The 57,331-nt window shown below is 61.1% G+C and carries 47 protein-coding genes, 4 tRNA genes, 4 rRNA genes and 1 pseudogene (2 of these 56 running past the window's edge); 27 read left to right on the plus strand and 29 right to left on the minus strand.

Annotation, left to right across the window (positions count from 1 at the left end):
* Positions 1–284, minus strand: partial view of an enoyl-CoA hydratase gene (locus tag AC3RCG_RS04290; RefSeq protein WP_492404076.1) — the beginning only. Its footprint begins 514 nt before the window's first position; only the first 284 of its 798 coding nucleotides appear in the window; its start codon is at positions 282–284; its stop codon lies off the left edge, out of view.
* Positions 285–325: 41 nt separating this feature from the next.
* Entirely contained in the window at positions 326–955 is a 630-nt protein-coding gene (locus AC3RCG_RS04295; RefSeq protein WP_492404074.1) for a head GIN domain-containing protein, read from the minus strand.
* Positions 956–1,130: 175 nt separating this feature from the next.
* Here AC3RCG_RS04295 and AC3RCG_RS04300 point away from each other — a divergent pair, with 175 nt between their 5' ends.
* Positions 1,131–1,688 carry a flavin reductase family protein gene (locus AC3RCG_RS04300; protein WP_070312598.1) on the plus strand — a complete coding sequence of 186 codons (558 nt, stop codon included), beginning with the start codon at positions 1,131–1,133 and terminating at the stop codon, positions 1,686–1,688.
* Between the two features lie 96 nt (positions 1,689–1,784).
* On the opposite strand, the gene gdhA is transcribed toward AC3RCG_RS04300, so the two are convergent.
* The 4 genes from gdhA to AC3RCG_RS04320 all read right to left on the minus strand — a co-directional run bounded on the left by gdhA (position 1,785) and on the right by AC3RCG_RS04320 (position 6,857).
* Positions 1,785–3,128 carry an NADP-specific glutamate dehydrogenase gene (gene gdhA, locus AC3RCG_RS04305; protein WP_409027310.1) on the minus strand — a complete coding sequence of 448 codons (1,344 nt, stop codon included), beginning with the start codon at positions 3,126–3,128 and terminating at the stop codon, positions 1,785–1,787.
* Between the two features lie 207 nt (positions 3,129–3,335).
* Positions 3,336–4,583 (minus strand): DUF819 family protein, encoded by a 1,248-nt coding sequence (locus AC3RCG_RS04310; RefSeq protein ID WP_492404072.1) that lies wholly within the window; start codon positions 4,581–4,583, stop codon positions 3,336–3,338.
* 183 nt (positions 4,584–4,766) lie between these two features.
* Positions 4,767–6,128 (minus strand): prephenate-dependent tRNA uridine(34) hydroxylase TrhP, encoded by a 1,362-nt coding sequence (gene trhP / locus AC3RCG_RS04315; protein WP_230506785.1) that lies wholly within the window; start codon positions 6,126–6,128, stop codon positions 4,767–4,769.
* A gap of 90 nt (positions 6,129–6,218) precedes the next feature.
* Complete coding sequence (locus AC3RCG_RS04320) at positions 6,219–6,857, minus strand: TetR/AcrR family transcriptional regulator (RefSeq protein WP_492404069.1); 639 nt, start codon at positions 6,855–6,857, stop codon at positions 6,219–6,221.
* A gap of 105 nt (positions 6,858–6,962) precedes the next feature.
* On the opposite strand from AC3RCG_RS04320, the pseudogene AC3RCG_RS04325 reads away from it, so the two are divergent.
* Positions 6,963–8,069: pseudogene (locus tag AC3RCG_RS04325) on the plus strand (TCR/Tet family MFS transporter); the annotation flags it as partial.
* On the opposite strand, the gene AC3RCG_RS04330 reads toward AC3RCG_RS04325, so the two are convergent.
* The 4 genes from AC3RCG_RS04330 to AC3RCG_RS04345 all read right to left on the minus strand — a co-directional run bounded on the left by AC3RCG_RS04330 (position 8,045) and on the right by AC3RCG_RS04345 (position 13,963).
* Complete coding sequence (locus AC3RCG_RS04330) at positions 8,045–10,492, minus strand: acyl-CoA dehydrogenase (RefSeq protein ID WP_492404067.1); 2,448 nt, start codon at positions 10,490–10,492, stop codon at positions 8,045–8,047. The pseudogene AC3RCG_RS04325 and the gene AC3RCG_RS04330 overlap by 25 nt on opposite strands.
* Positions 10,493–10,616: 124 nt before the next feature.
* On the minus strand, positions 10,617–10,949 hold the full coding sequence (locus AC3RCG_RS04335; protein WP_492404065.1) for a collagen-like protein: 333 nt from the start codon (positions 10,947–10,949) through the stop codon (positions 10,617–10,619).
* A gap of 421 nt (positions 10,950–11,370) precedes the next feature.
* Positions 11,371–13,425, minus strand: a complete 2,055-nt coding sequence (locus AC3RCG_RS04340; protein ID WP_492404063.1) for a hypothetical protein — start codon at positions 13,423–13,425, stop codon at positions 11,371–11,373.
* 462 nt (positions 13,426–13,887) lie between these two features.
* Positions 13,888–13,963, minus strand: a tRNA-Phe gene (locus AC3RCG_RS04345).
* 119 nt (positions 13,964–14,082) lie between these two features.
* On the opposite strand from AC3RCG_RS04345, the gene AC3RCG_RS04350 reads away from it, so the two are divergent.
* Complete coding sequence (locus tag AC3RCG_RS04350) at positions 14,083–14,853, plus strand: hypothetical protein (protein WP_492404061.1); 771 nt, start codon at positions 14,083–14,085, stop codon at positions 14,851–14,853.
* Between the two features lie 42 nt (positions 14,854–14,895).
* Here the strand turns inward: AC3RCG_RS04350 and AC3RCG_RS04355 are convergent, their stop codons facing one another.
* Positions 14,896–15,321, minus strand: coding sequence for a hypothetical protein (locus tag AC3RCG_RS04355; RefSeq protein WP_492404060.1), 426 nt, complete (start codon positions 15,319–15,321; stop codon positions 14,896–14,898).
* A 208-nt stretch (positions 15,322–15,529) separates the two neighbouring features.
* On the opposite strand from AC3RCG_RS04355, the gene AC3RCG_RS04360 reads away from it, so the two are divergent.
* Positions 15,530–16,525 carry a cytochrome-c peroxidase gene (locus AC3RCG_RS04360; RefSeq protein ID WP_121668405.1) on the plus strand — a complete coding sequence of 332 codons (996 nt, stop codon included), beginning with the start codon at positions 15,530–15,532 and terminating at the stop codon, positions 16,523–16,525.
* Between the two features lie 119 nt (positions 16,526–16,644).
* On the opposite strand, the gene AC3RCG_RS04365 is transcribed toward AC3RCG_RS04360, so the two are convergent.
* The 3 genes from AC3RCG_RS04365 to AC3RCG_RS04375 all read right to left on the minus strand — a co-directional run bounded on the left by AC3RCG_RS04365 (position 16,645) and on the right by AC3RCG_RS04375 (position 21,961).
* On the minus strand, positions 16,645–19,032 hold the full coding sequence (locus AC3RCG_RS04365; protein ID WP_492404058.1) for a S9 family peptidase: 2,388 nt from the start codon (positions 19,030–19,032) through the stop codon (positions 16,645–16,647).
* Positions 19,033–19,124: 92 nt separating this feature from the next.
* Positions 19,125–21,395, minus strand: a complete 2,271-nt coding sequence (locus AC3RCG_RS04370) for a putative bifunctional diguanylate cyclase/phosphodiesterase (RefSeq protein ID WP_492404057.1) — start codon at positions 21,393–21,395, stop codon at positions 19,125–19,127.
* Between the two features lie 260 nt (positions 21,396–21,655).
* Positions 21,656–21,961, minus strand: a complete 306-nt coding sequence (locus AC3RCG_RS04375) for a PsiF family protein (protein WP_046682222.1) — start codon at positions 21,959–21,961, stop codon at positions 21,656–21,658.
* Positions 21,962–22,224: 263 nt separating this feature from the next.
* Between AC3RCG_RS04375 and AC3RCG_RS04380 the strand changes: the two genes are divergently transcribed.
* A complete protein-coding gene (locus tag AC3RCG_RS04380; RefSeq protein WP_070223805.1) occupies positions 22,225–22,764 on the plus strand; it encodes a DUF2058 domain-containing protein in 540 nt (179 codons plus the stop codon).
* Between the two features lie 128 nt (positions 22,765–22,892).
* Here the strand turns inward: AC3RCG_RS04380 and AC3RCG_RS04385 are convergent.
* Positions 22,893–22,968, minus strand: a tRNA-Phe gene (locus AC3RCG_RS04385).
* A 186-nt stretch (positions 22,969–23,154) separates the two neighbouring features.
* On the opposite strand from AC3RCG_RS04385, the gene dkgB reads away from it, so the two are divergent.
* The 9 genes from dkgB to AC3RCG_RS04430 all read left to right on the plus strand — a co-directional run bounded on the left by dkgB (position 23,155) and on the right by AC3RCG_RS04430 (position 33,894).
* Positions 23,155–23,979: a 2,5-didehydrogluconate reductase DkgB gene (gene dkgB, locus AC3RCG_RS04390; RefSeq protein ID WP_492404056.1), complete on the plus strand. Its 825-nt coding sequence runs from the start codon at positions 23,155–23,157 to the stop codon at positions 23,977–23,979.
* Position 23,980: 1 nt separating this feature from the next.
* Positions 23,981–24,910: an LLM class oxidoreductase gene (locus AC3RCG_RS04395; protein WP_492404054.1), complete on the plus strand. Its 930-nt coding sequence runs from the start codon at positions 23,981–23,983 to the stop codon at positions 24,908–24,910.
* 66 nt (positions 24,911–24,976) lie between these two features.
* A complete protein-coding gene (locus AC3RCG_RS04400) occupies positions 24,977–26,209 on the plus strand; it encodes an FAD-dependent monooxygenase (RefSeq protein WP_070292450.1) in 1,233 nt (410 codons plus the stop codon).
* 159 nt (positions 26,210–26,368) lie between these two features.
* Complete coding sequence (locus AC3RCG_RS04405) at positions 26,369–27,085, plus strand: DsbC family protein (protein ID WP_070223812.1); 717 nt, start codon at positions 26,369–26,371, stop codon at positions 27,083–27,085.
* A 132-nt stretch (positions 27,086–27,217) separates the two neighbouring features.
* Positions 27,218–27,676 (plus strand): (2Fe-2S)-binding protein, encoded by a 459-nt coding sequence (locus AC3RCG_RS04410; RefSeq protein ID WP_034753534.1) that lies wholly within the window; start codon positions 27,218–27,220, stop codon positions 27,674–27,676.
* 10 nt (positions 27,677–27,686) lie between these two features.
* Positions 27,687–29,945: a xanthine dehydrogenase family protein molybdopterin-binding subunit gene (locus AC3RCG_RS04415; RefSeq protein WP_492404052.1), complete on the plus strand. Its 2,259-nt coding sequence runs from the start codon at positions 27,687–27,689 to the stop codon at positions 29,943–29,945.
* A 13-nt stretch (positions 29,946–29,958) separates the two neighbouring features.
* A complete protein-coding gene (locus AC3RCG_RS04420; RefSeq protein ID WP_492404050.1) occupies positions 29,959–30,567 on the plus strand; it encodes a nucleotidyltransferase family protein in 609 nt (202 codons plus the stop codon).
* Between the two features lie 27 nt (positions 30,568–30,594).
* Complete coding sequence (locus tag AC3RCG_RS04425) at positions 30,595–32,505, plus strand: M61 family metallopeptidase (protein ID WP_492404048.1); 1,911 nt, start codon at positions 30,595–30,597, stop codon at positions 32,503–32,505.
* A 219-nt stretch (positions 32,506–32,724) separates the two neighbouring features.
* Positions 32,725–33,894: a GGDEF domain-containing protein gene (locus tag AC3RCG_RS04430; protein WP_227742096.1), complete on the plus strand. Its 1,170-nt coding sequence runs from the start codon at positions 32,725–32,727 to the stop codon at positions 33,892–33,894.
* Here the strand turns inward: AC3RCG_RS04430 and AC3RCG_RS04435 are convergent.
* The 7 genes from AC3RCG_RS04435 to rpe all read right to left on the minus strand — a co-directional run bounded on the left by AC3RCG_RS04435 (position 33,845) and on the right by rpe (position 39,968).
* Positions 33,845–34,294 (minus strand): energy transducer TonB, encoded by a 450-nt coding sequence (locus AC3RCG_RS04435; protein WP_139143206.1) that lies wholly within the window; start codon positions 34,292–34,294, stop codon positions 33,845–33,847. The genes AC3RCG_RS04430 and AC3RCG_RS04435 overlap by 50 nt on opposite strands.
* 20 nt (positions 34,295–34,314) lie before the next feature.
* Positions 34,315–35,115: an indole-3-glycerol phosphate synthase TrpC gene (gene trpC / locus AC3RCG_RS04440; RefSeq protein ID WP_492404045.1), complete on the minus strand. Its 801-nt coding sequence runs from the start codon at positions 35,113–35,115 to the stop codon at positions 34,315–34,317.
* 34 nt (positions 35,116–35,149) lie between these two features.
* The gene (gene trpD / locus AC3RCG_RS04445) at positions 35,150–36,193 is read right to left on the minus strand and encodes an anthranilate phosphoribosyltransferase (RefSeq protein ID WP_070312616.1); all 1,044 of its coding nucleotides are present in this window, start codon (positions 36,191–36,193) and stop codon (positions 35,150–35,152) included.
* A 65-nt stretch (positions 36,194–36,258) separates the two neighbouring features.
* Positions 36,259–36,822, minus strand: a complete 564-nt coding sequence (locus tag AC3RCG_RS04450; protein ID WP_070223786.1) for an aminodeoxychorismate/anthranilate synthase component II — start codon at positions 36,820–36,822, stop codon at positions 36,259–36,261.
* A gap of 1 nt (position 36,823) precedes the next feature.
* On the minus strand, positions 36,824–38,320 hold the full coding sequence (trpE, locus tag AC3RCG_RS04455) for an anthranilate synthase component I (RefSeq protein WP_492404043.1): 1,497 nt from the start codon (positions 38,318–38,320) through the stop codon (positions 36,824–36,826).
* Positions 38,321–38,589: 269 nt separating this feature from the next.
* Positions 38,590–39,294, minus strand: a complete 705-nt coding sequence (locus tag AC3RCG_RS04460) for a phosphoglycolate phosphatase (protein WP_492404041.1) — start codon at positions 39,292–39,294, stop codon at positions 38,590–38,592.
* Positions 39,294–39,968, minus strand: coding sequence for a ribulose-phosphate 3-epimerase (gene rpe, locus AC3RCG_RS04465; protein WP_070223781.1), 675 nt, complete (start codon positions 39,966–39,968; stop codon positions 39,294–39,296). The genes AC3RCG_RS04460 and rpe overlap by 1 nt, the downstream gene beginning before the upstream one ends.
* A 167-nt stretch (positions 39,969–40,135) precedes the next feature.
* Between rpe and apaG the strand changes: the two genes are divergently transcribed.
* Positions 40,136–40,510, plus strand: coding sequence for a Co2+/Mg2+ efflux protein ApaG (gene apaG, locus AC3RCG_RS04470; RefSeq protein ID WP_099411747.1), 375 nt, complete (start codon positions 40,136–40,138; stop codon positions 40,508–40,510).
* 23 nt (positions 40,511–40,533) lie between these two features.
* Here the strand turns inward: apaG and AC3RCG_RS04475 are convergent, their stop codons facing one another.
* Complete coding sequence (locus AC3RCG_RS04475; RefSeq protein WP_175444843.1) at positions 40,534–40,680, minus strand: hypothetical protein; 147 nt, start codon at positions 40,678–40,680, stop codon at positions 40,534–40,536.
* A gap of 49 nt (positions 40,681–40,729) precedes the next feature.
* Here AC3RCG_RS04475 and mltA point away from each other — a divergent pair, with 49 nt between their 5' ends.
* A complete protein-coding gene (gene mltA, locus AC3RCG_RS04480) occupies positions 40,730–41,959 on the plus strand; it encodes a murein transglycosylase A (RefSeq protein WP_492404038.1) in 1,230 nt (409 codons plus the stop codon).
* A gap of 37 nt (positions 41,960–41,996) precedes the next feature.
* Here the strand turns inward: mltA and AC3RCG_RS04485 are convergent, their stop codons facing one another.
* Positions 41,997–42,434, minus strand: a complete 438-nt coding sequence (locus AC3RCG_RS04485) for a universal stress protein (protein ID WP_070292460.1) — start codon at positions 42,432–42,434, stop codon at positions 41,997–41,999.
* 137 nt (positions 42,435–42,571) lie between these two features.
* Complete coding sequence (locus AC3RCG_RS04490; protein ID WP_492404036.1) at positions 42,572–43,873, minus strand: MFS transporter; 1,302 nt, start codon at positions 43,871–43,873, stop codon at positions 42,572–42,574.
* 76 nt (positions 43,874–43,949) lie between these two features.
* Here AC3RCG_RS04490 and AC3RCG_RS04495 point away from each other — a divergent pair, with 76 nt between their 5' ends.
* The 7 genes from AC3RCG_RS04495 (at position 43,950) to rrf (AC3RCG_RS04525) (ending at position 50,748) form a co-directional block, all read left to right on the plus strand.
* On the plus strand, positions 43,950–44,726 hold the full coding sequence (locus AC3RCG_RS04495) for an enoyl-CoA hydratase (RefSeq protein WP_070292462.1): 777 nt from the start codon (positions 43,950–43,952) through the stop codon (positions 44,724–44,726).
* Positions 44,727–45,106: 380 nt separating this feature from the next.
* A 16S ribosomal RNA gene (locus AC3RCG_RS04500) occupies positions 45,107–46,637 on the plus strand.
* Positions 46,638–46,735: 98 nt separating this feature from the next.
* A tRNA-Ile gene (locus tag AC3RCG_RS04505) sits at positions 46,736–46,812 on the plus strand.
* 27 nt (positions 46,813–46,839) lie between these two features.
* Positions 46,840–46,915, plus strand: a tRNA-Ala gene (locus tag AC3RCG_RS04510).
* A gap of 237 nt (positions 46,916–47,152) precedes the next feature.
* Positions 47,153–50,042 (plus strand): 23S ribosomal RNA (locus AC3RCG_RS04515).
* A gap of 140 nt (positions 50,043–50,182) precedes the next feature.
* Positions 50,183–50,295, plus strand: a 5S ribosomal RNA gene (rrf, locus tag AC3RCG_RS04520).
* Positions 50,296–50,635: 340 nt separating this feature from the next.
* A 5S ribosomal RNA gene (gene rrf, locus AC3RCG_RS04525) occupies positions 50,636–50,748 on the plus strand.
* Together the 16S, 23S and 5S rRNA genes with 2 tRNA genes alongside form the textbook arrangement of a ribosomal RNA operon.
* Before the next feature lie 60 nt (positions 50,749–50,808).
* Here the strand turns inward: rrf (AC3RCG_RS04525) and AC3RCG_RS04530 are convergent.
* The 4 genes from AC3RCG_RS04530 to AC3RCG_RS04545 form a co-directional block, all read right to left on the minus strand.
* Positions 50,809–51,153, minus strand: a complete 345-nt coding sequence (locus tag AC3RCG_RS04530; RefSeq protein ID WP_070224486.1) for a DUF1840 domain-containing protein — start codon at positions 51,151–51,153, stop codon at positions 50,809–50,811.
* A 180-nt stretch (positions 51,154–51,333) separates the two neighbouring features.
* Complete coding sequence (locus AC3RCG_RS04535; protein WP_070224493.1) at positions 51,334–51,879, minus strand: hypothetical protein; 546 nt, start codon at positions 51,877–51,879, stop codon at positions 51,334–51,336.
* A gap of 64 nt (positions 51,880–51,943) precedes the next feature.
* Positions 51,944–53,464 carry a YifB family Mg chelatase-like AAA ATPase gene (locus tag AC3RCG_RS04540; RefSeq protein WP_492403558.1) on the minus strand — a complete coding sequence of 507 codons (1,521 nt, stop codon included), beginning with the start codon at positions 53,462–53,464 and terminating at the stop codon, positions 51,944–51,946.
* A gap of 119 nt (positions 53,465–53,583) precedes the next feature.
* Positions 53,584–53,838, minus strand: coding sequence for an accessory factor UbiK family protein (locus tag AC3RCG_RS04545; protein WP_070289926.1), 255 nt, complete (start codon positions 53,836–53,838; stop codon positions 53,584–53,586).
* 270 nt (positions 53,839–54,108) lie between these two features.
* Here AC3RCG_RS04545 and AC3RCG_RS04550 point away from each other — a divergent pair, with 270 nt between their 5' ends.
* The 4 genes from AC3RCG_RS04550 to gshA form a co-directional block, all read left to right on the plus strand.
* On the plus strand, positions 54,109–54,876 hold the full coding sequence (locus AC3RCG_RS04550) for a TorF family putative porin (protein ID WP_070311087.1): 768 nt from the start codon (positions 54,109–54,111) through the stop codon (positions 54,874–54,876).
* An 11-nt stretch (positions 54,877–54,887) separates the two neighbouring features.
* Positions 54,888–55,226 (plus strand): P-II family nitrogen regulator, encoded by a 339-nt coding sequence (locus AC3RCG_RS04555; RefSeq protein ID WP_010393464.1) that lies wholly within the window; start codon positions 54,888–54,890, stop codon positions 55,224–55,226.
* Positions 55,227–55,237: 11 nt separating this feature from the next.
* A complete protein-coding gene (locus AC3RCG_RS04560; protein WP_492403555.1) occupies positions 55,238–56,779 on the plus strand; it encodes an ammonium transporter in 1,542 nt (513 codons plus the stop codon).
* 203 nt (positions 56,780–56,982) lie between these two features.
* Positions 56,983–57,331: the 5' portion of a glutamate--cysteine ligase gene (gene gshA, locus AC3RCG_RS04565; RefSeq protein ID WP_070222828.1), read on the plus strand. It continues 950 nt past the right edge of the window; only the first 349 of its 1,299 coding nucleotides appear in the window; the start codon lies at positions 56,983–56,985; its stop codon lies beyond the right edge, outside the window.

Here is a 57,331-nt window from a genome sequence, read left to right on the forward strand (position 1 = left end):
ACGCGCGAGCATTGCGCGAACAGGGTTTGATAGTAATCAAGCTGGCGCGTGGCCTGCATCTGGCGCAAATCGTGGCCCGCGCAAAACGCCTTGCCTTCGGCGGCCAGCACCACGCAGCGCACGTGCGGCTGCTGCGCGATGGCATCAAACGCTTCCTGCAGCGCGGCCAGCATGGCTTCCGACAGGGCATTGAATTGCAGGGGACGGTTCAGGCGCAGGGTGACGAGCCCACCCTCGTCCTCGTGCAGCACCAGCGGCGCATCGTTATCTTGTAAAGCGGTCATGCGGTCTCCAGTGGCCTGATGGCCTGTTTTTATGGAAAAGCTTACTTGGCGGCGTTGACGCTGCCGATGCCCGCGATCGACTTGTGCACGATCTTCGGCTTGCCGTAATACGTCAGTTCGCCCATGCCGCGCACCACGGCGTTCAGCTCGCCCGAGGAATACACCTTGACGGAGCCGATGCCCTCGAAATTGACGTCGACGTTTTTCGCCAGCAAGGCTTTCGTATCGACTTCGCCCACGCCCTGCGCCTTCAGGCGCAGCCAGTCGACCTGGCCATCGGCGGCCAGGCGGCCCGCGCCCTTGTAGCTGATGTCGACTCTTGGACCATTGATCTTGGTCAATATCTTCTCGCCCGCGCCTTCCGCGATCAGCTTGCGCAAGGTAGGCATGGTGATGATGATGCGCGGGTCGCCCTCGGTCTTCTTGATATCTTTATCCTTCATGGAAATTTTCAGCTCGCCATCGACCACTTCCGTGATCACGCCGCTGAGGAATTTCTGGTCGCCGCGCAGCAGCAGGCTTTGCTCCTTGCCCGATTCCACTTCCATGCTGATGGGGCCGCGAATGTCGATGGCGTTGAAGGCGGCGACCGTGCGGGTTTGCTCGTCGGCATGCGCGACGGTAGCGAGGCAAGCGAGGGACAGGACTGGCAACAGGAACAGAGGACGCATGGCGGTTTCCTTGAGTAGTTGATCAGTGTATTCTATGTTGCAACATCTCCAACGGGGAGAAATTTGCAATGAACGGCGCAAATCGCGGCGCGGATGACACGCCGCCATCGCCCAGCCGCGCGCCCGCGAAGGCGCCGTTGGTCTATGCTATGGCGTACCGCGTCCTGGAGAGCAGATGAAAAATTATCACAAAGAAGATTATCCCGTCGCCGATATCCGCCGCTTCCTCGAGCCGGGCCCGGTGGTGCTCGTCAGTTCAACGTGGCAGGGCGAAAGCGACGTCATGACCATGGCCTGGCACATGCTGATGGAGTTTACGCCATCGTTGCTCGGCTGCTTTATTTCCGACGCGAATCACAGCTATGAAATGATCAAGCGCAGCATGGAGTGCGTGATCAACCTGCCCACGGCCGACATGGTCGACCAGGTGGTCGCCATCGGCAATTGCAGCGGCGAAGACACGGACAAGTTCACGGCCTTCGGCCTGACGCCGCAGCCGGCCGAACAGGTGGGCGCGCCGCTGATCGCCGAGTGCTATGCCAACTTCGAATGCAAGCTGGCCCAGGTGGCGGGCAACCCGAAGGGCGGCTTCTTCATCTTCGAGTGCGTGAAAGCCCACGTGGCCACCTCGCCCAAGCTGCCCGAAACCCTGCATTACCGGGGCAATGGCGAGTTCATGGTATCGGGCAGGACCATCAGCCGCAAGAGCCTGATGAAGCCCGAGATGTTGTAGGTCGGATTAGCGCGGCAACGCCGCGCATAATCCGACAATATTGTTGACGCTTGCGGTGGTGTCGGCTTACGCGCTTCGCGCTAAGCCGACCTACAGTTAAATGACACCCTGCGCCAGCATCGCATCGGCCACTTTGACGAAGCCGGCGATATTCGCGCCATCGACGTAGCTGACCGTGCCGTCGGCGCGCGTGCCGTATTGCTTGCACGCCGCATGGATGCCTTGCATGATCTGCAGCAAACGCGCGTCGACTTCTTCGCGCGGCCAGGAAATGCGGGCCGCGTTCTGGCTCATTTCCAGGCCGGAAGTGGCCACGCCGCCCGCATTGCTGGCCTTGCCCGGCGCGTACAGCACGCCGGCCGCCTCGAAGGCCTTGGCTGCCTCGATAGTGGTAGGCATGTTGGCCCCTTCGGCCACGCATTGCACGCCATTGGCGATGAGCAGGCGCGCATCGGCGATATCGAGTTCATTTTGCGTGGCGCAGGGCAGGGCGATGTCGACCGGCACATGCCATGGCGACACACCCGCTTCGAAGCGCACGCCCGTGCGCGCGGCGTAATCGCTGACCCGGCCATACAAATGATTCTTGATTTCCATCAGGATGGCCAGTTTGTCCGGCGTAAAACCGTCTTCATCGATGACGGTGCCGCTGGAATCGGAGACGGTGATGACTTTTGCGCCCATGGCCATGGCTTTTTCCACCGCGTATTGCGCCACGTTGCCCGAACCGGAAACGGACACGCGCATGCCTTCGAACGAGCGGCCCCGCGTCTTCAGCATTTCTTGCGCAAAATACACGGTGCCGTAGCCCGTCGCTTCCGGCCGCATCAGCGAACCGCCGAAGCTGGCGCCCTTGCCCGTAAACACGCAGTCGGCGCGGTTGCTGAGCTTTTTCATCATGCCGGCCATATAACCCACTTCGCGCCCGCCCACGCCGATGTCGCCGGCCGGCACGTCCGTATCCGAACCCACGTGACGGAACAGTTCGCTGACAAACGCCTGGCAGAAGCGCATCACTTCGCCCGGGCTCTTGCCCTTCGGATCGAAATCGGCGCCGCCCTTGCCGCCGCCCATGGGTAACGTGGTCAGCGCATTCTTGAACGTCTGTTCGAAGGCAAGGAATTTCAGCACGGACAGGGTGACGGAAGGGTGGAAGCGGATGCCGCCCTTGTACGGCCCGATGGCCATGCTGTGCTGAATGCGGTAGCCGCGGTTGACTTGCACCTGCCCATGGTCATCGACCCACGACACGCGGAACATCACCACGCGCTCCGGCTCGATCAAGCGTTCCAGCAAGCCTTGTTCCGCGTATTTCGGGTGCTGCTCCAGGAACGGCCACAAGCTCTCCATGACTTCGGTGACGGCTTGCAGAAACTCGGGCTGACCTGGATTGCGTGCGGCGACATGCTGGACATACTCGTGAGCAGATGCGTATTTCATCAGAATTCCATGGAGGTAATCGGTTATTTGGGCAACTATCATCGCAGATTTCGCACAAAAATGGTGCAAAAATTTGGTTTCGAGGGGTTTCTGCTACATTGTGGGGAGTTTTCAGGACACTGCGGCCGATGCGAGCAGTAAACGACAACGCCAGCCCGAAGGCTGGCGTTGTCGTTGCAAGCTTGGCTGGTCAAGCCGGGATGGGCATCACCCCGCCATGCCGCGCAAGATCAAGCCCGTGATGTAGGCGCCGTAGGTGCCCAGCGCGTAGCCGAGCACGGCCAGCAGGACGCCCACGGGCGCCAGGGCCGGGTGGAAGGCGCTGGCGATGACGGGGGCCGAGGCGGCGCCGCCGATGTTCGCCTGCGATCCGACGGCCATGAAGAACAGCGGCGCGCGGATCAGCTTGGCGACGAGCAGCATCAGACCGCCATGCACGGCGATCCAGATCAGGCCCAACAGGAACAGGAAAGGCTTGTCGAACAGGGCTTTCAAGTCCATGTGCATGCCGATGGTGGCCACCAGCACGTACAGCATGGCCGAGCCGATGGTCGAGGCGCCCGCGCCTTCCAGGCTGCGCGCCCGGGTAAAACTCAGTAGCAGGCCGAAGGTGGTGGCGAGCACGACGATCCAGAAGAAGTTCGACGTCAGGCTGTAATCCTGCAGGCGCCATTCTGCCGGCAGGGTGGTGATCCAGCTGATGATGGGGCCGGCCAGGAAATGCGACAGGCCCGTCACGCCCAGGCCCACGCCGAGGATGATCATGATGTCGGTCAGGGTGGCGACGCGCGCGTGCTGGGCACGGTAGCTTTCGATGCTGTCCTTGAGCGCGTTGATGGCGGACAGATCCGCGCCGGTCCAGCGGTCGAAGGCGCCCGCGCGGCCGGCCAGGAACAGCAGCACGGCCGTCCAGACGTTGGCCACGAGCACGTCGACGGCGACGAACTGGCCGAACAGGGTGGCGTCCACTTCAAACACTTCCTTCATGGCGGCCTGGTTGGCGCCGCCGCCTATCCACGAGCCGGCGACAGTCGTCATGCCGCGCCAGGTATCGCCCGCCACCGTTTCCGGGTGGATCAAACGCAGCGCCTCGAACGAGACGAGGGCGCCCAGCATGACGCCGAGGGTGCCGGTCAAAAACATGATGATGGCCTTGGGACCGAGGCGGATAATGCCGCCGAAATCGATGGCCACGCACAGCAGCACCAGCGCGCTGGGCAGCAGGTAGTCGCGCGCCACGGCGTACAGGCCGGAAGCGTTGCCATCGATGATGCCGAAGGTGTTGAGCAGCGCCGGGATCAGGTAGCACATCAGCAGCGACGGGATATAGGTATAAAACTTTTTCCAGAAGCCGTTGGCGCGCGAGGCGGTCCAGAAGACGGCCCCCAGGGTCATGGCGAGCAGGCCGAGGACGACGGCGTCGTTGGTGATCAGGGCAGAGGTGGCAGGTGGCATCGGGGATTCCGGTGAACGTGTCAGGGATGCCCGGGATGCCGATCAGGCCCCCGGGCGCAGGGTGGCCGTATCGTATAGCAATGTTGAAGCTTAAACAAATTGTTTAAGCGGTGGTCTGCAGATTTTTTCTTGTCAAATCAAACACTTGTAAACTGCTCGCCACCGCGCGCGCCAGACTGGCGGTTACAAATAGCGCGCCAGCAAGGCCTTGTTCAGCGCTCCGTCGAGTTCGATGCGCACGAAGTGGCCGCTGCCGGGCGCCACCTGGATTTCGCTGCCGTCGTCGGCCAGCATGCGGGTAATGGTGAAGTCGCGGTTGCCGCCCGGATGCAGGGCTTCGATGCGGTCGCCCACGGCAAAACGGTTTTTCACGTCCACCCTGGCCCAGCCATCCGTCACGTCCAGCACGTCGCCCACATATTGGCTGCGGTCCGCCTCGGAAGCGCCGCGCATATAGTTCTGGTGCGTTTGCGTATGGTGGCGCTGGTAAAAACCGTCCGTGTAGCCGCGGTTGGCCAGGCCTTGCAGCTGGCCCAGCAGGCTGATGTCGAAGGGGCGGCCCGCCACGGCGTCGTCGATGGCCTGGCGGTAGACTTGCGCCGTGCGCGCCGCGTAGTACAGCGACTTGGTGCGGCCTTCGACCTTCAGCGAATCGACGCCGATCTTGACCAGACGTTCGATATGCTCGACGGCGCGCAAGTCCTTCGAATTCATGATGTAGGTGCCGTGCTCGTCTTCGAGTATCGGCATCAGCTGGCCCGGCCGCTGCGCTTCTTCGATGAAGTAGGGCTGGTCGGCCAGCGGGTGGCGCGGCTGCTGGTGCAGGGCGGAAAAGGCATTGTTGTCCGCCTCGGCCAGCGCCTGGTGAAATTCCAGCGGCACCACCTGCATGCCGCCCAGGTCGCCGCTGGCGTCTTCGGCGGCATTTTTCACCTTGTAATCCCAGCGGCAGGAATTCGTGCATGTGCCCTGGTTCGGGTCGCGGTGGTTGAAATAGCCGGACAGCAGGCAGCGGCCCGAATAGGCGATGCACAAGGCGCCGTGCACGAACACTTCGAGTTCCATTTCCGGGCAGCGCTGGCGGATTTCCTCGATCTCGTCGAGCGACAGTTCGCGCGACAGGATCACGCGCGTCAATCCCATGCGGTGCCAGAACTTCACGTCGGCCCAGTTGACGGCATTTGCCTGCACCGATAAGTGCACGGGAATCTCCGGCCACTTGTCGCGCACCATCATGATCAGGCCGGGATCGGCCATGATCAGGGCGTCGGGGCGCATGGCGATCACCGGCTCCATGTCGCGCAAATACGTCTTCAGCTTGGCGTTGTGGGCGAAGATATTGCTGGCGACAAAGAATTGCTTGCCCCGCGCATGCGCGCCATCAATGCCCTCCTGCAAGGCTTGCAAGGTCGAAAAATCGTTATTGCGCACGCGCAAGCTGTAGCGCGGCTGGCCCGCGTAGACGGCGTCGGCGCCATAGTCGAAGGCGGCATGCATCTTGGCCAGGGAGCCGGCAGGCAGGAGGAGTTCGGGAGCGTGGCGCATGGGCGAGGGGCAAAGCCGGCGATTGTAGGCGGGCTGGCGCCAGATTGCCTTGCCTTGGGTCAAGGGATTGACATCCGATACCCGGCAACGTCAGACGTAAGGCGTGCCCGCCAACGCTGCCTTCAGGCCGACATGCCCCTGGTCCACCAAGGACAGAAAGCAGGTCTTGGCCAGCTGCGCGTCGCCATGCCGCGCGAAGGCACGGTGCGCTTCGATCAGGGCCGTGCTCCAGGTGGCCAGCAGCAGGCTGGCCGCCAGCCGGGCCTGGGGATCGTGCGCGTCGCGCCCCGTGCTGTCGGTCAGCGCCGTTGCCACCACTTGCGCCAACTCGTCGCGGATCGCCCGCGCCCGCGCTTTCAGGGTCTCGCTGGCCTCGATGGTGGCAATAAAACCCTGGCCGGCGGCGGAAAACGTGACGTAGGGACTGTTTTCGGCCACCAGGCGGTGCGCCAGCAGGCGCAGCGTTTCGACCGGGGGCACCATGGGATCGCGCTGGCGCAAGGCGGCGCGCAGCAGTTCGCGTCCCTCTTCCTCGCGGTCGAAGAACATGTCTTCCTTGCGGGGGAAGTGGTTGAACACCGTCATGCGCCCCACGCTGGCAGCCGCCGCGATCTCGTCCACCGTCACCTGCTCGAAGCCACGCACGAAAAACAAACGCGTGGCGGCATTCGAGATGGCTTGCCGGGTGGCAAGGCGTTTGCGGGAGCGGAGGTCGGAAGGAATCGTCATGTTGCCCCGATCATACACGAAGTGTACTGAGTATAGATAAGGCTTGATGGTGCAGCCAGGCTGGGCGTACTATTTATGTACTGAGTACATATTTAGATTGAGTATATGAAAATAGCCATTCCGGTGACAGCGCTGCCTGTCATCTTTGCCACGGTCGTGCTCGATGCGATCGGCATCGGCCTGGTCTTCCCCATCCTGCCCGCGTTGCTGCGCGACGTCACGTATGCCGATAACGTGGCGGCGTACATCGGTATCATGACGGCCCTGTATGCGTTGATGCAGTTCATCTTTGCGCCCGTGCTGGGCGCGCTGAGCGACCGCCTGGGGCGGCGCCCCGTGCTGCTGCTTTCGCTGGCGGGCGCGGCCGTCAATTACCTGTTCCTCGCGTTTGCGCCCAGCCTGTGGATGCTGCTGCTGGGGCGCGCCATCGCCGGCTTGACGAGCGCCAATGTGTCCGTGGCCACGGCCTACATCACCGATATTTCCCCGGAAGAAACGCGGGCGCGCCGCTTCGGCTTGCTCAACGCCATGTTCGGCGCCGGCTTCATCATCGGCCCCGTGCTCGGCGGTGCGCTGGGCGATTACGGGCTGCGTTTGCCGTTCATGGCGGCGGCGATCTTGAATGCCGGCAACCTGCTGCTGGCGTTGCTGACGTTGCCAGAATCACGTCGGCCCACGGGCGAAAAAATCGACCTGCTGGCATTGAATCCATTGCGCCCGCTGCGCTGGGTGTTATCGCAGAAAAGCTTGCTGCCGATCACCGCCATCTTCTTTACCTTCAGCGCGGCGGGCGAGGTGTATGGCGTGTGCTGGGCGCTGTGGGGCCACGATGCGTTCGAATGGAACGGGCTGTGGATTGGCTTGTCGCTGGGCGCCTTCGGCGTGTGCCAGGCGCTGGCCCAGGCCTTCCTGCCCGGCCCGGCCGTGAAACTGCTGGGCGAGCGCGCCACCATCCTGGCGGGCGCGGCGTGCGCCTGCGTGGCCCTGGTCGTCATGGCCTTCGCCACCCGCAGCTGGATGATCTTCGCCATCATGCCCGTGTTCGCCCTGGGCGGCATCGGCGCGCCGGCCCTGCAGTCGCTGGCCACGCGGCAAGTTGCCGAGGACAGGCAAGGCCAATTTCAGGGCGTGCTGGCCTCGTCCGTGAGCCTGGCATCCGTGCTGTGCCCGCTGGTATTTTCCAGCATTTATTTTGGCGTCAGGGCGTACTGGCCCGGCGCCGTCTGGCTGTCGGTGATCGTCGTGTATGCGGCACTGGTGCCGCTCGTGCTGGGCTTGTCGTTGGCCTCGACCACGCCGGCGTCATCGCGGGGATAGGCGTCCGGCGTTTCGTGCGCTGCGGCGGGCGCAAAATCGTCGACCTGGATCAAACCATCGACCAGGCGTGCATATTCCAGCAAGCTATTGTGCTCCTGGCAGTTGACGTTGCCTGTGGCCTTGGCCGCTGCCAGCCACGGCTGCATGGCGGACAGGCTTTGCGGCAGGTGCCGCAGGGCCGCGCCTTCGGGCGTGTCCTTCAGGCGTTTTTCGATGTGCAAAACCTCGGGCAGCAGGGCCAGCGCCCGCTCGGCGCAGGCGACGGGATCGTTGCCCTCGCTGGCGACATGGCCGTCGGCCAGCAGGCGTTCGCGGTCCGCGCCCGGTGTTTGCAGGGCCAGCGCCACTTCGCTGCCCAGCTCGTCGGACGGCGGGCGGTGGGGCAGGCCGAACGGGAACAGCAAGGTGCGCAGCAGCACGGCCAGCACGCGCGCGGGGAAATTGTCGAGCACGCCCGTCAAGCCCTGCTGCGCCTTGACCAGCGCATCCTGCAGCGACCAGTGCACGTAGGGCAGGTCGGCCTCGGGCCGGCCATCGTCCTCGTAGCGCTTCAGCACCGCGGAGCACAAATACAGCTGCGCCAGCACGTCGCCCAATCTGGCGGACAGCCGCTCGCGGCGCTTGAGTTCGCCACCAAGCACGAACATCGACATATCCGTCATGACGGCAAACGCCGTCGACAGCCGCGTCAGGGCGCGGTAGTAGGGCGCCAGCGCGGGCGCGCCGGCATCGGGCACGGCCCCCAGGCGGGCGCCGCCCAGCCCGTACCACAAGCCCCTGGCCAGGTTGCCCAGCACAAAGCCCACGTGGCCGAAGAAGGCCGCATCGAAATCGCGCAAGGCCTTGCGGCCGTCGCTTTCGTTGACGGCGGCCATTTCCCTCAGTACATACGGATGCGCGCGGATGGCGCCCTGGCCGAAGATGATCAGGCTGCGCGTGAGGATGTTGGCCCCTTCGACGGTGATCGCGATGGGGATTTGCTGGTAGGCGCTGGCGAGGAAATTGTTCGGACCCACGCAGATGCCCTTGCCGCCGAGAATATCCATGCCGTCGTTGACGAGCGCGCGTCCGCGTTCCGTCACATGGTATTTGACGATGGCGGAAATGACGGCCGGCTTTTCGCCCAGGTCGACGGCGTGCGCGGCCAGGGTGCGGGCCGCGTCCATCAGGTACAGGTTGGCGCCCATGCGGGCCAGCGCTTCCTGCACCCCTTCGAACTTGCCGATGGGCATGTTGAACTGGCGCCGCACGGCCGCATACGCGCCGGTGCCGCGCACGGCCATCTTGCCCATGCCCACGCTGGACGAGGGCAGAGAGATGGCGCGTCCGGCCGCCAGGCATTCCATCAGCATGCGCCATCCTTTGCCCACTTGCGCCTGGCCGCCGATGACCCAGTCGATGGGAATGAAGACATCGTTGCCGGACGTGGGGCCGTTCTGGAAGGCGGCGTTCAACGGGTGGTGGCGGCGGCCGATCACCACGCCGTCGTGGCTGGCTGGGATCAGGGCGCAGGTGATGCCGGGCGCGTCGTTGTCGGACAGTAAGTGGTCGGGATCGCTGGTCTGGAATGCCAGCCCCAGCAAGGTCGCCACGGGCGCCAGGGTGATGTAGCGCTTGTTCCAGGTGAGGCGGAAACCCAGGGTAGCTCTCCCCTCATGCATGCCCATGCAGACCACGCCCAGGTCGGGAATGGCGGCCGCGTCGGAACCCGCATACGGGCTGGTCAGGGCAAAGCAGGGAATCTCGGTGCCATTGGCCAGGCGCGGCAGGTAGTAATCTTTTTGGGCTTCGGTGCCGTAGTGCAGCAGCAGTTCGGCTGGTCCCAGCGAATTGGGCACCATCACGGTCACGGCCAGCGCCGAGCAGCGGCTCGACAGTTTCATCACCACTTGAGAATGCATGTAGGCGGAGAACTGCTTGCCGCCGTACTGCTTGGGGATGATCATGCCGAGGAAACCCTGGCTTTTCATATAGGCCCAGGCTTGCGGTGGCAAATCGAGTTGCTGCTGTGTTTTCCAGTCGTCGACCAGTTCGCACAGGCGCTCGACGTCATGCTCGAGAAAGTGGCGCTCCTCGGCAGTGAGCGTGGCGCGGCCATACGCCAGCAATTTTGTCCAGTCGGGCTGGCCGGAAAACAGATCCGCATCCCACCAGGTGGTGCCCGCCTCGAGGGCGTCGCGTTCCGTGTCGGACATCGTCGGCAAGATGCGTTTGAACAGGGCCAGCAGGTGCGGGGTAATCAGGGCGCGGCGCACGGGGCCGGGCGCGAACAGTACAACCAGGCCCAGCAGGGCCACCATCAATATGATCGTCAGCATGCGATATCTCCCTGTGTCATGACGACAGGGTAGGCCGATGCGGCCGATGTGACTGTGCGGTACAGCGCATATGCAGCAACGCCAACCGCAGGGGTTGGCGTTGTGGTGTCTGGGGTGAGGCGTATTAGCGTTGCGGAACGACAATCACCGTATCGCCCGTCTTGCCCTTGGCGCCGTCGTCGCCCTTGGCGCCATCGTTGCCTTGTGCACCGGTAGCGCCCTTGGCGCCATCGTATCCGGCGGCACCGTTGTCGCCGGTCTGGCCCGTGGCGCCGGTGGCACCGGTCGCGCCGGCAGGCGCTTCAGCGCCCTTGGCGCCCGTGGCGCCGGCAGGACCAGGCGCGCCGGCAGGGCCGGGAACGACTTGGACGACGGTCGGTGCGGGTGGCGCTTCGCGCTGGCAAGCGGTCAGGGCGAGGGTAGAGGCGAGCGCGAGCAATATCAGGGTAGGTTTCATGATGCATCCTTTGGCAGTGAGCCGTAATGTACGGAACGGCTCGACGGCGTCGGGCGCGAGTTTCGCATGGCGGTGTGGCGGGAGAGCTGACCAGCCGACCCATCAGCCGTGTCGCGCAGGGCGCTGGCGGCGGGAGGGAAAGTGATGGTCTGCCTGCAGCATGGGCTCTTGGGCGGCTGCAGTCCGTTCGTTTGCGTACATAGCGGCGATGGATGACGCAAGCCGGAAAACAAAAACAAACAAAAATGTTGGTTGTTTTTGCTAGGCCCTCTAATCCTGAGCCGCATGTTCTTATCGACGTTGGGTATCTGTGAAAATTCGTCTATTGATAGGTACTTTAGATAGTTCAGAAGCTGTCGTCAAAGTGAGGAACGTCCCCTAGTGCCTAGTGGCTGCATTCTTTCAGTCTCCCTTTTTTCGCTCAATCTGGTGCGTCGACTATAGTTCCCCATGCATCGCAAATGGTGCCATTGCGTACGTGCACGATCAGCAGCCGGCACGTATCGCTACCAAGCTCTTTCGCCACGTTTTCCGCTACTTGATTATGATCACCAATAAAATCCACATGATCTGCTCGTTGTAAGCAAAGTACGCACGGGAAATTTTCTTTGACTATGATACGTCTATGTGTAACCACGTTAAGTTGGGAGAGTTCAGCATCAATAAATTTCTCCAATTGCTCACTTATCGTTGTACTGAGGTCCCGAATGATTGTATCGGTTCGGAGGAAGCCAGGACTGCGTTTACCGTCAAGTGCGTTCAAAATCTGCCGCAACCAGTGCGGAAAAGAATGTCGAGGTGGACTTGCCTGTTCCCATTTTTCCAGATTGAAATACATATCGACGGGTCTTGCGGGATGCATGTTCATGATCCTGTCTATTCCCTGCGATACAAAGAAGTCGGCCGCGATATCGTAGCGCATATGGCTAACATATAGCCCAAGATGATCGGCTTCATCTACAAGCATTACCTCACGGATGCCAGCTATTCGTTGACGAACCATTAAATAATGCATTAGTTCACCAGTTGTCGGCAGGAAACGATTCAGAACGAACAGATCGTCAATAGCCATGGAGATAAACGGGAATCTTCCTAAGATCGCCTCTACATTGGGAAGTTGTTTGCTAGCGGCTGAAAAAGGAACGAAGCTTTCAATGGTTAATCCGATTGGGAAAACAAGCCGATAGTCGCATAGCCGCAGTTTGCCAGCAGGTCGTTTTTTGTTGTGTTCATCTTTTCTAAATAGTGTTACTTCATTGCCGGAGTTTGCGTATTCGAGGAAGCGTTTGCTTTGATGGTATGCATCTTGTATCAACTTTTCAACCTTTGTCCGATACTTGTCAAAATCAAGCTCCGGCGAATGAATTGGCATCACACCCCCCTTTACCTCGACGACGAACAGAACGTCATCTTGCATAATAAGAAGGTCGAGCTCGCACCAATCTCCGGTCTCAACTTCTCGATAGTAGACTGAACGTAACACCTTTGAGCCAACAAGTTGTTTATGGAAAATTTTAGCAAATCCTGCTTCTGTGGCTTCCGTTTGTCGCTTTGTCCATTCAGCGTCGTTCAAAGGGAGCCTTTTGCGCATACCGCGTTGGATAGCACGGTATGCGCTGTCGCGTAAAAAATAAGGATCACATGCGTAGTAGCCGTCATTGAGGTGGATGAGCGGTTTTAATCGACCCGGTAGCGTGCGTAAAGGTGTAGCGCAGAGCGGGCCGGACGCAAAGAACTCGGAGTTTTCGCCAGGTGTATAAGATAGATCGTCCAGTAAGGAAGCTGGGAGTTTACTAGTGCGACTGACATTGTTGAGTTCGAGGGCAAACAGTTCGATTGAGTCGCCTGACTTGTTTGGCAATGGCAGGTGCGGTTCTCCCCTCGTTTTTATTAAGGTGATAACGGAAGCCTGCAGACCCTTCGCAATGGCGTCGGAGTCGACACCGTAGGCTTCCTGTAGCGACTTGGAGTGTGGTTCGAGTACAAATTTCAGAAATTCAGATTCCAGCACCGCATACCGATAAGCACGACTAAGTATCCAAGTGCTTAAAGCCAAGAAATGCAGTTCACCTGAATGCTGGAAAAATTGCCTGTCTTGGTTTTCGTTGTTGACGCGATTGGAATAGTCCATGCTGGCTTTGCGGACATTAGCTGCGTGGTGCAGGACGTCATTGACGGATTCGACGGACGTTTCAGTGCCCCAAGCGTCTGCGCTATAGCTCGACAGGACCGCATGTAAATATTCCATTGCCATAGTGACGTCGCATGCTTCAACTTCCACCAAGGCTTTGTTTCGATTGACGCCGACATCGTACGTACTCGCCTGCTGCCAAAGAAAGACTAACAAGAACTTGGGGGCGCATATGAGGATGGCGTCGCGTAACTGAGCAGCTGCTAGCTCTAGCGTGGCTTTTGCGCTGGCTGAAGATGAACCGTATAGATCGTCTGTCACTGTCAATGCCTCGGTTGTTTGCATACTCATCGCTGTAATTGTCTCGACGATCCCTGATATCGTCCTCACTAAAGCACACTTTGGTACACAATTATGATAAGCGCAAGAGTTCTGCTCATTAGTAATTCCGTTTCGTCGACTTCACGCGGCCTACGAAATGGCTTGATTTGTAGCACTTGCAACGCGCATCTACGTTGCATGCTGCATTTCACAGGCTGATGAGCGAAATTTTGAGCAGAAGTGGCGAACTGTAAAGGCGAATTCTCTCGTTTGATGAGGGCAGGTTCGAAATTGTCAACAGATCGTTTTTGATTCGTACAAGAGCGGGCCAATAATGGTCTGTATCGTTGAAACAGTTACAGTTCGCCCCTGTGCAATTTTTCATAGCAAGAAGCGTTTCAATAGAAACGGACCAGTGTTGAAGATCTTCTTGTGAAAAGAAAAAGCCACCCGAAGGTGGCTTTTTGCTATGTACTGCTGAATTCTTGGTGGCCCGGGGCGGAATCGAACCACCGACACAAGGATTTTCAATCCTCTGCTCTACCGACTGAGCTACCAGGCCAAGGCGGCGAATTATAGCAGAAAGACTTTCCACCTGACCAGAGCTAGCTGTGTTCAAATGCAACAGATGGCCAAAACATGGTGTTTTGGCATCCTTGTATGAGCTGAAGGGATGTGGCGATGCGGCGACGTATTGGAGTGCAGGGCCTGGCGGCTGCGGGCTTGTTCAGTTTGTTTTGCGGTACGGCGCGGGCCGACGGGCTGGCCGATCTGAATGCGGCGCTGGCGCGCTTGCAGGGCCAGCTGCCCATCAAGGCGCAGGTGGAATCGAAAACCTGGCGCCGCGAGGGCGAGGGCAAGGCGGCGGAAGAGGATAGCGGCCAGGCCACGGTGGCTGTCGAGGGCGGACCGGCGGGCTTGCAAGTGCTCTACAGCAAGGATTTGCTGGCGAAAGTGGAGGGCGAGCAGCGCGCCAGGGTGAAGGATCCGAAGGTCAAGACGCCGATCGGCTTTGCGCTGGGGGAGATGAAGGCGGCGGAGTTGCGTTCCATGGTGTCGGCGGCCGATTCCCTGTCGCGCGAGATCGAGGAAGCCGTGTTCAGCGGGGAAAAGATCGATAGCTACAAGGGCAAGCCCGCGCGCCTGCTCAGCTTTACCTTGTCGCTCGACAAGGTGCCTGAGAAAGACCGCAAGTATGTGAAGAAGTTCGAAGGCGGCATCGAGGTGTGGATCGCCGCCGACGGCACGCCGCTGGCCAGCCATTTCCACTTTGACGTGAGCGGGCGCGCCTTTGTCGTCGTCAGCTTTACGCAAAAGACGGACGAGACGCGCCAGTATGGCGTCAGCGGCGACCATTTATTGTTGCTGCGCAAGGAAAGCAAGAATGCCACCTCGGGTGCGGGCGAGAAGGTGGAAAGCAAGATCGTCAAGACCTTGCAGCTGCAGTCCTGACGTGTTGCAGCATCACGCAAGCCGCTGATCCAGCGGCTTTTTTTACATCGCCGAGCTGCCGCCCATGGCGCTCTTTTGCAGCACGCAGCGTCCCGCCTCGCATGTGGCGCCCGGGTCCGTGACGATGGAGCAGGTCGACATCATGCCGTCCGCCTGCTGCTGCTTGCGGCTGGCCTCGGCTTGCGCCTGGGCCAAGGCCTTGAGTTTTTTGCCGTCATAGTCCTTGCTGGACCAGGCCAGGTAGCGCTCGGGGCCGCCGCAGGCTTTGGCGCCGATGGCGATGGTTTGGCATTGCTGCGTGGAATCGCAGGCGGCGGCGCCCACTTCCGCCTGGATTTGCGCCAGCAAGCCGGCATTGCCGGGCGCGGGCGGCGCATCTTGTGCGGGGGCGCTGCCGCAGGCACTGGTGGCCAGCAGCAGGATGGCGGCGCACGCGGCGCGCAGGGCGGAGTAGGTAGGTGTATGCATGCCTTCATCATGTGCCACGCTTGCCCAAATGGCAAGCGCGATTCGCGCGCTGGACGATCCTTGACGCCGGTCATTTTCATTATCAAGCCGTTAAAGTTAATATAAATCAACATCCAATCAGCGATGGTCGGGTGGCGACCGGGCCGCCGCGCTGCATTCCCGCGCCGGCGTGCACCGCCGATTCGGGAATGCTTCCAGGAGTTAGACTATGCGCCGTACCCTCTCCCCCTTTGTCTTCATCGCCAGCCTCGCTTTCAGCGGCACGCTGCACGCCGCCAGCAAGGAGCCGATCCAGCCCATCACGGCCGCCAAGGTGGCCAATCCGGCCATGGTCGAACTGGGCAAGAAACTGTTTTTCGATCCGCGGCTGTCGCGTTCCGGATTTATTTCCTGTAATAGCTGCCATAACCTGAGCATGGGCGGCACGGATAACATCAAGACGTCGATCGGCCACAACTGGCAGCGCGGACCCATCAACTCACCGACGGTGCTCAATTCCAGCATGAACGTGGCGCAATTCTGGGATGGCCGCGCCAAGGATTTGCAGGAGCAGGCGGGCGGCCCCATCGCCAATCCGGGCGAGATGGCTTTTACGCACGAGCTGGCCATCGACGTGCTGGCCTCGATTCCCGCCTACCGCGCGGAATTCCGGCAAGTATTTGGCCAGGATAAATTGACCATCGAGCAAGTCACGCGTGCCATCGCCGCCTTCGAGGAAGTGCTGGTGACGCCCGGTTCGCGTTTCGACCAATGGCTGATGGGCAAGAAAAGCGCGCTGACGAAAGACGAGCTGGCCGGCTACCAGCTGTTCAAATCCAGCGGCTGCATCGCCTGCCATAACGGCCCCGCCGTCGGCGGCAATACTTTCCAGAAGATGGGTGTGGTGGAACCGTACAAGACGGCGATGACGGCGCAAGGGCGCTCGGCCGTGACGGGCAAGGATGCCGACCGCTTCAACTTCAAGGTGCCGACCCTGCGCAACGTGGAATTGACGTATCCCTACTTCCACGATGGCGAAGCGGCCACCCTGACGCAGGCCGTCGACGTGATGGGCCGTTTACAGCTGGGCCGCACGTTTGCGCCCGATGAAAACGCGCAACTCGTCGCTTTCCTGAAAACCCTCACGGGCAAGCAGCCGCACCTCGTGCTGCCGATCCTGCCGCCATCGAGCGACACGACGCCGCGGCCGGTGCCGTTTGACTGAGTGCTTGTGGTGGGTGTGGTGTCGGATTACGCCCTTGCGGGCTAATCCGACCTACACCTCAGCGAGTAGGTCGGATTAGCGGCGCAGCCGCGTAATCCGACATTTTTTGTTGATATCGCTTATTTCAACGTACGATTGAACAGCTGATAGATACGGCGGTACTGGTCATACCACGCTTCCGGCTGCACGAAGCCGTGGCGCTCCATCGGGTAGCTGGCCATTTCCCAGTTGTCCTTTTTGAGCTCGATCAAGCGCTGCGCCAGGCGCACGGAATCCTGGTAAAACACGTTGTCGTCGATCATGCCGTGGGCGATCAGGAGGTTGCCCGTCAGCTTGTCGGCGTATTCGATGGGCGACGAGATTTGATACGCCTGCGGATCGACGTCCGGCGTGTTCAGGATGTTGGCCGTGTACTCGTGGTTGTACGTGGTCCAGTCCGTCACGGGACGCAGGGCGGCGCCGGACTTGAAGATTTCCGGCGCGCGCATCAGGGCCATCAGGCTCATGAAGCCGCCATAACTGCCGCCATAGATGCCCACGTTCTTGATATCGCCCTGGTGCCGGGCTGCCAGCCAGTTGGCGCCATCGATGAAATCTTCCAGTTCCGGGTGGCCCATCTGGCGGTAGATGGCCGTGCGCCAGGCGCTGCCGTAGCCGAGCGAGGCGCGGTAATCGACGTCGAGCACGATATAGCCCTGCTCCACCAGCAGGTTGTGGAACATCTGTTCGCGGAAATACACGGGATAGCGCTCGGTCACGTTCTGCAGGTAGCCGGCGCCATGGGCGAACATGACGATCGGATACTGTTTGCCCGCTTCCAGCTGCTTTGGCCGGTACAGCTTGGCCCAGATCGGTGCCGCGCCATGCGTGGACGGCACTTGCACCAGTTCCGGCATGACCCAGCTGCGCGTCTTGAAGGCCTCGCTGCGCGTATCGGTCAGGATAGTCGCCTTGCCGCCCGTCACGGGAATGGTCGCCAGCTGGGCCGGCATATAGCTGCTCGAGTAGCGCAGCAGCAGTTTGCCGCCATCGGGCGACAGGCCGAAGTTTTCCACGCCTTTCAAATTGGTGATTTCGCGCGCGCCGCCATCCCTGGCCGTGCTGGCACACACTTCATACGTGCCTGGCGCTTGCGGGTTGCACATAAAATAGGCGGTCTTGCCGTCGCGGCTCCATTCGACGGCGCTCACTTCCCATTGGCCGCTGGTCAACGCGCGTGCCGGGGCCGCGCCTTGCTTCGTGTACAGGTGGGCGTAGCCGCTTTCCTCGGACAGATACCACAGGGTGGCATTGTCGGGCAGCCAGCCGAATTCCTCGGCGCGGCGGTTGACCCAGGCCGTGTCGCTGATGCGGTGCGCGGGAACGAGGGCGCCATTGGCCAGGTCGACGGTGGCGAGCCAGCCGTCCTTGTTGTCGATGGCGCGCACGCGCACGGCCGCTTTGGAACCGTCATCGGTCCAGGCGATGCCGTCGCGCTGGGCGTCGATGCGCACGGGGCGGTTGCCTTTCAGCGGCGGCAGCTTCTGTTCGGCGCGCAGGCTGGCCAGCGGGTCGGTGGCGATGCCGGGCAGGCTGTCGAAAGCGATTTCGCGCACCTGGCCCGTGCGCAAGTCGGCCAGCTTCAGGCTTTGCGCGATCGGCATGTTGCGGCCCACGCGCGTGCGCTCGTCGTCCGCTTCCGGGTAACCCGTTTCCGTGACGTAGCGCGCCAGTTTGCCCAGCTTGCCCTTCTCGGCGGCCTTGTCTTGCGTGACGAACAGCAGCCAGCGGCCGTCCGGCGACAGGGCGCTGCCGGCAATGGTCACTTTGTCGCCCAGGTAGATCGGTTCCGGCGCGCGCGTGCCGTCCAGGCGGCGCTCTTCGTGGCGGCGTTCGCGGCTCGCGTCGCGGTCTTCCTTCTGGCGCGCCAGGTTGACGATCAGGCGCAGCTGCAGTTCGCGCAGGGCGTCCGCTTCCGGCTTGGCGTCCGGGTCCTTGGCCGCGCGCAGCAGGGCGACGGGGGCGCTCAGGCGGTCAGCGCGGCTCCAGCTGAACCAGTCGGTTCCGCTGCGGTACTGCACGGCGCCGCCGTCGGCGGAATACTGCGGGTCGCTGATGGCAGTGACGCCCCGCGTGATCTGGACCAGGGCGCCGTTCTTCAGGTCGCGCTCGAACAAGTCGCCGTTGCGCAGCAGGATGGCGCGCGTGCCGGCCCGGTTGACGACCATCTGCTGGCCATCGAGGTTCGCCAGTTGCGCATCGTCAACCTTCTTGCCGCTATTGAGTTTCGCATGCGCGCCCGATACGTGAAACGTGTCGCGCAGGGGCGAGCCGAGGCGTTTTTGTTTGTAGTAAAGCTGGCCATTCCAGCCCCACCATGCCGCTTCGACGGGTGTGCCGATCCAGTCGGGATCGGCCATGGCCTGGTCCAGCGTGATCGGCGTGGGCGCGGTGGCAGAGGGGGCCGCGTTGGCGGCGGGCAGCAGAGATAGCAGCAGGAGCGGCAGCAGGGGAAGAACCAGACGCATCGGAGATCACTTTAACGAGAGGGGATGGTGAAGGTACAGGCTATGAGGCCGGTATTCTAGCGGAGGAGTTTCGTGCAGGAAATGTCGGAAAGCTAAGCTTGATGCCGGGCCAGCCAGACGAGAAACTCATCGAGCGGCATCGGCCGCGCATACAGGAAGCCTTGCAAGCCGTCGCAATCGTGGGCGACGAGGAAGTCGGCCTGCTCCCGCGTTTCCACGCCTTCGGCCACGACGCGCAAGCCCAGGTGGCGCGCCATGGCCAGGATCGCCTGCACGATGGCCGTGTCGCGCGCATCGTGCGGCGTGTCGTCGATGAAGCGCTTGTCGATTTTGAGTTCGTACAGCGGCATCGAGGTCAGGTAGGCGAGGCTGGAATAACCGGTGCCGAAATCGTCGATGGAAAAGCGGATGCCCAGGTCCGCCAGTTCGCGCATGCGCGCCAGCGAGGCGTCGCGCTGGTCGATCAGCAAGCCTTCCGTCAGTTCCAGGATCAAGGCGCCGGCCGGCGTGCCGTGTTCGGCCAGCGCCGCCTGCACGCGGGACGCGAAATCGGGCTGGCGAAACTGCGCCGGACTGACGTTCACGGACAGGGGGACGGGCCGGCCCGCCTGCGCCAGCAGGCTGGCGGCGCGGCACGCTTCGCGCAGGGCCCAGTGCCCGAGCTTGACGATCAGCCCAGATTCCTCGGCAATGGGAATGAAGATATCCGGCGCGATATGGCTGCCGTCCGCCTGCGGCCAGCGCATCAGCAATTCGGCGCCCGTCACCCGGCTGTGGCGGTCGACCTGCGGCTGTACGTGCATGCACAATTGCCCCAGGTCGAGGGCGCGCGCCAGCGCCCGTTCCAGGGTCAGGCGGCGCTCCACGCCCGCCTGCATGGCCGCTTCAAAGAAGGCGATGCCGTTGCGTCCTTCCGCCTTGGCGCGGTACATGGCGATGTCCGCTTCGCGCAGCAGGTCGTGCGCCTGCTGGCCCGCTTTCGGCAGCAGGGTCACGCCGATGCTGGCGCTGCAATGATAGGACTGCGCGCCGATCTCGAAGTCGCGCGCGATGGCGGCGCGGATTTTCTCGGCCACCTGGGCCGCCGCGCGGGCGGCGCTGTCCAGGTCATCGGCCAGGTGCGCCAGCAGCACGACGAATTCGTCGCCGCCGATGCGCGCCACCGTGTCGGCCTTGCGCATCAGCTGCGCCAGCCGTTCGCCCGCCAGGCGCAGCAGCGCGTCGCCCGTGGCGTGGCCGCGCGCGTCGTTGATGTGCTTGAAGTGATCGAGGTCGATGAACATCAGCGCGCTGATGGTCTGGTTGCGCGGCGCGGCGGCCAGCAGGTGGCCGATGCGGTCCGTCAGCAGGCGCCGGTTGGGCAAGCCCGTCAGCACGTCGTAGAAGGCCAGGCGGTGGATGTCCGCTTCCGATTTCTTGCGCTCGTCGATTTCCCGCTCGACGGCCACCCAGTGCGTCTGCCTGCCTTCCGCATCCGTGAACGGCACCAGTTCCGCTTCGACCCAGTACGCCTTGCCCGCCTTGTTGTAGTTCAGTAATTCCGCCCTGGCCGGCTGGGCACGGGCCATGGCGGCGGCGATGCGCGCCAGTTCGTCCGCATCGGTGGCGGGGCCTTGCTGGAACAGCAGGCTGCGGCCCAGCACCTCGGCGCGCGCATAGCCGCTGCTGCGCTCGAAGGCGTCGTTGACGAAGATGATGCGCGTGGCCGATACCGTCCCGGCGCCGGGGGCGGGCGGGCCGTCCAGCACTTCGGCGATCATCACCATGTCGTTCAGGCGGGCCAGCGCCGTGGCCGTCAGGCGCAGCTCGGCGTTGAGTTGCGACAAGGCCTGGCTGCTGTCTTCCAGGTGCCGCAGCAGGAAGGCGCAGGACAGGGTCAGCACGGCGGCGATGAACAGGAAGTTCAGGGCCACGATCAGCGCGCGCAGCACGGGAGAATCGGGCGTGCCCGGCAGGCGCAGGGCGACGTCGGGATGCAGGCCGAGGAAAAAGATGGTCAGCGTGGTCAGGACCAGGGTCGACAAGGCTGGCCGCATGCCCAGCAGCAGTGCCGCCAGCACGGGCATGAGCATCATGTAAATCTGGCTGACGGGACCGATTTTCAGCAGCAGGCCCACGCCCACCAGATAGGCGACGATGAGGAATTGCCACACGCGCCAGCGGTAGGGCATGGCGCGACTATGCCAGATGAGGCCGATCCAGCCGATGGCCAGCAAGTCGAGGACGACGATGGACCAGATCGCCTCGCTCGCGGCCAGCAGCGCGCTGGGAATGGCCGTGACGATGCCAAGCAGCAGCACCACCTGCAACAGGCGGGTAAAGACCAGGCCGCGCCAGTGCGCGAGATCGCTCGATATCGCCACGCTGCCATCCTTCCCCTGGGGTAAGCTGCCGCCGCGCCGTGCATTACTGCTGAGTAAATATTACGCGCTATCAATCCTCTTGTCATCTTGATCATTGGTCATGATTGCCGGCGTTCCGCGTGGCTGCCTCATTCATCGGCCCTTTGGCGGGGATGGTCATTCTGCCCTGGGCGCCGCGCCGTTTGATGGGAGCAAAAAAAAAGCCAGCCTGTCGGCTGGCGCTGTGCAGTGAAGCGCACACGGGCGCTTCGAAGCGGCGCTTATTTCTTTGGCGCGCTCAGGCATTCTTTCATGAACGCCTTGCGCGCGTCGCCCTTCATGTCCTTGGCGTCGACATTGCACGCCTTCATCTTGTTTTGCTGCGTCATGGCCGGCGCCGGCTTGGCGCTCAGGCATTCCTTCATGAAGGTTTTGCGTTCATCGCCTTTCTTGCCGGCGGCATCCGCATTGCAGGTGGTCATTTTCGACTGTTGCGCCGTCTTGGCGACGGGCGCCGCTTCCGGTGCGGCGGCAAAGGCGGTGCTGGCAAACGCGGCAGCGATGCAGAGGGCGATTAATTGTTTCATGGCAAATCCTTTAGACGCAAACGATGGAAGGGGCATGCAATCGGCTATAAGTGCCGATATGCAGAACGTAACTAACTATATGACATTTATCAACAAAATTTCCACTCGAGTGTGTCTTTTTGTTACTGCCAGGCGCCAGGCCTCCGCCGGCTGGCCCGGGCCGCCATGTTGCGGCGGCAGCGGCCCCGTTTTTTGCTATGCTAGCGTCTTTCCACCGGCCGATGCCGCTGCCTTGGCCGGCGCACCCTCATTACGGAGTAGTTATGGTCTCGTTGCAAGAGCAGTTTTTAAAGGCCGGCCTGGTCGACAAAAAGAAGGTCAAATTGGCCAATCAGGACAAGAGCAAGCAGAAAAAGGACGAGCGCAAGAGCGGCACGCAAAGCGTCGACGAGGTGCGCCTGGCCGCGCTCGAGACCCAGCGCAAGAACGCGGAACGCGCGCGCGAACTGAACGCCCAGCGCGACGCGGCCGCCAACCAGAAAGCCATCGTGGCGCAAATCGCGCAAATGGTGCAAAAGAACCGCCAGAGCAAGGGCAACAACGGCGACGTGCCGTATAACTTCACGTTCAACAACAAGATCGAGCGCATCTATGTGACGGCCGCCGTGCAAGCCCACCTGGTGGCGGGCCGTCTGGTGATCGTCTGCCTGGGTGGCGCCGTGGAGCTGGTGCCGCGCATCATCGCCGACAAGATCGCCGAACGCGACCCCGCCATCGTCGTGCGCGTGAAGCAGGCCAGCACGCAAGTGGACGAGGACGATCCGTATGCGGCGTTCCAGATTCCTGATGATTTGATGTGGTAAGAGGGTGATTGCCCGGTGCCGACGGTACCGGACTGGCGTAACTGCGGGCCGGAAACGGCCCGTTTTTATGTGGACTACAAACAAAAACGCCACCCGAAGGTGGCGTTTTTGAACGTGAAACGAATTCTTGGTGGCCCGGGGCGGAATCGAACCACCGACACAAGGATTTTCAATCCTCTGCTCTACCGACTGAGCTACCAGGCCAAGGTGGCGAATTATAGCAGACCAAAACGGGAATGCAAGAGCCGGCTGCGACTTTTCCTGCATTTCCAGGATTCACCCTCCATTACTTGCGCCCGGATCAAATATGATTTGATATAAACGGTATTTTTCTCAACAAAGGATGGGCGCATAGTGTGGCCATCGAAATGTATTTGAGAGGATTACCGCATGCACGCCATTACCCAACACACCGCCATCCCTGAAATCGGTCTGGGCACCTTCCGCCTGCAGGGGCAGGTCGTCATCGATTCCGTCACCACGGGCCTCGACGTCGGCTACCGCCATATCGACACGGCGCAAATCTACGGCAATGAAGCCGACGTGGGTCAGGCGATCGCGGCCAGCACCGTTGCGCGCGACGAGTTGTTCGTCACCACCAAGATCTGGATCGACAATCTGCAGCGCGACAAGCTGATTCCCAGTTTAAAAGACAGCCTGCACAAGCTGCGGCTGGAGCAGCTGGATTTGACGCTGATCCACTGGCCGTCGCCGCAAGACGCGATTCCCGTGGCCGAGTACATGGCGGCGTTGGCGCAGGCCAAGGCGCAGGGGCTGACCAAAGCCATCGGCGTATCGAATTTCACGAATGCGCAGCTGCGGCAAGCCATCGATACGGTGGGCGCGGCGGAAATCGCCACGCAGCAGGTCGAGACCCACCCCTTCCTGCAAAACCGCAAGGTCATCGAGTTCGCGCGCAGCCAGGGCATCCACATCACGGCCTACATGCCGCTCGCGTACGGTAAGGTGGTCGTCGATCCGGTCATCATGGCGATTGCCGCCAGACACGGCGTGACGCCGGCGCAGGTGGCCCTGAGCTGGTCGCTGCAGCAGGGCTTTGCCGTGATTCCGTCGTCGACGAAGCGCGCCAACCTGGAAGCGAACCTGCATTTCCGGCGCATCACCCTGTCGCCGGACGAGATGGCGCAGATGGCCGCCCTGGAACGGGGCGAGCGCCTGACCAACCCGGACGGCCTGGCGCCGCAGTGGGATTGAGATGGGCGCCATGACGAAGCTGGGGCAGGGCGGTTTCAGTATCGGCCTGGAACTGCCGCTCGATAATGACTGGTCGTCCACGGGGCGCCAGGCGCATGCGGCCTGCGGCCGCGTGCCGGGCGAGCCGGACCTGCAACAGCATGCGGCGCTGGCAAAGCTGGCCGACCGCCTGGGTTTCCGGGCGCTGTGGCTGCGCGACGTGCCCCTGTACGATCCGTCGTTCGGCGACGCGGCCCAGGTCTTCGAGGTATTTACGTATCTGGGCTACCTGGCCGGCATCACCGAGAGCATCTTGCTGGGCACGGCCGCCGTGGTGCTGCCGCTGCGCGAACCGGTGCTGACTTTAAAAGCGGCGGCCAGCGTCGACCAGTTGAGCGGCGGGCGTTTGCTGCTGGGCGTGGCCAGCGGCGACCGGCCCGTCGAGTATCCCGTCTTCGGCCGCGATTTCGCGCAGCGCGGTGAGGCTTTTCGCGAGCAGGTGGCCATGCTGCGCGACTGGGGAGATATACGCCTGCCGCCCGGCATCCGCCTGCTGCCCAAGCCGGCCGCACCGTTGCCGCTGCTGGTGGCGGGGCTGGCGCAGCAGTCGCCGGCCTGGATAGGCGCGCAGATGGACGGCTGGCTCGCCTATCCGGGCACGCCGGAAGACCATGCCCGGCGTTCCGCCCAATGGCGCGCCGTGGCCGGGGACGACAAGCCGTATGTCAGCTTCATCCACCTGGACCTGGATGACGATCCGACCTTGCCGCTGCAGCGCTTCCGCTTCGGCGGGCGTACGGGGCGCGATGGCCTGATCGCCGAGCTGCACGCCATGCGCGCGGCCGGCGTGCGGCATATTGGCCTGCAGCTGCGGCAGAACCGGCGCCCGCTGGCCGAGACGATGCAGGAGATCGGCGAATACGTGCTGCCCGTGTTTCATGGCGCCGCTTGACCTGGGGCATGCGTTCTGTACTTCCTGACTAGCTGAAACGGGGGCGGCAAACGCTATAATGACCGCATGAACAGTCCCACTCCCCCCACCATGCGGCGCTTCATGCACAGCCACAGCGACGTTTGCATCGTCGGCAATGGCGCCATCGCGAAAACCACGGCGCTGGCGTTTGCCCAGGCAGGACAAAGCGTCACGCTGTTATCCCCGGCGAACCCTCCGGCACCCACCGCCAGGCCGGTCGAAGCCAGCTGGGATGTGCGCGTGTATGCGCTCAATCATACTGCGCACCAGCTGCTGTCGTCGCTGAAGGTATGGGGCGCGCTGGAGGGCGACAGGGTGGCGCCCGTCGATGCCATGCTGGTCAACGGCGACGGCGCGCAGGCGGGCGGACTCGGTTTCGACGCCTACGGCGCCCATGTGGGCGCACTGGCGTGGATCATCGAAGACCGCAACCTGGGCCAGGCGCTGGACGCCGCCCTGAAATTCGCGCCGAACGTCAGCGTGCTGCAGGGCCGCGCCAGCCGCCTGGAATGGACGAACGACTCGGCCATCGTGCACCTCGACGGCGGCGACACCATCACTTGCGCGCTGGTCGTGGGCGCCGACGGCGCCCAGTCGTGGGTGCGGGGCCAGTGCGACATCGGTCTCGATTACCGCTCCTACGGCCAGCGCGGCGTGGTCAGCAACTTCGCCTGCGAAAAGCCGCACCATGGCGCGGCCCACCAGTGGTTTACGGGCAGCGAAGGCATCGTCGCGCTGCTGCCGCTGCCGGGCGAGCGCGTCTCTCTCGTCTGGTCGGCGCCCGATGCGCTGGCCGATACCTTGATGTCCGAACCGGCCGACGCCCTGGCCGCGCGCCTGGCCGCGTATTGCCACGATAAGCTGGGTAAACTCACGCCGCTGCAGCCGGAGCTGGTGCGCGCGTTTCCTCTGACCCTGATGCGCCCGCACGCCATGGTCGCGCCGCGCGTGGCTTTGGTCGGCGACGCCGCCCACGTGGTCCATCCGATGGCCGGCCACGGCATGAATCTGGGTTTTGCCGACGTGGCGCAGCTGGTCAAGACGATCGGCGAACGCGAAGCGCACCGCGGCATCGGCGACGAGCGCGTGCTGGCGCGCTATGCGCGCGCGCGCAAGGAAGACGTGCTGTTGATGCAGCTGGCGACCGACGGCCTGGCGCGGTTATTCGGCGCCGATCTGGAGCCGTTGCGCGTGGTTCGCAATTTGGGATTAAACTTGCTGGATAAATTACCTGCGCTGAAGCGAAAAATGATCTCGCACGCATTGGGACATCCGTAAATATCAGCGTATCTTAAGATATCGCCGGATAATGGCAGCAGTGAAAATTCAAGGTCGCCGCAGCTGGTCTGCGGCGATCGTTTTGTCGAAAAGATAACGACGCCGGGCCAGAGGCCAGTCCCGCCGGGCGTTTCAAGTGGAGAAGTGATAGTGATCAAAATGAGCAGAATCGCATTGGTACTGGCCTCGGGCCTGATGATGTCGTGCGCCGGCGCGGAAACGCCGACGGAAGCGAGCATCAAAAAGCTGATCGAGCCGCGCCTGGGCGAAGGCGCCAAGGTGGACTCGGTCAAGGAAACCCCGTACGGCGGCCTGTACGAAGTGCGCACGGGCGGCGACATCCTGTACACGGACAAATCCGCGCAATACCTGTTCGTCGGCCACGTCTTCGACGCCAAGACGTCGCAGGACCTGACCAAGGTGCGCCTGGACGAAGTCAACCGCATCAAGTTCTCGGACTTGCCGCTCGATTCGGCCATGAAAACCGTCAAGGGCAATGGCAAGCGCGTGATCGCCGTGTTCGAAGATCCGAACTGCGGCTACTGCAAGCGCTTCCGCCAGAACGCGCTGAAGGAAATCGACAACGTCACCGTCTACACCTTCATGTACAACATCCTGTCGCCGGACTCCATCGTCAAGTCGCGCAATGTCTGGTGCGCGCCGGACCGCAACAAGGCCTGGGATGACTGGATGTTGAACGGCAAGGCGCCAGCCACGGTCGCCGCCACTTGCGCCAACCCGCACGAAAAAATCCTGGCCCTGGGCCAGCAATTGCGCGTCTCGGGCACGCCAGCCATCTTCTTTGCCGACGGCAGCCGCATTCCGGGCGCGGTCGATGCGAAGACGCTGGAACAGAAATTCTCGACCATTAAGTAATCCGGGCTGTCGCCAGGAAGGCTGGACGGCGCGCCCTCGCAAGGCGCGCTTTTTTTTGCGTTTTTTTCCGCTGTCGTATCATCAAGTGTAGTTCGTAGACGCCATAACAATCCAAAAAAGGGGAAGCAGCAGATGATTACCTTGAATATCAACGGACGCGACACGCAAGTCGACGCCGATCCTTCCACGCCCATCTTGTGGGCGCTGCGCGATAACCTGAACATGACGGGCACCAAGTTCGGTTGCGGCGCGGCCCTGTGCGGCGCCTGCACGGTGCACCTCGACGGCCAGCCGATCCGCTCGTGCATCACGCCCATTTCATCTGTGGGCGCGCAAAAGATCACCACCATCGAAGCGATGGAAAACGACCAGGTGGGCAAGGCCGTGCAGGCAGCATGGGTGCGCCACGACGTGCCGCAATGCGGCTACTGTCAAAGCGGCCAGGTGATGAGCGCGACGGCGCTGCTGCGCACGAACAAGGCGCCCAGCGATGCCGACATCGACGGCGCCATGAGCGGCAATATCTGCCGCTGCGGCACCTATCAACGGATCCGCGCAGCCATCAAGGACGCGGCCAAGACCCTGGCCTGAGGAGAGCGACATGCGTATCGAATGGTTGAATCAGGAAGCATTGCAGCATGGCGCAGTGACCTTGGGCACGGCGCTGGCATCGGCGCCGGTGGCCGATGGCGTCTCGCGGCGTGGATTCATGAAGGCCGGCGCGGCGGCGGGCGGCGGCTTGATGCTGGGATTTTTCCTGCCCGGCGCGGGCAAGCTGGCGCAGGCGGCCGATGCCGCCCCCGCCAAGCCCGTGTATGCGCCGAACGCCTTCTTGCACATCGCCCCAGATAACACGGTGACGGTGCAGGTGAACCGGCTGGAATTCGGCCAGGGCGTGCAAACGAGCTTGCCCATGCTGATCGCCGAGGAACTCGACGCCGACTGGAGCCTGGTGCATGGCGCACTGGCGCCGGCTGGCGAGCAGTACAAGGATGCCGCCTATGGCATGCAGATGACGGGCGGCTCGGGCAGCATCGCCCATTCGTTTACGCAGTACCGCGAAATCGGCGCCAAGGCGCGCGCCATGCTGGTGGGCGCCGCCGCCGCGCAGTGGAAAGTCAATCCCGACCAGGTACGGGCCGCCAAGGGCGTGCTGTATGGCCCCGGCGGACAAAAGGCGACGTATGGCGAGTTTGCCGACGCGGCCATGCGCCAGCCCTTGCCCGCCACCGTCAAGCTGAAGGACCCGCGCGAATTTTCCATCATCGGCAAACCCGTGAAACGCCTGGACGCGGCCGCCAAGTCCACGGGAAAACAGCAGTTCGGAATCGACTTCAAGCCGCCCGGCGCGAAGGTGGCCATGGTGGCGCGCCCGCCCGTGTTTGGCGCGAAGGTGGCGAAATTCGACGCCAGCAAGGCGAAAGCCATCAAGGGCGTGCTGGAGGTGCTGGAAGTGAAAACCGACCGTGGCGGCAGCGGCGTGGCCGTCATCGCCGACGGTTACTGGCCCGCCAAGCAGGGGCGCGATGCGCTGGTGATCGAGTGGGACAGCAGCGCCGTGGAAAAGGTCAGCAGCGACCAGCAACTGGCCGCCTTCAAGGCGCTGGCCAGGACGCCGGGCACGGTGGCGCGCGCATTCGATGTCTCGGCATTGGCCAAGGCGCCGAAGAAGATCGAAGCCGTCTACGAATTCCCCTACCTGGCGCACGCGCCGATGGAGCCGCTCAATTGCGTGGTCGACCTGCAGGCCGACAAATGCACGATGTGGGTCGGTTCGCAATTCCAGACGGGCGACCAGGCGGCGATTGCCGCTACTTCCGGCCTGAAACCCGAGCAGGTGACCCTGCACACGATGATGGCGGGCGGCGGCTTCGGCCGGCGCGCCGTGCCCTCGTCCGACTACGTGGTCGAAGCCGTCAACGTCGCCAAGGCGTACCGGGCTGCGGGCAAGAGCGGTCCATTAAAGCTGATGTGGAGCCGCGAGGATGACATCAAGGGCGGCTACTACCGGCCGACGCATGTGCACCGCGCGCAGATCGGCCTCGACGCCAAGGGCAAGATACTCGCCTGGGATCACACCATCGTGGGCCAGTCCATCATGGCCGGCACGCCGTTCGAAGCGTTCATGGTGAAAAATGGCGTCGACGGCACCATGGTCGAAGGCATGGGCGAGCCGTACACCTTGCCGATGAAGCTGTCCGTGCATACGGCCAAGGCAAACGTGCCCGTGCTGTGGTGGCGCTCCGTCGGCTCGACGCATACGGCCTTCGTCATGGAAACGCTGATCGACGAAGCGGCGCACGTGGCGAAGATGGATCCCGTCGCCTACCGCAAGCAGCTGATCGACGCCAGGCACACGCGCCACATCGCCGCGCTGGACCTGGCCGTGGCCAAGTCCGGCTATGGCAAGAAGAAGCTGCCGAAAGGGCAGGCCTGGGGCGTGGCCATGCACGAGTCGTTCAACTCTGTCGTCGCCTACGTGGTGACGGCCTCCGTGGTGGAGGGGGCGCCCAAGCTGCACCAGGTATGGGCGGGCGTGCATTGCAACCTGGCCGTCAACCCCTTGACGATCGAGGCGCAAGTGCAGGGCGCCGCGCTGATGGCGCTGGGCATGACCATCCCCGGCGCGGCCATCACGCTCAAGGATGGCGTGGTGGAGCAGCAGAACTTCGGCGACTACCCCGTGCCGCGCATGCCCGACATGCCTGTGATCGAGGTGCACCTGGTGCCGTCGGGCGATGCGCCGACGGGCATGGGCGAACCGGGCGTGCCGCCACTGGCGCCCGCGTTTGCCAACGCGCTGTTCGCCCTGACGGGCAAGCGCCTGCGCAAGCTGCCGTTCGACCTGGCGGCCGCATGACGGCAGCGGCTTTTTGAGTACGGTCGGCATCTTGCTGGCAGCCGGAAGGGGACGCAGGTTCGACCCTTCCGGCGTACAGAACAAATTATTGCAACCGCTGGCCGAAGGCCCGCATGCGGGCTTGCCCGTGGTAGTGGCAGCGGCCAGGAACATGCTGGCGGCCCTGCCGCGCGTGCTGGCCGTGGTGCGCGCCGACGATACGCAGGTGGCGCGCGTGCTCGGCGCGCTCGGCTGCGAGGTACGCGTCTGCCATGACGCCGACACGGGCATGGCCGCCTCGCTCACCTGCGCCATCGATCACGTGCGGGGCGCGCCGGGCTGGCTGATCGCGCTGGGCGACATGCCTTTCGTGGAAGCGGCTACAATCGCCGCCTTGTCGCAAGCCGTCGGCGATGGCGCCCGCATCGCCGTGCCCGTGTTCCAGGGACGGCGCGGCAATCCTGTCGCATTCAGCGCCTTTCACTTGCCGCTGCTGCTGGCGCTCGATGGCGACCAGGGCGCGCGCAGCATCGTCAACAGCCATGCCGTGTGCGAAGTGACAGTGGACGACGGCGGCATCTTGCGCGATATTGATACCCCTGACGATTTGTCGCCGGTGCCTGGCGCGCCCGGGCGATTGTAGAACATCCATGCCAGACACGAGGAAAACATGAAGAAAGCACCGATTCAAAAAATCACCGCCAAGGCGGGAGCCAAGGCAAGCGGCAAAGCCACAAGCAAAGCCGCGGCGAAAACCGCAGTGAAAATCGCAGTGAAAACCACGCCGGCCGCCGGCATCATCTACAGCATCGCCGCCGCCGATCTGGCTGGCCACATGTTCAAGGTGACGTTGACCGTCAAGTCGCCAGCCGCCATCGGCCAGGTATTTGCCTTGCCGGCCTGGATCCCGGGCAGCTACATGATCCGCGAATTTTCGCGCAACATCGTCAGCATCCGCGCCGAGTCCGAGGGCAAGGCCGTGGCGCTGACCAAACTGGACAAGCATTCGTGGCAAGCCGCCCCGTGCAAGGGCCCGTTGACGGTCGAATACGACGTCTATGCCTGGGACCTGTCCGTGCGCGCCGCCCACCTGGACCAGAATCACGGCTTCTTCAACGGCACCAGCGTGTTTTTGCGCGTGCTGGGCCAGGAATCCGACGCCCATGAAGTGCACATCGTGCAGCCCAAGGATGCGGCCTGCAAGACCTGGCGAGTCGCCACCACCCTGCCGGAACTGAAGGCCAAGCGCTACGGCTTCGGCAGCTACCAGGCCGCCAACTACGATGAGCTGATCGACCACCCGGTGGAAATGGGCGACTTCGCGCTGGCCACCTTCACCGCATATGGCGTGCCGCACGATATCGTCGTCACGGGCAAGGTGCCGAACCTGGACTTGCCGCGGTTGTGCCGCGACCTGAAAGCCATCTGCGAAACGCAGATCGCCTTCTTCGAGCCGAAGACAAAAAAAGCGCCGATGGACCGCTATGTGTTCATGACCATGGCCGTCGGCGATGGTTACGGCGGCCTCGAACACCGCGCCTCGACGGCGCTGATCTGCGCGCGCGCTGACCTGCCGACGACGGCCTCCAACAGCACGGAAATCGGCGACGGCTACCTGAAATTCCTGGGCCTGTGCAGCCACGAGTACTTCCACACCTGGAACGTCAAGCGCATCAAGCCGGCCGCCTTTGCGCCGTACAACCTGCAGGCGGAAAGCTATTCGCCGCTGCTGTGGTTGTTCGAGGGCTTCACCAGCTATTACGATGACCTGATGCTGGTGCGCGCGGGTCTGATCGACGAGGCGGCCTATTTCAAACTGCTTGGAAAAACCGTCAACAGCGTCCTGCGCGGCAGCGGCCGCACCAAGCAAAGCGTGGCCGATTCGAGCTTCGACGCCTGGGGCAAGTACTACCGCCAGGATGAAAACGCGCCGAACGCCATCGTCAGCTACTACACCAAGGGTTCGCTGATCGCGTTGGCTTTCGATTTGACTTTGCGCAGCAAGACGAATGGCGCAAAATCGCTGGACGACGTGATGCAGGCGCTGTGGCAGCGCTATGGCCGCGATTTCTACAAGGGTAAAGCACGCGGCGTGACGCCGGCCGAAGTCGAAGCCCTGTTCGACGAGGTCTCCGGCACGCGCATGAAACCGTTCTTCGAGCGCTACATCCGCGGCACGGACGACGTGCCGCTGGCGCGCCTGCTGGCGCCGTTCGGCGTGAAATACAGCGACGCGCGCAAGGCGGAAAAAGCCAGCCTGGACGTCAACCTGGGCCGCGACGGCAACGACGCCAGATTGGCGCAGGTGCACCAGGGCGGCGCCGCCCACGTGGCTGGCCTGTCGGCGGGCGACGTGCTGGTGGCCGTCGATGGCTTGCGCGTGACGGGCAACCCGGCGAACCTGGACACCTTGCTGGGCCGTTACGCCGTCGGCGCCAAGGTGGCCATTCACGCCTTCCGCCGCGACGAGCTGATGACATTCACCGCCGTGCTGCAGGGCGACCGCGTGCCGGGTGTCAGCTTGACCCTGCTGCCGGCCCCAAAGAAAGCCACGGGGCCGAAGCGTCCTAGCGCGGCATGATGCTGTTTATCGTGCAGTAAGACAGAAACCGGCCGTCACTGGCCGGTTTTCTATTTCAGGCAGCAATGTCTCAATGTAACGCCTCCCCTGAAATTGGCGTATTGCCATCATATTTACTGCAAATGAACTAATTTTTCTTTAACTAAACTAAAATTGCCGAACTGATTCTTTTCGACCGCGCCCAACGTGCAAACCCTCGATCCTCGAACGATTATGCTGATGACGACCCTGATGTGCGGGGCGATGAGCATCGTCATGTTCTCGGTGTATCGCAGTTTCCGGCGCGAGGTGCATGGCCTCGGACATTGGGCGGCCGGTTTGCTGCTGCTGGTGTGCGCGTCCCTGCTGTTCGGCACCCGCGAAGTGCTGCCGCCGGCATTGTCCATAATCGCGGCCAATGCGGCGCTGGTGGCCGGCATCGGCCTGTCGATGCTGGGCACGGAGAAGTTCTTTGGCCTGGCGCCCAGCCGCCGTGCCTATCTGCTGATACTTGTCCTGGCCATCGCCGGCAATTGCTGGTGGCTGCTGGCGCACCCCGACTTCTCGGCGCGCGTGGCGGTATTCTCCCTGCTGGTCTTCCTGTTTTATGCGCGCCAGGTGCAACTGGTATGGCGCCATGGCGAGCGCCATTTCTCGAGTTTTTTCTTTGGCGCGCTGATGCTGATGCAAGCGGTCGTGGTGCTGGTGCGCGGCGTGTCGGCCTTGCTGCATGGCGGCGCCAGCGTGAACCTGACGGTGGCAGGCACGCCGGCCGGCATCTATCTGGCGGTTGCCAATTTCATGGCGCTGCTGCTGACGGTAGGCTTCATGACGGTGGCGACCCGGCGCCTGCAGCAGATACTGGAGCGCCGCTCGACCCATGATCCGCTGACGCAGGTGCTGAACCGGCGCGGCTTTGGCGACGCCTATGCGCGCGAGATAGGCAATTTGCGCCGCCGCCGTTTGCCGCTGACACTGCTCAGCATCGACCTCGATTACTTCAAATTGATCAATGACCGCCACGGTCACGCGGTGGGCGACCAGGTGCTGGCGCATGTGGCCGCAGTTATCAAAGGCGCCCTGCGCGAATCGGATTGCGTGGCGCGTTTCGGCGGCGAGGAGTTCGTCGTGCTGATGCCGGATATGCCGGTGCATAACGCGCTGGGCGTGGCCGAACGCATCCGCGCCTTGCTGCGTGAGCCCAGTCATGCGGGGCTGCCACCGTGTACGGTCAGCATCGGCGTCGCTTGCCAGGCATCGGTGGTGGAAGGGCTGGAACAGTTGCTGTCGCGCGCCGATGCGGCCCTGTACCTGGCCAAGGAGCGGGGACGCGACCGCATCGAACTCGATGCTTGTGCGTTTACTGAGGACCGGACAATGTCCGCAGCTGGAAGCGGTACTGGTCGTTGAAGAGGAAAGTTTCGGAAAAATCGAAGGTGCGGGCGTGGCGGCGCATCAGGTGTGCGGCCGGCGGAAAGAAGACCTGCACGCGCCGCACGGCGGCCAGCGCGGCGGCCGATGCTTCGCTGTCGCGCGAACGGTGCACGTGCACGCTTTTCAGTTCGCCATCGGGACCCACGCTCAGGTCGAGCACGACGATGGCCGGCAGCATGAGCGGCAGGCGCCCGCTGAACGTGTATTCTGCGTTGGCCGCCATGATCTGCTGTGCCACCAGCGCCTTGTAGGCGTCGATGCTGGCGGCAAGCTGTATCGCGGCCGGCGTGCGGGGCATGCGCTCCGCTGGCGGGGGCGCAGTCTGGCAAGCCGACAGCAGGGCAGCAGTGGCAAGGACGGTGATCGCGTGTCTCATGTCTGCCAGACTACCATGGTTTAACTGAACAGGCGTTCCAGCTCCACGCCGGGGTCGGGTGCGCGCATGAACGCTTCGCCCACGAGGAAGCTGTGGATGTGCGCATCGCGCATGCGTTGCACGTCGGCCGTGCTGTGGATGCCCGATTCCGTGATGATCAATTTGTCCTGCGGGATGCGCGGCAAGAGATTGATGGTCGTGTCGAGCGACGTTTCGAACGTGCGCAGGTTGCGGTTGTTGATGCCGATCAGCGCGCTCTTGAGCTTGAGCGCCGCCGTCAGTTCTTCGCCGTCGTGGCTTTCGATCAGCACGCCCATGCCCAGTTCGTGGGCGCACGCTTCCATCTCGGCCATCAGGCCATGGTCGAGCGCCGCGACGATCAGGAGGATGCAGTCGGCGCCCATGGCGCGCGCTTCATAGATCTGGTACATGTCGACCATGAAATCCTTGCGCAGCACGGGAATGGCGCAGGCGGCGCGCGCCTGCTGCAGATAATCCACGGATCCCTGGAAGAACTGTTCGTCCGTCAGCACGGACAGGCAGGCCGCGCCATGCGCCGCATAGCTGACGGCGATGTCTGCCGGACGGAAGTCGGCGCGGATCACGCCTTTCGACGGTGACGCCTTTTTGACTTCGGCGATGATGCCGGGCTTGCCGGCGGCGATGTGCTGGCGCAGGCTCGCTTCAAAGCCGCGCAGGCCGGCACGCAGGGCGCTGTCGCTTTCCACGTCGCCGCGCAGGCTGGCCAGGCTGCGGCGGGCTTTGGCCTTGGCCACTTCATCGGCTTTTACGGCCAGGATTTTATCGAGTATGTCGGACATGATGGTCGCTATTCTATCAAGGAGGGCGGAGAGCTTACGCTTGCGGCGGGGTGCCCAGCTGCTGCGTCACGCGCACGAATTGGTCGAGTTTCGCCAGCGCGGCGCCCGAACTGACGGCGGTGCGCGCACGCGCCAGGCCGTCTTCGATCGAGCTGGCCACGCCGGCCGCGTACAACGCCGTGCCCGCATTCAGGGCCACGATGTCGGCGGCGGCACCAGGATCGCCGCGCAGCGCTTCCATCATCTTCGCTTTCGATTCGATGGAATCGGCCACCTTCAGATTGCGGCTGGCGATCATCGACATGCCGAAGTCTTCGGGATGGATTTCATATTCGCGGATCTCGCCGTTGATCAATTCGCCCACCATGGTGGCCGCGCCCAGCGACACTTCATCCATATTGTCGCGGCCATACACGACGATCGCATGCTGTGCGCCCAGGCGCTGCAGCACACGCACCTGGATGCCGACCAGGTCGGCGTGGAACACGCCCATCAGGATGTTCGGCGCGCCGGCGGGATTGGTCAAGGGACCGAGGATATTGAAGATCGTGCGCACGCCCAGCTCCTTGCGCACGGGCGCCGCATGCTTCATGGCCGCATGGTGGTTCGGTGCGTACATGAAGCCGATGCCCGTTTGCGCGATCGACTGGGCGATCTGCTCGGGCTGCAGGTTGATGTTGACGCCCAAGGAATCGAGTACGTCGGCGCTGCCGGACGAGGACGACACGCTGCGCCCGCCATGCTTGGCCACGCGCGCGCCCGCCGCCGCCGCCACGAACATCGAGGCGGTGGAAATATTGAACGTGTGCGCGCCGTCGCCGCCCGTGCCGACGATGTCGAGCAGGTTGGTGGTGTCGGCCATGGGCACCTTGGTGGAAAACTCGCGCATCACTTGCGCGGCGGCGGCGATTTCGCCGATGGTTTCCTTTTTCACGCGCAAGCCCATGGTGAGGGCCGCGATCATGGTGGGCGACATTTCGCCGGACATGATCTGGCGGAACAGGTACAGCATTTCGTCGTGAAAGATTTCGCGGTGTTCGATGCAGCGCAGCAGAGCTTCTTGTGGGGTGATCGGCATGATGCTTCCTTCTTCAATGATGGCGCAGGAGGACACTGATGGCACGCCGGGGCGTGCGCATGGAATCAGCGCTCGAGGAAATTCTTCAGCAGGGCGTGGCCGTGCTCCGAGAGGATCGATTCAGGGTGGAATTGCACGCCCTCGATATCGTATTCCCGGTGGCGCACGCCCATGATTTCGCCGTCGTCCGTCCACGCCGTCACTTCCAGACAGGAAGGCAGCGAGGCGCGTTCGATCGCCAAAGAGTGGTAGCGGATCACTGTGAAGGGGCTGGGAATGTCCTTGAAGACGCCCACGCCCGTATGCGCGATGAGGGAAGTTTTGCCATGCATGACTTGCTTGGCGCGGATGACCTTGCCGCCAAACGCATCGCCGATGGCCTGGTGGCCCAGGCATACGCCCAGTATCGGCTTCTTGCCGGCGAAGTGTTTCAGTACTTCCACCGAAATGCCCGCCTGTGCCGGCGCTTTCGGGCCGGGCGAGATGCAGATGCGGTCCGGGTTCAGCGCCTCGATCTGTGCGATCGTGATTTCATCGTTGCGGTAGACCCGCACGTCTTCACCCAGCTCGCCGAAATACTGCACGATGTTGTAGGTGAAGGAGTCGTAGTTGTCGATCATCAGCAGCATCTTAAAACCCTCCATCCAGGCCATCTTGCACTTGTTCGGCGGCACGCAGTACGGCGCGCGCCTTGTTTTCAGTTTCCTGCCATTCCATTTCGGGGATGGAGTCGGCCACGATGCCGGCCGCGGCCTGCACATACAGCATGCCGTCCTTGACCACGCCCGTGCGGATGGCGATCGCCACGTCCATTTCGCCGCCAAACGACAGGTAGCCGCAGGCGCCGCCGTAGATGCCGCGCTTGGTGATTTCCAGTTCGTCGATCACTTCCATGGCGCGCACTTTCGGCGCGCCCGTCAGGGTGCCGGCGGGGAAGGTCGCGCGCAGCACGTCCAGGTTCGACAGGCCCTCCTTGAGGGTGCCTTCCACGTTCGAGACGATGTGCTGCACATGCGAGTATTTTTCGATGACCATGCGGTCGGTGACTTGCACGCTGCCCGTTTCGGCGATGCGGCCGATGTCGTTGCGCGCCAGGTCGATCAGCATCACGTGCTCGGCGATCTCTTTCGGATCGGCCAGCAGTTCGGCCGACAGCTCGGCGTCGCGCTCGGGCGTGGCGCCGCGCGGACGCGTGCCGGCAATCGGACGCAAGGTGACTTTCTTGCCGCCGTCCGCCGTCGTTTCGTTGCGCACCAAAATCTCGGGCGAGGCGCCGATGATCTGCATGTCGCCGAAATTATAGAAGTACATATACGGCGATGGATTGAGCGAACGCAAGGCGCGGTACAGGGTCAGCGGCGAATCGACATATGGCTTGCGGATGCGCTGGCCGATCTGCACCTGCATCAGGTCGCCCGCCATCACATATTCATGCGCCTTGGCGACCGCCTTCAGGTAGTCTTCCTTGGAAAAATCGCGGATGGTTTCCGTGCGCACGGAAGCGCTGGTGACGGGCGCATCGACACCGCGGCGCAGCATCATGCGCAAGTCCTTCAGGCGCTGCTGTGCTTTCGAAAACGATTCGGGCTGCGTCGTGTCGGCGTAGACGATCAGGTACAGCTTGCCGGACAGGTTGTCGATGACGGCCAGTTCTTCCGTCACCATCAGCTGGATGTCGGGCAGCTTCAAGTCATCTTTCTGCGCGCCGCCGGCCAGCTTTTTCTCGATGTGGCGCACGGTGTCGTAGCCGAAGTAGCCGGCCAGGCCGCCGCAGAAGCGCGGCATGCCGGGGCGCAGGGCGACCTTGAAGCGCGACTGGAATTGTTCGATGAAGTCGAGCGGATTGCCTTCGTGTTCTTCGATCACGCTGCCGTTCTTGACGATTTCGGTGCGTTTGCCGTAGCTGCGCAACACGGTCGTGGCGGGCAAGCCGATGAAGGAGTAGCGGCCGAAGCGTTCGCCGCCGACGACGGATTCGAGCAGGAAGGTGTTCTTGCCGCCGTGTTGGGCCTGTGCCAGTTTCAGGTACAGGGTGAGCGGGGTTTCCAGGTCGGCGAACGCTTCCGCGATCAGGGGGATGCGGTTGTAGCCTTGCTGGCCCAGCGATTTGAATTCGAGTTCGGTCATGTTTCTCTCCATGCCGTCAGGGTATGAGTGTGCATAGTGCACAAACCCTGCGGTGGGTTATCAAAAAACTTGCCGGTACATGGAACTTGCGCAAGAGGCGCAAAGGACGCGTGTGCAGCCGGCAGCAATCGTAACGGCTCGGCCCTTAAGCCTGCCAGGATTGCCAGCGTCGCCAAAGCCAGGCCTCAATCGAGCCGGTTTGGGTGACATTGTGTTTTTTGATGAGAAACGTGTTCACGATATGGTGTTGGGTTTGGTCAGTATGCCGTTTAGTTTTGCATGCCAATAAAACGTGCTGCTTCGAGCAGTGTCTTTACTATACCATCGGAATCGGTATCGTGTATAGAGTGTCCGTGATTGTAGCCATACGGTACCGTCAATACGGGGCAAGCCGCAGCCCTGGCCGCTTGCGCGTCATTCGAGGAGTCGCCGATGGCCACCACTTTGGCGGGCGGCAGGTCGAAGTCCGCGCACACTTGCAGCAGCGGCATCGGGTGCGGTTTTTTCTTTGGCAGCGAATCGCCGCCGTAGACGATCTCGAAATACTGGTCCAGGTTTTTCAGTTTCAGCAGGGGCAGGGCGAAGGCGATGGGTTTGTTGGTGACGCAGGCCAGGCGCAAGCCCGCCGCCTTCATCGCCGCCAGTCCCGCTTCCACGTCCGGGTACAGGGTGCTGAACTGGCCGTTGATGGCCAGGTAGTGGCGCTGATAGCCCTCCATCGCCTGTTCGAAACGCTGTTCCACGCCGGCCGCATCGAAGTCGAGGGCCAGCACGGTGCGGATCAGGTTTTCCGAGCCTTTGCCCACCATCAGCTTGATGGCCTCGGCGCTGATGGGGGCCAGGTCCAGTTCAGCGCGCATGCCATTGATGGCGACATGAAAATCGGGCACGGTGTCGAGCATCGTGCCATCGAGGTCGATGATGGCGGCGCGCACGCCGGCCAGTACGTGGTCTTTCACCGTGCCCGCTTGCATCAGGCGCCCTTGACGGATGCCAGCTCGGCGCGCATGGCGTCGATGACGGCCTTGTAGTCCGGCTTGCCGAAGATGGCCGAGCCGGCGACGAAGGTGTCGGCGCCTGCGGCGGCGGCGGCGGCGATGTTGTCGATCTTGATGCCGCCATCGACTTCCAGCATGATGTCACGGCCCGATTCGTCGATCATGCGGCGCGCTTCGGCGATTTTCTTCAGCGCTTGCGGGATGAAGGACTGGCCGCCGAAGCCCGGGTTGACCGACATGATCAGGATGATGTCGATCTTGTCCATCACGTGTTCCAGGTAGTGCAGCGGCGTGCCCGGGTTGAAGACCAGGCCCGATTTGCAGCCGTTGTCGCGGATCAGCTGCAGCGAACGGTCGACGTGATCCGACGCTTCCGGGTGAAAGGTGATGATGTTCGCGCCAGCCTTGGCGAAATCCGGGATAATGCGATCGACAGGCTTGACCATCAGGTGCACGTCGATCGGCACTTGCACGTGTGGGCGGATCGCTTCGCACACCAACGGGCCGATGGTCAGGTTCGGCACATAATGGTTATCCATCACGTCGAAGTGGATGATGTCGGCGCCGGCGGTAACGACGTTGCGCACTTCCTCGCCGAGGCGGGCAAAATCGGCGGACAGGATGCTGGGAGCGATACGGAATGTTGTCATGGTGGCTAAAGGCTGAGAGTAGAAAATGCGAAGATGCGCTATTTTACGCTTGACGCCGGTACCATGCTTCATTGAAGGACCGTGAAACACAGAATACGCATCGCGCGATGGTCAATGCGTCGCGCGCGGCACACAATACGGCTGGCAATGTCTGAATAGGAATGACGATGGCGACTTATGAATTTACGGTAACGGTCAAAACGCAATATCTGCCCGAACAATCGGCACCGGACCAGGGGCGGCACGTGTTCAGTTACACGATCCGCGTCGTCAACACGGGCACGGCTGGCGCGCAACTGATTTCGCGCCACTGGCTTATCACGGATGCGAACAACAAGGTGGAAGAGGTGCGCGGTCTGGGCGCCGTCGGCCACCAGCCGCTGCTGCAGCCGGGCGAGCAGTTCGAATACACGAGCGGCACCATGCTGGGCACGCCGCAAGGCTCGATGCGCGGCGAATACTTTTGCGTGGCAGAAGACGGCCATCAGTTCGAAGCTTCGATTCCCGAGTTCGTGCTGTCGGTGCCGCGCACCCTGCATTGATGCAACGCCGGGGGCTTGGCCCCTTATTTCAGTTTTTCGGTGCTGTCCTGTTCTTCGCTGAGTTGCTGGCGTGCCGGTGGCGCGGGTTTTTTACCCGAATACATGGTCCACCAGACTATAAATGCCAGCAAGAAGAACGCCACCAGCGCCTCTATCATCAAGATCCACATACGCACCCCTATGTTATTTACCCGCAGCTTAGTATTTACCCGCCGTCTGTTGACACGCGGTAGTCTACCCGTTTCCATCGGCGCCGTCGCGCTTGCGCTTTCCGCCTGTACCACGCCATCGGCGCCACCGGCCGCCGCCGGCGGCAAGGCGCCGCCCATCGCGCCGACCGTCGTCAGGCACGTGCCCGCCAAGCCGGCCGACGCCAAGGATGCCGCGGATGTGGCAGCTCCAACCTTTGTGCCCGCCAAGTTCGCCGCCTTGCCTGGCTGGGCCCGCGACGACATGCGCGCCGCCTGGCCGGCCTTCATGGCTTCGTGTGGCGTGCTGGTGAAGCGTCCGGACTGGAAGGAATCGTGCACGATCGCGCGCCAGGTGAATGCCGACAGCGACAAGGCCATCCGTCTGTTCTTCGAGACCTTCTTTGTGCCCAATCAAGTCATTACGGCCGATGGTGCCAGCACGGGCCTCGTCACCGGCTACTACGAGCCGCTGTTGCACGGCGCGCGCAAGCGCGGCGGTCCATACCAGACGCCGCTGTACAAGGTGCCCGACGACCTGGTCTCGGTGGACTTGTCCGGCGTGTATCCGGAACTGAAAAACATGCGCTTGCGGGGCAAGCTGGTCGGCAAGAAGGTGATCCCGTACGCGACCCGCGCCGACATCGAGCGCGCCACGTCCGTCACGGGCAAGGAATTGCTGTGGGTGGATGACGAAGTCGAGGCGTTCTTCCTGCAGGTGCAGGGTTCCGGGCGCGTGCAGCTTACCGATACGCAGGAAACCGTGCGCGTAGCGTACGCGGATCAAAACGGCCACCCCTACAAGTCGATTGGCCGCTACCTGGTCGACAAGGGTGAGCTGACCCTGAGCCAGGCATCGGCGCAGGGGATCAAGGCGTGGATTGCCGGCCACCCGACGCGCAAGGATGAATTGTTCAACGCTAACCCCAGCTATGTCTTCTTCAAGGAAGAGCGTTTGCCCGATCCGAAAGTGGGGCCGAAGGGTGCGCTGGGCGTGCCGTTGACGCCGCAGCGCTCGGTGGCCGTCGATTCGCGCTTCCTGCCGCTGGGCGCGCCCGTGTTTTTGTCCACGACGCAAGCCAATAGCGAGATTCCCATGCAGCGCCTGGTGATGGCGCAGGATACGGGCGGCGCCATTCGCGGGCCGATCCGTGTCGATTATTTCTTTGGCTTTGGCGCGGAAGCGGCCGAGAATGCGGGCCGCATGAAGCAGAGCGGCGCCGTGTGGGTATTGTTGCCGAAGCAGGCACCGGCGCGGTGAGTTGCTGCGCACGACGCCGGGGTAGTTATTGTCTGGCTTAACGCAGAACCATGACCGGCAAATGCGTATGCGCGAGCACTTTTTGCGTTTCGCTGCCCACGAACAGCTTGTTCAAGCCCTTGCGGCCATGCGAGGCCATCAGGATGATGTCGCAATGGTAGGTTTGCGCCGCATTGACGATTTCGTCGTGCGGGCTCGGTGACACTGCCACCACGCCTTCGAAAGCCACGCCGGCGGCGCGCGCCGCTGCGCCGATCTTGTCGATCGCGCGTTGCGAAGCTTCCTGCATCTGCTGTTCATACAGGCTGGCGTCGAGCACGATGCCGCCGTCGGCCATCGGCGAGAACGGGAACGGTTGCACCACGCTGATGGCGACCAGCTTGGCCTTGTTCAATTGGGCAAAGGCGAGGGCGGTCTCGGCGGCTTTGTCGGACAACGGCGAGCCGTCGGTGGGAAATAAGATGGTGTTAAACATGGCGTGCTCCTCAAGTGATATAAGACAGCTTATGGATTTACATCAATTAAAACCTTGATGTAAATCAAACCTCACAGGCTTTGGCATGAATAGTGTCGCCAAGGCAATCTTTCATCAGTGTATGCCCGTTCCTCGCTTCAGGTGCGCACGCTACGCAGCGGCGTGCCCCATACCATGGCGACCGTCAACGCAATGCTGCCTGCCGCGATGCAGGCCAGGCCATTGCGCACGCCAAAATGTTCCGCGACCCAGCCGGCGGCCAGCGCGCCCAGCGGCGCCGTTGCCACCGTCAGGAAGCGCATGGTCGATGTCATGCGGCCCAGCATGGGATCGGGCGTGACTTTCTGGCGCAAGCCCAGGTAGGGAATAAAGAACAGCATCACGCCGCAATCGAAAAAGAACATCAATATGGCATAGGCGACGGCACTGGCCGCCGCGCTGCCGAACAGCGCGGCGGGAATCGTTGGCGTCAGGGCAAAGCAGAGCGAGGTCGAAGCCAGGCCGATCAGGATGGTGCGGCCAGCGCCGTAGCGCTTCGTCAGCGGCTTGACGATGAAGGCGCTGAGCAAGACGCCGGCGCCGCCCAGCATCTGCGTCATGCCCAGCACGCCAGGGCTCATGCCCAGGTCGCGTGTGGCGAACAGCACCGTCAAGGCCATGCTGGCATAAAACAGGAAGTGCCAGATGCCGGCGCCCCAGGCCAGCGCGCGCAGCAGCGGCTCGCGCCAGACGAACAGCAAGCCGTCGGCGATGTCGCGCAAGGCGTGCTTGTCAGAGGGGGCCGGCCGTGGGTCGCGCACGCTCATGGCGCGCAAATTGAAAACGGAAATCAAGTATCCGCAGGCCGTGCACAGGATGGCGACGGGCGCCGACAGCATTTGCACCAGCACGCCGGCCAGGCCGGGGCCGATCAGGCGCGAAGCCGATTCCGTGGCGGCAAATTTCGATTGCGCATCGATCAAGCCATCGCGGCCCACGAGGAAAGTCAGAAACACCTGTTCGGCGCCGCCGCCGACGACGAAGCCCGTGCCGATGATGAATCCCACTATATATAACCATGGCATCGACAGCACGCCGCACCAGTAGGCCACGGCCACGCTGGCCAGGGCCAGGCCGGACATGCTTTCGCTGAACAGCATGATCGGGTGCTTGCTGCGCCTGTCCAGCAGCACGCCGACGGGCAAGCCAAACAGGGCGAACGGCAGCGCCTGTAGCGCGACCAGTACGCCCATCTGTTCCGGCGTCGCATGCAGCAGCAGTACCGCGCAAAGGGGCAGGGCCAGCGAGGTGATCTGGGCGCCGAAGCAATTGAGGCCGTTGCTGAACCACAGGCGGCGGAAATTGACGCTGGCGGCGCTGCCGTCGCCGCGCAGATAGCGGGTGCAGTACTGGAAGAAGGAGGAGAAAATACGCTGCTCGATAAAGGTGATCGGACTCACAATAATAGCAGCGCACCTGCCGCGCCGCTGCCGTTAGCCGCTACAATCGTTGCACCGTTCATCGAGAGGAGACACTATGCAATACGAAGACCTGATCATCGACATCCAGGACAAAGTGGCGGTCATCCGCCTGAACCGTCCCAAGGCCTTGAATGCCTTGAACGACAATATGATGAATGAGCTGGGCCACGCCTTGCTGAAGTTCGATGCCGATGAGAATATCGGCTGCATCGTGCTCACGGGCAGCGAAAAAGCCTTTGCCGCCGGCGCCGACATCGCCGCCATGGCTGACTACACTTATCCCGATACCTTTACCCAGGGCTACATCAGCCGCAACTGGGAACATATCTTGCGCGTGCGCAAACCGGTGGTGGGCGCGGTGGCCGGCTATGCGCTCGGTGGCGGCTGCGAACTGGCCATGATGTGCGATTTCCTGATCGCCGCCGACAGCGCCAAATTCGGCCAGCCGGAAATCAAGGTTGGCGTCACGCCGGGCGCGGGCGGTACGCAGCGCCTGCCGCGCGCCATCGGCAAGGCCAAGGCCATGGATCTGCTGCTGACGGCACGCACCATCGATGCCGCCGAGGCGGAACGCATCGGCCTGGTGTCGCGCGTGGTGCCGGCCGATAAGTTGCTGGAAGAAACCCTGGCTGCCGCCAAGACCATCGCCGCCATGCCGACCTCGGTGGCCATGATGATCAAGGATTGCGTCAACCGCGCCTTTGAAACGACCCTGACCGATGGCGTCGCCTACGAGCGCCGCTTGTTCCAGGCTGCCTTCGGCACGCCTGCACAAAAAGAAGGCATGCACGCTTTCCTGGAAAAGCGCTTGCCAAACTTCGACGGTCTTTGATATGATTCGCCTCCCCGATGAGACGCACTAGTTTGCGGCACAAAAGGGGCGGCCTTCCGGGGCTGGGTAGTAAAAAAGAAAGTTGACGAATTAGCCGAAATGCTTCATACTCTTCCTTCTTCGCAGCTGACAAACACAACGCTTTGTCGATAGCGCGAAAGTAGCACCGAATACAGTTCTTTAACAATTAACAGTCGATAAGTGTGGGCATTTGATGTAAGTGCAGCGCTGCGCAAGCAGCGTAAAACTTAAAATATCAAATGTTCACGAAGAAATAAATGAAATAGGACGCTTCGCAAGAAGTGGCCTGTCAGTTGTTTTTGAAGTGAGCGACCCGTCAGCAATGACGGTGCCGGTAAAACGGCAAAGTAACAGAGATTAAACTGAAGAGTTTGATCCTGGCTCAGATTGAACGCTGGCGGCATGCCTTACACATGCAAGTCGAACGGCAGCACGGAGCTTGCTCTGGTGGCGAGTGGCGAACGGGTGAGTAATATATCGGAACGTACCCTGGAGTGGGGGATAACGTAGCGAAAGTTACGCTAATACCGCATACGATCTACGGATGAAAGTGGGGGATCGCAAGACCTCATGCTCGTGGAGCGGCCGATATCTGATTAGCTAGTTGGTAGGGTAAAAGCCTACCAAGGCATCGATCAGTAGCTGGTCTGAGAGGACGACCAGCCACACTGGAACTGAGACACGGTCCAGACTCCTACGGGAGGCAGCAGTGGGGAATTTTGGACAATGGGCGAAAGCCTGATCCAGCAATGCCGCGTGAGTGAAGAAGGCCTTCGGGTTGTAAAGCTCTTTTGTCAGGGAAGAAACGGTGAGAGCTAATATCTCTTGCTAATGACGGTACCTGAAGAATAAGCACCGGCTAACTACGTGCCAGCAGCCGCGGTAATACGTAGGGTGCAAGCGTTAATCGGAATTACTGGGCGTAAAGCGTGCGCAGGCGGTTTTGTAAGTCTGATGTGAAATCCCCGGGCTCAACCTGGGAATTGCATTGGAGACTGCAAGGCTAGAATCTGGCAGAGGGGGGTAGAATTCCACGTGTAGCAGTGAAATGCGTAGATATGTGGAGGAACACCGATGGCGAAGGCAGCCCCCTGGGTCAAGATTGACGCTCATGCACGAAAGCGTGGGGAGCAAACAGGATTAGATACCCTGGTAGTCCACGCCCTAAACGATGTCTACTAGTTGTCGGGTCTTAATTGACTTGGTAACGCAGCTAACGCGTGAAGTAGACCGCCTGGGGAGTACGGTCGCAAGATTAAAACTCAAAGGAATTGACGGGGACCCGCACAAGCGGTGGATGATGTGGATTAATTCGATGCAACGCGAAAAACCTTACCTACCCTTGACATGGCTGGAATCCCCGAGAGATTGGGGAGTGCTCGAAAGAGAACCAGTACACAGGTGCTGCATGGCTGTCGTCAGCTCGTGTCGTGAGATGTTGGGTTAAGTCCCGCAACGAGCGCAACCCTTGTCATTAGTTGCTACGAAAGGGCACTCTAATGAGACTGCCGGTGACAAACCGGAGGAAGGTGGGGATGACGTCAAGTCCTCATGGCCCTTATGGGTAGGGCTTCACACGTCATACAATGGTACATACAGAGCGCCGCCAACCCGCGAGGGGGAGCTAATCGCAGAAAGTGTATCGTAGTCCGGATTGTAGTCTGCAACTCGACTGCATGAAGTTGGAATCGCTAGTAATCGCGGATCAGCATGTCGCGGTGAATACGTTCCCGGGTCTTGTACACACCGCCCGTCACACCATGGGAGCGGGTTTTACCAGAAGTAGGTAGCTTAACCGTAAGGAGGGCGCTTACCACGGTAGGATTCGTGACTGGGGTGAAGTCGTAACAAGGTAGCCGTATCGGAAGGTGCGGCTGGATCACCTCCTTTCTAGAGTTTGCACGAATCAGTAATGATTCACGCATCAAATGTTCACACTTATCGGCTGTTAGTCAAAGAAGAAACAGTAGTCGTAGAAGTTCCGCGTTGGGGCTGTAGCTCAGCTGGTTAGAGCACCGTGTTGATAACGCGGGGGTCGTTGGTTCGAGTCCAACCAGCCCTACCAGTAAGACCCGAGTCGTAGAAATATCCTGGGGGATTAGCTCAGCTGGGAGAGCACCTGCTTTGCAAGCAGGGGGTCGTCGGTTCGATCCCGTCATCCTCCACCAAGTACTTTGAAAGTGCAAACGTAAGCCAGTCAGGTTTAGGTTTGATCTTTTAGCGATCAAAGCTGTTTCGTTCTTTAACAATCTGGAAGAAGTAAAGATTATTTATTGATCGGTTTGCCGTAAAACGCAAATCGATGGGTGATGATTGTATGTATCAACAAACAAGCAACAACGTTGTACTTTCTTATCCCTGTAGCGCTCTTTGAGGACTTCGGTCTTCAGAGGCTAACGTTATAGGGACAAGCGAATAAGTGCACATGGTGGATGCCTTGGCGATTACAGGCGATGAAGGACGTAGTAGCTTGCGATAAGCTGCGGGGAGTGAGCAAACACACTTTGATCCGCAGATTTCCGAATGGGGCAACCCACCCTTTTAGGGTATTGCATACTGAATACATAGGTATGCAAGGCGAACGCGGCGAACTGAAACATCTAAGTAGCTGCAGGAAAAGAAATCAACCGAGATTCCCAAAGTAGCGGCGAGCGAAATGGGAGGAGCCTGTACGTGATAGTCGGACCGATAACAGAATCCTCTGGAAAGTGGAGCCATAGCGGGTGATAGCCCCGTATGTGAAATCGGACCGGTGGTACTAAGCGTACGACAAGTAGGGCGGGACACGTGACATCCTGTCTGAATATGGGGGGACCATCCTCCAAGGCTAAATACTCGTAATCGACCGATAGTGAACCAGTACCGTGAGGGAAAGGCGAAAAGAACCCCGGAAGGGGAGTGAAATAGATCCTGAAACCGTGTGCATACAAACAGTAGGAGCGGACTTGTTCCGTGACTGCGTACCTTTTGTATAATGGGTCAGCGACTTACATTCAGTGGCAAGGTTAACCGCATAGGGAAGCCGTAGAGAAATCGAGTCCGAATAGGGCGATCAGTCGCTGGGTGTAGACCCGAAACCAAGTGATCTACTCATGGCCAGGATGAAGGTGCGGTAACACGCCCTGGAGGTCCGAACCCACTAATGTTGAAAAATTAGGGGATGAGCTGTGGGTAGGGGTGAAAGGCTAAACAAACTTGGAAATAGCTGGTTCTCTCCGAAAACTATTTAGGTAGTGCCTCAAGTATCACCATCGGGGGTAGAGCACTGTTATGGCTAGGGGGTCATTGCGACTTACCAAACCATTGCAAACTCCGAATACCGATGAGTGCGAGCTTGGGAGACAGACGTCGGGTGCTAACGTCCGGCGTCAAGAGGGAAACAACCCAGACCGCCAGCTAAGGTCCCAAAGATTGGCTAAGTGGAAAACGAAGTGGGAAGGCTAAAACAGTCAGGATGTTGGCTTAGAAGCAGCCATCATTTAAAGAAAGCGTAATAGCTCACTGATCGAGTCGTCCTGCGCGGAAGATGTAACGGGGCTAAGCCAGTCACCGAAGCTGCGGATATTGTTCTGTGATTTATCACAGATATATATGGTAGGAGAGCGTTCTGTAAGCCTGCGAAGGTGTCTTGTAAAGGATGCTGGAGGTATCAGAAGTGCGAATGCTGACATGAGTAGCGATAATGGGGGTGAAAAGCCTCCACGCCGTAAGCCCAAGGTTTCCTGTTCAACGTTCATCGGAGCAGGGTGAGTCGGCCCCTAAGGCGAGGCAGAGATGCGTAGCTGATGGGAAGCAGGTTAATATTCCTGCACCGTCGTATGATGCGATGGGGGGACGGATCGCGGAAGGTTGTCTGACTGTTGGAATAGTCAGTTTCTGTCTCATAGAAGGCGCTTAGGCAAATCCGGGCGCAGGATTCAAGGGGATGGGACGAGTGAACTTGTTCACGAAGCAATCGGAAGTGGTTCCAAGAAAAGCCTCTAAGCTTCAGTCATACGAGACCGTACCGCAAACCGACACAGGTGGGCGAGATGAGTATTCTAAGGCGCTTGAGAGAACTCGGGAGAAGGAACTCGGCAAATTGGTACCGTAACTTCGGGAAAAGGTACGCCCCGGTAGCTTGACTGGTTTACTCCAGAAGGGTGAAAGGGTTGCAATAAACTGGTGGCTGCGACTGTTTAATAAAAACACAGCACTCTGCAAACACGAAAGTGGACGTATAGGGTGTGACGCCTGCCCGGTGCTGGAAGATTAAATGATGGGGTGCAAGCTCTTGATTGAAGTCCCAGTAAACGGCGGCCGTAACTATAACGGTCCTAAGGTAGCGAAATTCCTTGTCGGGTAAGTTCCGACCTGCACGAATGGCGTAACGATGGCCACACTGTCTCCTCCCGAGACTCAGCGAAGTTGAAATGTTTGTGATGATGCAATCTACCCGCGGCTAGACGGAAAGACCCCATGAACCTTTACTGTAGCTTTGCATTGGACTTTGAACCAATCTGTGTAGGATAGGTGGGAGGCTTTGAAGCGGGGACGCTAGTTCTCGTGGAGCCAACCTTGAAATACCACCCTGGTTTGTTTGAGGTTCTAACCTTGGTCCGTTATCCGGATCGGGGACAGTGCATGGTAGGCAGTTTGACTGGGGCGGTCTCCTCCTAAAGTGTAACGGAGGAGTTCGAAGGTACGCTAGATACGGTCGGACATCGTGTTGATAGTGCAATGGCATAAGCGTGCTTAACTGCGAGACTGACAAGTCGAGCAGGTACGAAAGTAGGACATAGTGATCCGGTGGTTCTGTATGGAAGGGCCATCGCTCAACGGATAAAAGGTACTCTGGGGATAACAGGCTGATTCCTCCCAAGAGTTCATATCGACGGGGGAGTTTGGCACCTCGATGTCGGCTCATCACATCCTGGGGCTGTAGCCGGTCCCAAGGGTATGGCTGTTCGCCATTTAAAGTGGTACGTGAGCTGGGTTTAAAACGTCGTGAGACAGTTTGGTCCCTATCTGCCGTGGGCGTTGGAAATTTGAAGGGGGCTGCTCCTAGTACGAGAGGACCGGAGTGGACGAACCTCTGGTGTACCGGTTGTCACGCCAGTGGCATTGCCGGGTAGCTAAGTTCGGAAGAGATAACCGCTGAAAGCATCTAAGCGGGAAACTTGCCTTGAGATGAGATTTCCCAGAGCCTTGAGCTCTTTGAAGGGTCGTTCGAGACCAGGACGTTGATAGGCTGGGTGTGGAAGTGCAGTAATGCATTAAGCTAACCAGTACTAATTGCCCGTACGGCTTGTCCCTATAACCTTAGCAGGTGCAGAGGATAAGACGGTACAACGTTGCGTGTGTGTTGATACACCAATTCATTACCCCCAATCTTTGCTTCTTCCAGATTCATGGCTTTGTCGCTCTACTGAGGACAAATGCCGGTACAAGTTATGCCTGATGACCATAGCAAGTTGGTCCCACCCCTTCCCATCCCGAACAGGACCGTGAAACAACTTTGCGCCGATGATAGTGCTGCAACCAGTGTGAAAGTAGGTTATCGTCAGGCTTGTTATTTGGTGAAACAGCCCCCGGCTGTTTTACCTAGAAAAAAACCCGATCAGCAATGGTCGGGTTTTTTTTCGTCTGGCGATTTTGCGGGGTGCTGCGGGTGGTTGTCGGCTTACGCTGCGCTAAGCCGACCTACGCCGGCCTGCGCCGACGGACATCGGCCGACATCGACCAAACCAGGTAGGTCGGATTAGCGCGCAGCGCGTAATCCGACAACACTGTTGGCGTCCGAGGGGAGACTTATGCGCTTGCGCGCCAAGCTGACCTACGGTATAATTCGCCTCCTCAGATCAGATGGTTTGCTGCCCCGTTGGGAGCAGGCTGTTGAAAAAGTTATGCCTGATGACCATAGCAAGTTGGTCCCACCCCTTCCCATCCCGAACAGGACCGTGAAACAACTTTGCGCCGATGATAGTGCTGCAACCAGTGTGAAAGTAGGTTATCGTCAGGCTTGTTATATAAAAAAACCCCGCATCAGCGGGGTTTTTTTTCGTCTGCAGCATTCATCGGACTAGATGCCCCAGGTGATGCTTTCATTTTCCGCCTTGGCCGAGCGCAGCATCTCCATCAAGGGATAGGCGCGCTGCGAGAAATGCACTTTTTGCGCGCGCGCATGGGCGCCCGTTTCGCCATCTTCCAGCGTTTCCGGCGTATGCGCATCGTGTTCGACGTCATTTTCCGGATGTAGTTTGCTTTCCGCGACTTCTTTTTCCAGCAGGGCCAGGGCATCGCCCGCTTCGGCTGGCGTGATGACGCCGCGTGTGGGGTTCTTGTGCAGGATGTCGAGGATGCGCTGGGCATGTTCCTGGTACATCAGCACTTCAGGGGAGGATTTGGATTTGAATGAGATCAACATAAGCGCTTTCTGAAACTTGTTGTTAGTGTCGAAACAATATCACGACTTGAAATGTCGCACAGGCCGTCCGATTGCCCGGATTGCACATTTGCAAGCCGGATAGGGCCATCTGTTGGACAACGCACGCATTTACAAGAGCTTGCTTGCGGTGAAAACACCCGTTTAAGCGATCGTTAAGTCTCAATCCAGTTTCACCGAGTCCATGAAAGTGTCGATGGTGTCACGCGACAGCTTGCTTTCTTCACCGAGGATGATGATCTGGAAAATCCGTTTATCCTGCGCCACAAAACGGCCGACCAGCAAGACCGGCTTGCCTTGCTGCGTGCCTTTGGCCTCGATGCTGAGCGAACTGCGCTGGTGTGTTCCGGCCGCCGTGCTGCTGGCCGTCGATGCCGATTTTTCGCTGCGCACGGTGCCGTTGATATTTTTTAACAAGGCAGTCTGCATGGCGGGCAGGGCCGCTTGCGCCTGTTCTGCGCTGTCGAGCAAGGCGCTGCCGATGGCGAAGGTATTGCCATCGACCTCGCTTGCCGTCATGGTCAGGCTGATTTTCCTGCCATCAAGATCGATCTCGCGCGTCAGCACAGCCGGTTTGCCTGGAAACAAGGCCGTGAACTGGGCGTCGGGGCTGCGGTAGTCGCGCCAGTCGAACTTCGGACTGCAGGCCGACAAGATGCCGGCGGCCGCGAGCGTAGCCAGAAAGAGGGCAAGTGATGGTTTTTTCATCAGCAGATGGTAGCAGCGCCGCCAGTCGTGCGCAATCGTGCACGTGCGGCACTTACGGGCCGCCTTATATTTCACGCAGCACGCGCCGGTACTGGATCGCTTCGGCGACGTGCGGCTGCGTGATGCCGGGGCTAGCCTCCAGGTCCGCGATGCTGCGCGCCACGCGCAGTACGCGGTGGTAGGTACGCGCCGACCAGTGCAATCGCGCCATGGCGCCATGCAGCAGCTGTTCGCCATGGGCTTCCAGGCGACAATGCTGTTCGATTTCCGTGCTGCTCAGGCGCTGATTCGCCTTTCCCTGGCGTGCCAGCTGCAGGGCAAAGGCTGCCGCTACCCGCGTGGCGATGGCTTGCGTGCTTTCTCCGGCGCCGGCGTGCCGGCCCAGCGCCGCCGGCGGCATGGCGGCCACTTCAATCTGCAGGTCGATACGGTCGAGTAGCGGACCGGACAGGCGGCTGTGATAACGGAGCACGGCGTCCGGCGTGCAGCGGCAACGTCCCGAAGCGTGGCCCAGATAGCCGCACGGGCAGGGATTCATGGCGGCGATCAGCTGGAAGCGGGCAGGAAACTCGGCCTGGCGGGCCGCGCGTGAAATGTTGATCACGCCCGATTCCATGGGCTGGCGCAGCACATCGAGCACCCGGCGCTGGAATTCGGCGATTTCATCGAGAAACAGCACGCCGCAGTGCGCGAGCGAGATTTCTCCGGGGCGCGGCACGTTGCCGCCGCCCACCAGGGCCACGCCGGACGCCGTCTGGTGCGGGGCACGATAGGGGCGGCGTTTCCAGTGTTCCACCTTGAAGTGGCCGCCCAGCGAATGCACGGCGGCCGATTCCAGCGCCTCTTCGTCGCTCATGGGCGGCAGCACGCCGGGAAAACGGCTGGCCAGCATGGTCTTGCCCGCGCCCGGCGGCCCGACCATCAGGACGTTATGACCGCCTGCGGCCGCCACCTCCAGCGCCCGCCGCGCCTGCTGCTGCCCTTGCACATCGGCAAAGTCGGGATACGGAAAGACGTGCGCTGCCAGCATGGGCTGATGGCGTTGCAGGGAGGTCTGGCTGCCGTGCGCGGCAAAATGCGCGCAGACTTCGAGCAGGCTGTGGGCGGGATAGATGCAGGCATCGCTGACGAGCGCCGCCTCGTCCGCATTCGCCTGCGGCAGGATGAAGGCGCGTGGCGCACCCGCCGGGCTGCGCTGCATGGCAAAGGTCATGGCCAGGGCGCCGCGGATGGGCCGCAACTGGCCAGAGAGCGACAGTTCGCCCGCGAATTCGTAGTGATGTAATTGGTCGCCCGGCAACTGGCCCGAGGCGGCCAGGATACCCAAGGCAATAGGCAGGTCGAAGCGCCCCGATTCCTTGGGCAAGTCCGCCGGCGCCAGGTTGGCCGTGATGCGCCGCGCCGGCATCTCAAAGCCGCAGTTTTGCAGCGCGGCACGGACGCGGTCGCGCGATTCCTTCACTTCCGTATCCGGCAGGCCGACTATCGTAAATGAAGGCAAACCGTTGGCAAGGTGGACTTCGACACTTACCTCGGGCGCTTCCATGCCGGCCAGGGCGCGGCTTTTCAGGACGGCCAGACTCATCAGACTCCCCTGTGGCGCGGGCGCGGGCAGTCTCAGTCTAGCGCGTGAAACGCCGTCAGGCTTGAGCTATGCCAGCAAGGCCGTCAATAACGTGGTCTGGCTGGCGTCACCTTACAACCTTACACCTTGGCCTTGGGCTCGTTCAGACGCGTTTCCAGTTCGATCAGGCGCAATTCCAGTGCGTCGAGCTTGGCGCGGGTCTTGGCCAGCACTTGCGCCTGAATATCGAATTCCTCGCGCGTGACGAGATCGAGGCGGGCGAAGCCCTGGGTCATCATCGATTTCACGTTTTTCTCGATATCCTTGGCCGGCGAGTTCTCGATGGCCTGGTGGATCTTGCCTTGCAAGTCGTTAAAGAAGGTATTCATGTCCATGTTCAGTCCTTTTATGGTGCGGCATGTGCATCGCACCATTGCGGTGCACAGCGGTGTTAATCTGGTGCGAAAATAGGCAAATCCACAACGCTTCAGCAGCGTATTTCCGCATGCCCAGCGGCTTGCAGGGTATGTATGGCCGGAAACGCACCTGTCAAGGTGGCAAGAGAGCTGGCACGTATTCTGCTAAAGAAGGTATGAACGCTTTGTGATCTCCAGCCAAGATTTTAAACCTCAACCGCTTTAAAAGTTCAATAAAAGGGAATCGCCATGAAGAATCTGTCCAAGAACATGACTTTAGCTGCAGCGTTGACGCTGGCCATGACCGCCTTGTGCGGCAGCGCCATGGCCCAGGATGCAGTGGCGGCGCCTGCTGCGGCCGAAGCCGTACCTGATAACGTGGTGAGCTACAACGTGGCGCTGACCAGCGACTACCGCTACCGTGGCGTGTCGCAAAGTCGTCTCGACCCTGCCATCAGCGGCGGCGCCGACTATACCCACAACCCGACGGGTTTGTACGTGGGGACCTGGCTGTCGAGCATCAAATGGATCAAGGACGGCGGCGGCGATACCAACCTGGAATGGGATATCTACGGTGGCAAACGTGGCGAGATCAGCAAGGATTTCACCTACGATGTGGGCGGCCTGTACTACTTCTATCCCTCGAATGGGCTGAGCACCAACGCGAACACCTTCGAACTGTACGGCCAGCTCGGCTATGGCCCGGCCTACATCAAGTACTCGCATTCGACCAGTAATCTGTTCGGCGTGCCTGACAGCAAGAACAGCGGCTACCTCGATGTGGGTGCCAACGTCGATGTGCACGATGGCTACATGCTGAACCTGCATGCCGGACGCCAGAAGGTCGCGCACAACGATTCCCTCAGCTATAACGATTACAAGATCGGCGTGACCAAGGATTTCGGCGTGGTGACCGTGGCTCTGGCCGCCGTCAAGGCCAACATCACGTCGCTGGCACCGAATGGCAAGAATCTGGCGAAATCCGGTCTCGTGCTGACCGTATCCAAAACCTTTTAAGCGAGACTGCCATGAAAATGATTACTGCAATCATTAAGCCGTTCAAACTGGACGAAGTACGCGAAGCCTTGTCGGCTATCAATGTGCAAGGCATTACCGTCACCGAAGTCAAAGGTTTCGGCCGCCAGAAAGGCCATACGGAACTCTACCGTGGCGCCGAGTATGTCGTTGATTTTTTGCCAAAAACCAAGATTGAAGCAGCCGTCGATGACGCCATTGTCGACCAGGCCATCGAAGCGATCGAAGGCGCCGCGCGTACCGGTAAAATCGGCGACGGCAAGATTTTCGTCTACAACCTGGAACAAGTCATCCGCATCCGTACCGGTGAAACCGGCAACGAAGCGCTCTAAGGGGAATATTGATGCGTAAAAATATAACAAAATTGCTCGCTGGGATAGCCTGTCTGTGTGCGTTTGGCGTCGCCACGCCGAGCTTTGCCGATGCCCCTGCCAAGACGGAGGCGGCCACGACCACGGCCGTTGCCGCCCCCGCCGTCACGCCCGTGCCTGATGCCGCGCCCGCTGCCGCCGCCCCGGCCCCGGCCGCTGCCGCTGCCGCACCGGCTGCCGCCCCTGTCGCCAACAAGGGCGATACCAGTTTCATGATGATTTCCACTTTGCTGGTGATTTTGATGACCATCCCCGGCCTGGCCCTGTTCTACGGCGGCCTGGTGCGCTCGAAGAACATGCTGTCGGTGCTGATGCAAGTGTTCATGGTGTTCGCGCTGGTCATCGTGCTGTGGTGTATCTACGGCTACTCGGTCGCCTTTACGGAAAAAACCGCCTTCTTCGGTGGCTTCGACCGCCTGTTCCTGAACGGTATCTGGGATCCGGCCAAGGGCACGTTTGCCGCCGCCGCCACCTTCAGCAAGGGCGTCGTCATTCCCGAGTTCGTCTTCGTGGCTTTCCAGGGCACGTTTGCCGCCATCACCTGCGCACTGATCGTCGGCGCCTTTGCCGAGCGCGCCAAGTTTGCCGCCGTGCTGGCCTTCGTCGTGCTGTGGTTCACGTTCGCCTACCTGCCAGCGGCCCACATGGTGTGGTTCTGGACCGGTCCTGACCTGATCACCAATGCCGCCACCTCGGCCAGCGAAGCCCTGAAAGCGGGCTGGATCTGGCAAAAAGGCGCGCTGGACTTCGCCGGCGGCACCGTGGTGCACATCAATGCCGCCGTCGCCGGCCTGGTGGGCGCGATCATGATCGGCAAGCGCGTCGGCTACGGCCGCGAATCGATGGCGCCGCACTCGCTGACGATGACCATGATCGGCGCTTCGCTGCTGTGGGTGGGCTGGTTCGGTTTCAATGCCGGTTCCTCGCTGGAAGCGGGCGACGTGGCGGCCCTGGCCTTCGTCAACACCTTGCTGGCCACTGCCGCCGCCACCCTGTCGTGGGTATTTGGCGAGTGGATCAGCAAAGGCAAGCCATCCATGCTCGGTGGCGCGTCCGGCGCCGTGGCCGGCCTGGTGGCGATCACCCCGGCGGCCGGCTTTGTCGGCCCGATGGGCGGCCTGGTCATCGGCCTGCTGGCCGGTATCGTCTGCTTGTGGGGCGTGAATGGCCTGAAACGCCTGATCGGCGCCGACGATTCGCTCGACGTGTTCGGCGTGCATGGCGTGGGCGGTATCCTCGGTGCCTTGCTGACGGGCGTGTTTGCTGCACCACAATTGGGCGGCCAGGGCATCTTCGACTATGTCACCAACAAGATGTCGGCCGATCCGTATTCGATCGGTCATCAGGTGTGGGTGCAGGCGCAAGCGGTCGGCACCACCATCCTGTGGTCGGCCGTCGTCTCCGTCGTCGCCTATAAACTGGTCGACATCGTCATCGGCTTGCGCGTACCGGAAGAAGAAGAGCGCGAAGGCCTCGACATCACCAGCCATGGCGAGCAAGCGTATCATGGTTAAATAACAAGGATCTGACATGCCAGCGCCCCGGCGCGGCATGTCCGGCCAGAAAGGCGCCTCATTGAGGTGCCTTTTTTTCGTTGTGGGAATGGAAAAGGTCTTTAAAACAAGGGTTTTGCCCCGATTTGGGGTACTTACACGGTAATATAGTCGGCAGTTCTGTGTGCTTTTTTGAATACTGCACATAATTTAAGGATGTAACTATGGTTCCCCATCTCGTCACGGCCCTGACCGGACCGCTGCTCGACCTCGAAAAAAAGATTCTGGCCGCGACGCCGGCCATTGAGCGCTGGTTTCGCATGGAGTGGCAAGAACACACGCCGCCCTTCTATTGCTCGGTAGACTTGCGTAACGCCGGCTACAAACTGGCGCCCGTCGATACCAATCTGTTCCCTGGTGGTTTCCATAACCTGGCCACGGAAATGCTGCCCCTGTCCGTGCAGGCCGCCATGGCTGCCATCGACAAGTATTGCCCGGACGCCCGCAACCTGCTGATCGTGCCGGAATTGCACAACACCACGCCGCAATACCTGCAGAACGTGGCGCGCCTGA

The sequence above is a fragment of the Janthinobacterium sp. GW823-FHT01H08 genome (genome assembly GCF_058797855.1).

Coding starts and splice junctions, on each gene's coding strand:
- AC3RCG_RS04540 (WP_492403558.1), bottom strand. CDS start 53,464: ATGAGTCTGGCCGTCCTGAAAAGCCGCGCCCTGGCCGGCATGGAAGCG.
- dkgB (WP_492404056.1), top strand. CDS start 23,155: ATGCACGCCATTACCCAACACACCGCCATCCCTGAAATCGGTCTGGGC.
- trpC (WP_492404045.1), bottom strand. CDS start 35,115: ATGTCCGACATACTCGATAAAATCCTGGCCGTAAAAGCCGATGAAGTG.
- trpE (WP_492404043.1), bottom strand. CDS start 38,320: ATGACCGAACTCGAATTCAAATCGCTGGGCCAGCAAGGCTACAACCGC.
- AC3RCG_RS04460 (WP_492404041.1), bottom strand. CDS start 39,294: ATGCAAGCGGGCACGGTGAAAGACCACGTACTGGCCGGCGTGCGCGCC.
- AC3RCG_RS04405 (WP_070223812.1), top strand. CDS start 26,369: ATGAGCAGAATCGCATTGGTACTGGCCTCGGGCCTGATGATGTCGTGC.
- AC3RCG_RS04300 (WP_070312598.1), top strand. CDS start 1,131: ATGAAAAATTATCACAAAGAAGATTATCCCGTCGCCGATATCCGCCGC.
- AC3RCG_RS04340 (WP_492404063.1), bottom strand. CDS start 13,425: ATGCAAACAACCGAGGCATTGACAGTGACAGACGATCTATACGGTTCA.
- AC3RCG_RS04555 (WP_010393464.1), top strand. CDS start 54,888: ATGAAAATGATTACTGCAATCATTAAGCCGTTCAAACTGGACGAAGTA.
- AC3RCG_RS04330 (WP_492404067.1), bottom strand. CDS start 10,492: ATGCTGACGATCATATTGATGGTGGCCCTGCTGGGCCTGGTTGTACTG.
- AC3RCG_RS04395 (WP_492404054.1), top strand. CDS start 23,981: ATGGGCGCCATGACGAAGCTGGGGCAGGGCGGTTTCAGTATCGGCCTG.
- AC3RCG_RS04535 (WP_070224493.1), bottom strand. CDS start 51,879: ATGAAAAAACCATCACTTGCCCTCTTTCTGGCTACGCTCGCGGCCGCC.
- AC3RCG_RS04550 (WP_070311087.1), top strand. CDS start 54,109: ATGAAGAATCTGTCCAAGAACATGACTTTAGCTGCAGCGTTGACGCTG.
- AC3RCG_RS04355 (WP_492404060.1), bottom strand. CDS start 15,321: ATGCATACACCTACCTACTCCGCCCTGCGCGCCGCGTGCGCCGCCATC.
- AC3RCG_RS04430 (WP_227742096.1), top strand. CDS start 32,725: ATGACGACCCTGATGTGCGGGGCGATGAGCATCGTCATGTTCTCGGTG.
- AC3RCG_RS04530 (WP_070224486.1), bottom strand. CDS start 51,153: ATGTTGATCTCATTCAAATCCAAATCCTCCCCTGAAGTGCTGATGTAC.
- AC3RCG_RS04410 (WP_034753534.1), top strand. CDS start 27,218: ATGATTACCTTGAATATCAACGGACGCGACACGCAAGTCGACGCCGAT.
- AC3RCG_RS04425 (WP_492404048.1), top strand. CDS start 30,595: ATGAAGAAAGCACCGATTCAAAAAATCACCGCCAAGGCGGGAGCCAAG.
- AC3RCG_RS04495 (WP_070292462.1), top strand. CDS start 43,950: ATGCAATACGAAGACCTGATCATCGACATCCAGGACAAAGTGGCGGTC.
- apaG (WP_099411747.1), top strand. CDS start 40,136: ATGGCGACTTATGAATTTACGGTAACGGTCAAAACGCAATATCTGCCC.
- trpD (WP_070312616.1), bottom strand. CDS start 36,193: ATGCCGATCACCCCACAAGAAGCTCTGCTGCGCTGCATCGAACACCGC.
- rpe (WP_070223781.1), bottom strand. CDS start 39,968: ATGACAACATTCCGTATCGCTCCCAGCATCCTGTCCGCCGATTTTGCC.
- AC3RCG_RS04435 (WP_139143206.1), bottom strand. CDS start 34,294: ATGAGACACGCGATCACCGTCCTTGCCACTGCTGCCCTGCTGTCGGCT.
- gdhA (WP_409027310.1), bottom strand. CDS start 3,128: ATGAAATACGCATCTGCTCACGAGTATGTCCAGCATGTCGCCGCACGC.
- AC3RCG_RS04560 (WP_492403555.1), top strand. CDS start 55,238: ATGCGTAAAAATATAACAAAATTGCTCGCTGGGATAGCCTGTCTGTGT.
- AC3RCG_RS04450 (WP_070223786.1), bottom strand. CDS start 36,822: ATGCTGCTGATGATCGACAACTACGACTCCTTCACCTACAACATCGTG.
- AC3RCG_RS04335 (WP_492404065.1), bottom strand. CDS start 10,949: ATGAAACCTACCCTGATATTGCTCGCGCTCGCCTCTACCCTCGCCCTG.
- AC3RCG_RS04365 (WP_492404058.1), bottom strand. CDS start 19,032: ATGCGTCTGGTTCTTCCCCTGCTGCCGCTCCTGCTGCTATCTCTGCTG.
- AC3RCG_RS04295 (WP_492404074.1), bottom strand. CDS start 955: ATGCGTCCTCTGTTCCTGTTGCCAGTCCTGTCCCTCGCTTGCCTCGCT.
- AC3RCG_RS04360 (WP_121668405.1), top strand. CDS start 15,530: ATGCGCCGTACCCTCTCCCCCTTTGTCTTCATCGCCAGCCTCGCTTTC.
- AC3RCG_RS04375 (WP_046682222.1), bottom strand. CDS start 21,961: ATGAAACAATTAATCGCCCTCTGCATCGCTGCCGCGTTTGCCAGCACC.
- AC3RCG_RS04415 (WP_492404052.1), top strand. CDS start 27,687: ATGCGTATCGAATGGTTGAATCAGGAAGCATTGCAGCATGGCGCAGTG.
- AC3RCG_RS04485 (WP_070292460.1), bottom strand. CDS start 42,434: ATGTTTAACACCATCTTATTTCCCACCGACGGCTCGCCGTTGTCCGAC.
- AC3RCG_RS04475 (WP_175444843.1), bottom strand. CDS start 40,680: ATGTGGATCTTGATGATAGAGGCGCTGGTGGCGTTCTTCTTGCTGGCA.
- AC3RCG_RS04545 (WP_070289926.1), bottom strand. CDS start 53,838: ATGGACATGAATACCTTCTTTAACGACTTGCAAGGCAAGATCCACCAG.
- trhP (WP_230506785.1), bottom strand. CDS start 6,128: ATGCGCCACGCTCCCGAACTCCTCCTGCCTGCCGGCTCCCTGGCCAAG.
- AC3RCG_RS04350 (WP_492404061.1), top strand. CDS start 14,083: ATGCGGCGACGTATTGGAGTGCAGGGCCTGGCGGCTGCGGGCTTGTTC.
- AC3RCG_RS04400 (WP_070292450.1), top strand. CDS start 24,977: ATGAACAGTCCCACTCCCCCCACCATGCGGCGCTTCATGCACAGCCAC.
- AC3RCG_RS04380 (WP_070223805.1), top strand. CDS start 22,225: ATGGTCTCGTTGCAAGAGCAGTTTTTAAAGGCCGGCCTGGTCGACAAA.
- AC3RCG_RS04310 (WP_492404072.1), bottom strand. CDS start 4,583: ATGCCACCTGCCACCTCTGCCCTGATCACCAACGACGCCGTCGTCCTC.
- AC3RCG_RS04320 (WP_492404069.1), bottom strand. CDS start 6,857: ATGACGATTCCTTCCGACCTCCGCTCCCGCAAACGCCTTGCCACCCGG.